The sequence below is a fragment of the Shinella sp. SUS2 genome (genome assembly GCF_001262505.1).
Lineage (GTDB): Bacteria > Pseudomonadota > Alphaproteobacteria > Rhizobiales > Rhizobiaceae > Shinella.
The window spans coordinates 1-57,058 of the sequence record NZ_KQ410741.1; the positions used below are offsets into that span (position 1 = coordinate 1).

Annotated in this window: 51 protein-coding genes and 1 tRNA gene (1 of these 52 cut by a window edge); 37 read left to right on the plus strand and 15 right to left on the minus strand. The window is 63.0% G+C overall.

What is annotated here, in order from left to right; genetic code table 11:
* The coding region (locus AKG11_RS25475) for an IS630 family transposase (RefSeq protein ID WP_050745962.1) at nucleotides 1-436 on the plus strand (436 nt) is incomplete at its 5' end.
* A 163-nt stretch (nucleotides 437-599) separates the two neighbouring features.
* Here AKG11_RS25475 and AKG11_RS25480 read toward each other — a convergent pair.
* The gene (locus AKG11_RS25480) at nucleotides 600-1,847 is read right to left on the minus strand and encodes an ABC transporter substrate-binding protein (protein ID WP_023517359.1); all 1,248 of its coding nucleotides are present in this window, start codon (nucleotides 1,845-1,847) and stop codon (nucleotides 600-602) included.
* A 328-nt stretch (nucleotides 1,848-2,175) separates the two neighbouring features.
* Here AKG11_RS25480 and AKG11_RS25485 point away from each other — a divergent pair, with 328 nt between their 5' ends.
* Complete coding sequence (locus AKG11_RS25485; protein WP_024269898.1) at nucleotides 2,176-3,210, plus strand: LacI family DNA-binding transcriptional regulator; 1,035 nt, start codon at nucleotides 2,176-2,178, stop codon at nucleotides 3,208-3,210.
* A 10-nt stretch (nucleotides 3,211-3,220) separates the two neighbouring features.
* On the opposite strand, the gene AKG11_RS25490 is transcribed toward AKG11_RS25485, so the two are convergent.
* Nucleotides 3,221-4,156 (minus strand): alpha/beta hydrolase, encoded by a 936-nt coding sequence (locus AKG11_RS25490; protein WP_023511987.1) that lies wholly within the window; start codon nucleotides 4,154-4,156, stop codon nucleotides 3,221-3,223.
* Nucleotides 4,153-5,301, minus strand: coding sequence for a Gfo/Idh/MocA family protein (locus tag AKG11_RS25495; protein WP_024269899.1), 1,149 nt, complete (start codon nucleotides 5,299-5,301; stop codon nucleotides 4,153-4,155). Before AKG11_RS25495 ends, AKG11_RS25490 begins: the two co-directional genes overlap by 4 nt.
* Nucleotides 5,302-5,562: 261 nt before the next feature.
* Here AKG11_RS25495 and AKG11_RS25500 point away from each other — a divergent pair, with 261 nt between their 5' ends.
* Complete coding sequence (locus AKG11_RS25500) at nucleotides 5,563-6,381, plus strand: sugar phosphate isomerase/epimerase family protein (RefSeq protein WP_023515645.1); 819 nt, start codon at nucleotides 5,563-5,565, stop codon at nucleotides 6,379-6,381.
* A gap of 59 nt (nucleotides 6,382-6,440) precedes the next feature.
* Here AKG11_RS25500 and AKG11_RS25505 read toward each other — a convergent pair whose 3' ends face one another.
* On the minus strand, nucleotides 6,441-7,202 hold the full coding sequence (locus tag AKG11_RS25505) for a DeoR/GlpR family DNA-binding transcription regulator (protein WP_024269900.1): 762 nt from the start codon (nucleotides 7,200-7,202) through the stop codon (nucleotides 6,441-6,443).
* Between the two features lie 203 nt (nucleotides 7,203-7,405).
* Here AKG11_RS25505 and AKG11_RS25510 point away from each other — a divergent pair, with 203 nt between their 5' ends.
* The 8 genes from AKG11_RS25510 (at nucleotide 7,406) to AKG11_RS25545 (ending at nucleotide 15,125) form a co-directional block, all read left to right on the plus strand.
* Nucleotides 7,406-8,206, plus strand: coding sequence for a beta/alpha barrel domain-containing protein (locus AKG11_RS25510; protein WP_023514338.1), 801 nt, complete (start codon nucleotides 7,406-7,408; stop codon nucleotides 8,204-8,206).
* A gap of 3 nt (nucleotides 8,207-8,209) precedes the next feature.
* The gene (locus AKG11_RS25515; protein ID WP_023514339.1) at nucleotides 8,210-9,139 is read left to right on the plus strand and encodes a PfkB family carbohydrate kinase; all 930 of its coding nucleotides are present in this window, start codon (nucleotides 8,210-8,212) and stop codon (nucleotides 9,137-9,139) included.
* A 326-nt stretch (nucleotides 9,140-9,465) separates the two neighbouring features.
* A complete protein-coding gene (locus AKG11_RS25520; protein WP_037404728.1) occupies nucleotides 9,466-10,611 on the plus strand; it encodes an ABC transporter ATP-binding protein in 1,146 nt (381 codons plus the stop codon).
* An 86-nt stretch (nucleotides 10,612-10,697) separates the two neighbouring features.
* The gene (locus AKG11_RS25525; RefSeq protein WP_023512740.1) at nucleotides 10,698-11,774 is read left to right on the plus strand and encodes a Gfo/Idh/MocA family protein; all 1,077 of its coding nucleotides are present in this window, start codon (nucleotides 10,698-10,700) and stop codon (nucleotides 11,772-11,774) included.
* A complete protein-coding gene (locus AKG11_RS25530; RefSeq protein ID WP_050745963.1) occupies nucleotides 11,774-12,607 on the plus strand; it encodes a sugar phosphate isomerase/epimerase family protein in 834 nt (277 codons plus the stop codon). Before AKG11_RS25525 ends, AKG11_RS25530 begins: the two co-directional genes overlap by 1 nt.
* On the plus strand, nucleotides 12,604-13,407 hold the full coding sequence (locus tag AKG11_RS25535; RefSeq protein WP_023512738.1) for an alpha/beta fold hydrolase: 804 nt from the start codon (nucleotides 12,604-12,606) through the stop codon (nucleotides 13,405-13,407). The genes AKG11_RS25530 and AKG11_RS25535 overlap by 4 nt, the downstream gene beginning before the upstream one ends.
* Nucleotides 13,408-13,410: 3 nt before the next feature.
* Nucleotides 13,411-14,112: a ribulose-phosphate 3-epimerase gene (locus AKG11_RS25540; protein WP_023512737.1), complete on the plus strand. Its 702-nt coding sequence runs from the start codon at nucleotides 13,411-13,413 to the stop codon at nucleotides 14,110-14,112.
* A 14-nt stretch (nucleotides 14,113-14,126) separates the two neighbouring features.
* Nucleotides 14,127-15,125, plus strand: a complete 999-nt coding sequence (locus tag AKG11_RS25545) for an ROK family protein (RefSeq protein ID WP_050746047.1) — start codon at nucleotides 14,127-14,129, stop codon at nucleotides 15,123-15,125.
* Here the strand turns inward: AKG11_RS25545 and AKG11_RS34700 are convergent.
* The 7 genes from AKG11_RS34700 to fdnG all read right to left on the minus strand — a co-directional run bounded on the left by AKG11_RS34700 (nucleotide 15,126) and on the right by fdnG (nucleotide 24,252).
* A tRNA-Sec gene (locus AKG11_RS34700) sits at nucleotides 15,126-15,221 on the minus strand. It lies immediately after the preceding gene.
* A 55-nt stretch (nucleotides 15,222-15,276) separates the two neighbouring features.
* Nucleotides 15,277-17,181, minus strand: a complete 1,905-nt coding sequence (gene selB, locus AKG11_RS25550; protein WP_023512735.1) for a selenocysteine-specific translation elongation factor — start codon at nucleotides 17,179-17,181, stop codon at nucleotides 15,277-15,279.
* Complete coding sequence (gene selA, locus AKG11_RS25555; protein WP_023512734.1) at nucleotides 17,178-18,554, minus strand: L-seryl-tRNA(Sec) selenium transferase; 1,377 nt, start codon at nucleotides 18,552-18,554, stop codon at nucleotides 17,178-17,180. Before selA ends, selB begins: the two co-directional genes overlap by 4 nt.
* Nucleotides 18,554-19,465, minus strand: a complete 912-nt coding sequence (gene fdhE / locus AKG11_RS25560) for a formate dehydrogenase accessory protein FdhE (RefSeq protein ID WP_023512733.1) — start codon at nucleotides 19,463-19,465, stop codon at nucleotides 18,554-18,556. Before fdhE ends, selA begins: the two co-directional genes overlap by 1 nt.
* 31 nt (nucleotides 19,466-19,496) lie before the next feature.
* Nucleotides 19,497-20,186, minus strand: coding sequence for a formate dehydrogenase subunit gamma (locus AKG11_RS25565; protein ID WP_023512732.1), 690 nt, complete (start codon nucleotides 20,184-20,186; stop codon nucleotides 19,497-19,499).
* The gene (gene fdxH / locus AKG11_RS25570; RefSeq protein WP_050745964.1) at nucleotides 20,186-21,172 is read right to left on the minus strand and encodes a formate dehydrogenase subunit beta; all 987 of its coding nucleotides are present in this window, start codon (nucleotides 21,170-21,172) and stop codon (nucleotides 20,186-20,188) included. The genes AKG11_RS25565 and fdxH overlap by 1 nt, the downstream gene beginning before the upstream one ends.
* Nucleotides 21,169-24,252, minus strand: coding sequence for a formate dehydrogenase-N subunit alpha (gene fdnG, locus AKG11_RS25575; RefSeq protein WP_082342651.1), 3,084 nt, complete (start codon nucleotides 24,250-24,252; stop codon nucleotides 21,169-21,171). Before fdnG ends, fdxH begins: the two co-directional genes overlap by 4 nt.
* 171 nt (nucleotides 24,253-24,423) lie before the next feature.
* On the opposite strand from fdnG, the gene selD reads away from it, so the two are divergent.
* Nucleotides 24,424-25,479, plus strand: coding sequence for a selenide, water dikinase SelD (gene selD / locus AKG11_RS25585; protein ID WP_050746048.1), 1,056 nt, complete (start codon nucleotides 24,424-24,426; stop codon nucleotides 25,477-25,479).
* A 152-nt stretch (nucleotides 25,480-25,631) separates the two neighbouring features.
* Here the strand turns inward: selD and AKG11_RS25590 are convergent, their stop codons facing one another.
* On the minus strand, nucleotides 25,632-27,920 hold the full coding sequence (locus AKG11_RS25590) for a putative bifunctional diguanylate cyclase/phosphodiesterase (RefSeq protein WP_082342653.1): 2,289 nt from the start codon (nucleotides 27,918-27,920) through the stop codon (nucleotides 25,632-25,634).
* Between the two features lie 143 nt (nucleotides 27,921-28,063).
* Here AKG11_RS25590 and AKG11_RS25595 point away from each other — a divergent pair, with 143 nt between their 5' ends.
* Entirely contained in the window at nucleotides 28,064-28,744 is a 681-nt protein-coding gene (locus AKG11_RS25595; protein ID WP_024269905.1) for a Crp/Fnr family transcriptional regulator, read from the plus strand.
* 53 nt (nucleotides 28,745-28,797) lie between these two features.
* Here the strand turns inward: AKG11_RS25595 and AKG11_RS25600 are convergent, their stop codons facing one another.
* Nucleotides 28,798-30,294, minus strand: a complete 1,497-nt coding sequence (locus AKG11_RS25600) for a methyl-accepting chemotaxis protein (RefSeq protein ID WP_023514104.1) — start codon at nucleotides 30,292-30,294, stop codon at nucleotides 28,798-28,800.
* A 417-nt stretch (nucleotides 30,295-30,711) separates the two neighbouring features.
* Here AKG11_RS25600 and AKG11_RS25605 point away from each other — a divergent pair, with 417 nt between their 5' ends.
* From AKG11_RS25605 to AKG11_RS25635, 7 genes are read left to right on the plus strand one after another with little or no spacing between them, the layout of a single operon-like run.
* Nucleotides 30,712-31,890 carry a carbohydrate kinase family protein gene (locus tag AKG11_RS25605; RefSeq protein ID WP_050745967.1) on the plus strand — a complete coding sequence of 393 codons (1,179 nt, stop codon included), beginning with the start codon at nucleotides 30,712-30,714 and terminating at the stop codon, nucleotides 31,888-31,890.
* Nucleotides 31,891-31,930: 40 nt separating this feature from the next.
* Nucleotides 31,931-32,704, plus strand: a complete 774-nt coding sequence (locus AKG11_RS25610) for a glutamine amidotransferase (protein ID WP_023514399.1) — start codon at nucleotides 31,931-31,933, stop codon at nucleotides 32,702-32,704.
* Between the two features lie 21 nt (nucleotides 32,705-32,725).
* The gene (locus AKG11_RS25615) at nucleotides 32,726-33,499 is read left to right on the plus strand and encodes an ATP-binding cassette domain-containing protein (protein ID WP_023514398.1); all 774 of its coding nucleotides are present in this window, start codon (nucleotides 32,726-32,728) and stop codon (nucleotides 33,497-33,499) included.
* A 31-nt stretch (nucleotides 33,500-33,530) separates the two neighbouring features.
* Nucleotides 33,531-34,517 carry an autoinducer 2 ABC transporter substrate-binding protein gene (locus AKG11_RS25620; protein WP_023514397.1) on the plus strand — a complete coding sequence of 329 codons (987 nt, stop codon included), beginning with the start codon at nucleotides 33,531-33,533 and terminating at the stop codon, nucleotides 34,515-34,517.
* 18 nt (nucleotides 34,518-34,535) lie between these two features.
* A complete protein-coding gene (locus tag AKG11_RS25625; protein WP_050745968.1) occupies nucleotides 34,536-35,513 on the plus strand; it encodes an ABC transporter permease in 978 nt (325 codons plus the stop codon).
* Nucleotides 35,510-36,466, plus strand: coding sequence for an ABC transporter permease (locus AKG11_RS25630; protein WP_050746049.1), 957 nt, complete (start codon nucleotides 35,510-35,512; stop codon nucleotides 36,464-36,466). Before AKG11_RS25625 ends, AKG11_RS25630 begins: the two co-directional genes overlap by 4 nt.
* 2 nt (nucleotides 36,467-36,468) lie before the next feature.
* The gene (locus AKG11_RS25635) at nucleotides 36,469-37,785 is read left to right on the plus strand and encodes a M20 family metallopeptidase (protein WP_050745969.1); all 1,317 of its coding nucleotides are present in this window, start codon (nucleotides 36,469-36,471) and stop codon (nucleotides 37,783-37,785) included.
* 183 nt (nucleotides 37,786-37,968) lie between these two features.
* Here the strand turns inward: AKG11_RS25635 and lhgO are convergent, their stop codons facing one another.
* Nucleotides 37,969-39,153, minus strand: a complete 1,185-nt coding sequence (gene lhgO, locus AKG11_RS25640; RefSeq protein WP_197284021.1) for an L-2-hydroxyglutarate oxidase — start codon at nucleotides 39,151-39,153, stop codon at nucleotides 37,969-37,971.
* 87 nt (nucleotides 39,154-39,240) lie between these two features.
* Nucleotides 39,241-39,969 carry an ABC transporter ATP-binding protein gene (locus AKG11_RS25645; protein ID WP_050745971.1) on the minus strand — a complete coding sequence of 243 codons (729 nt, stop codon included), beginning with the start codon at nucleotides 39,967-39,969 and terminating at the stop codon, nucleotides 39,241-39,243.
* A gap of 163 nt (nucleotides 39,970-40,132) precedes the next feature.
* Between AKG11_RS25645 and AKG11_RS25650 the strand changes: the two genes are divergently transcribed.
* From AKG11_RS25650 to AKG11_RS25730, 17 genes are all read left to right on the plus strand, one after another.
* The gene (locus AKG11_RS25650; RefSeq protein WP_050745972.1) at nucleotides 40,133-41,329 is read left to right on the plus strand and encodes an ABC transporter substrate-binding protein; all 1,197 of its coding nucleotides are present in this window, start codon (nucleotides 40,133-40,135) and stop codon (nucleotides 41,327-41,329) included.
* Nucleotides 41,330-41,425: 96 nt separating this feature from the next.
* Complete coding sequence (locus tag AKG11_RS25655) at nucleotides 41,426-42,181, plus strand: ABC transporter ATP-binding protein (protein ID WP_050745973.1); 756 nt, start codon at nucleotides 41,426-41,428, stop codon at nucleotides 42,179-42,181.
* A gap of 12 nt (nucleotides 42,182-42,193) precedes the next feature.
* Nucleotides 42,194-43,108 carry a branched-chain amino acid ABC transporter permease gene (locus tag AKG11_RS25660; protein WP_023514949.1) on the plus strand — a complete coding sequence of 305 codons (915 nt, stop codon included), beginning with the start codon at nucleotides 42,194-42,196 and terminating at the stop codon, nucleotides 43,106-43,108.
* A complete protein-coding gene (locus AKG11_RS25665; RefSeq protein ID WP_245290214.1) occupies nucleotides 43,108-44,166 on the plus strand; it encodes a branched-chain amino acid ABC transporter permease in 1,059 nt (352 codons plus the stop codon). The genes AKG11_RS25660 and AKG11_RS25665 overlap by 1 nt, the downstream gene beginning before the upstream one ends.
* Nucleotides 44,159-44,863 carry a GntR family transcriptional regulator gene (locus tag AKG11_RS25670; protein ID WP_050745974.1) on the plus strand — a complete coding sequence of 235 codons (705 nt, stop codon included), beginning with the start codon at nucleotides 44,159-44,161 and terminating at the stop codon, nucleotides 44,861-44,863. Before AKG11_RS25665 ends, AKG11_RS25670 begins: the two co-directional genes overlap by 8 nt.
* A 25-nt stretch (nucleotides 44,864-44,888) precedes the next feature.
* The gene (locus tag AKG11_RS25675; RefSeq protein WP_050745975.1) at nucleotides 44,889-46,919 is read left to right on the plus strand and encodes a hydantoinase/oxoprolinase family protein; all 2,031 of its coding nucleotides are present in this window, start codon (nucleotides 44,889-44,891) and stop codon (nucleotides 46,917-46,919) included.
* Nucleotides 46,920-46,930: 11 nt separating this feature from the next.
* Entirely contained in the window at nucleotides 46,931-48,628 is a 1,698-nt protein-coding gene (locus AKG11_RS25680) for a hydantoinase B/oxoprolinase family protein (RefSeq protein ID WP_050745976.1), read from the plus strand.
* Between the two features lie 4 nt (nucleotides 48,629-48,632).
* The gene (locus tag AKG11_RS25685) at nucleotides 48,633-48,824 is read left to right on the plus strand and encodes a hypothetical protein (protein ID WP_023513745.1); all 192 of its coding nucleotides are present in this window, start codon (nucleotides 48,633-48,635) and stop codon (nucleotides 48,822-48,824) included.
* A gap of 96 nt (nucleotides 48,825-48,920) precedes the next feature.
* Entirely contained in the window at nucleotides 48,921-50,225 is a 1,305-nt protein-coding gene (gene gabT / locus AKG11_RS25690; protein WP_050745977.1) for a 4-aminobutyrate--2-oxoglutarate transaminase, read from the plus strand.
* Nucleotides 50,222-51,676, plus strand: coding sequence for an NAD-dependent succinate-semialdehyde dehydrogenase (locus tag AKG11_RS25695; protein ID WP_050745978.1), 1,455 nt, complete (start codon nucleotides 50,222-50,224; stop codon nucleotides 51,674-51,676). The genes gabT and AKG11_RS25695 overlap by 4 nt, the downstream gene beginning before the upstream one ends.
* A gap of 4 nt (nucleotides 51,677-51,680) precedes the next feature.
* On the plus strand, nucleotides 51,681-52,379 hold the full coding sequence (locus AKG11_RS25700) for an SDR family NAD(P)-dependent oxidoreductase (protein ID WP_050745979.1): 699 nt from the start codon (nucleotides 51,681-51,683) through the stop codon (nucleotides 52,377-52,379).
* A gap of 487 nt (nucleotides 52,380-52,866) precedes the next feature.
* Nucleotides 52,867-53,769, plus strand: a complete 903-nt coding sequence (locus tag AKG11_RS25705) for a DnaJ C-terminal domain-containing protein (protein WP_050745980.1) — start codon at nucleotides 52,867-52,869, stop codon at nucleotides 53,767-53,769.
* Between the two features lie 2 nt (nucleotides 53,770-53,771).
* Nucleotides 53,772-54,053, plus strand: coding sequence for a chaperone modulator CbpM (locus AKG11_RS25710; RefSeq protein WP_023516772.1), 282 nt, complete (start codon nucleotides 53,772-53,774; stop codon nucleotides 54,051-54,053).
* Between the two features lie 368 nt (nucleotides 54,054-54,421).
* Nucleotides 54,422-54,676, plus strand: coding sequence for a DUF2171 domain-containing protein (locus tag AKG11_RS25715; RefSeq protein ID WP_024269910.1), 255 nt, complete (start codon nucleotides 54,422-54,424; stop codon nucleotides 54,674-54,676).
* A gap of 65 nt (nucleotides 54,677-54,741) precedes the next feature.
* Nucleotides 54,742-55,794, plus strand: coding sequence for a Dyp-type peroxidase (locus AKG11_RS25720; RefSeq protein WP_050745981.1), 1,053 nt, complete (start codon nucleotides 54,742-54,744; stop codon nucleotides 55,792-55,794).
* Complete coding sequence (locus tag AKG11_RS25725) at nucleotides 55,787-56,587, plus strand: family 1 encapsulin nanocompartment shell protein (protein ID WP_050745982.1); 801 nt, start codon at nucleotides 55,787-55,789, stop codon at nucleotides 56,585-56,587. The genes AKG11_RS25720 and AKG11_RS25725 overlap by 8 nt, the downstream gene beginning before the upstream one ends.
* A gap of 59 nt (nucleotides 56,588-56,646) precedes the next feature.
* Nucleotides 56,647-57,058: the 5' portion of a Maf family protein gene (locus AKG11_RS25730; RefSeq protein ID WP_050745983.1), read on the plus strand. 188 nt of this gene lie beyond the right edge of the window; the window shows 412 of its 600 coding nt (coding positions 1-412); the start codon lies at nucleotides 56,647-56,649; its stop codon lies beyond the right edge, outside the window.

The following is a 57,058-nucleotide window of genomic DNA, read 5'->3' on the forward strand; positions in this document are numbered from 1 at the left end:
GCCTTCAGCACCGCACGATCAGCGCACAAGGTCGGCCTACATCTTCGGCGCAATCTGCCCGAAGCTCGGCAAGGCGGCGGCGCTGGTCATGCCATGGGGCGACACCTCCGCCATGACCCAGCATCTGGCCGAAATCGCCCGACACGTCGATGCCGACGCGCACGCTATCCTCATCATGGATCAGGCAGGCTGGCACATGTCCAACAATCTCGTCGTGCCCGAAAACATCACCATTCTGCCACTCCCGCCGAAATCGCCGGAGCTGAACCCGGTCGAAAACCTCTGGCATTTCATGCGCGACAACTGGTTATCAAACCGCGTGTTCAAATCATACGACGACATCGTCGATCATTGCTGCGATGCCTGGCGGCGGCTCGAAAGCCAGCCATGGCGCGTCATGTCGATCGGACGCAGAGAATGGGCCAATGGGTTTTGATCAGTGAGGGACCGTATAAGCTTGCCCTTCTTGTGTGCCTTCGGCGGTGCTGCGGCCTGGGCCGTCATGGAGTGGTTCATCGCGGGACTGTCCGATTTGCCGGGATTGACGACGACACCGGCAGGCCATGATCGACGCTGCCGGTGCTGTTGAGTGTGCCGGCTTAGAACTTGGCGAGCCAGGCCTTCTGTGTGTTTGCAGCGGCATCCTTGGCACTTTGGCCGCCATCGAACATCTTCTGCACCTCGACGTTCATGTTGCGCATCAGTTCCTCGGCGACCGGCAGGCCAACGAATTCGTTGGCCGGGTAGCCACTCTGGTAGATCTTGAAGGCTTCCGCGAAGATCGGATCGGAGGTCACGAAATCGGGCTTGGCATGAACGTTGCCCGGGAAGGCGTTGGCGATGGAGACAAGCCGCCCGTTGATCTCAGGGCTCATCAGGAATTCCACGAGCTTCCAGGCTTCTTCCTTGTGGGCGCTGCCTTCGCTGATGCCGATGCCCCAGGATGCATAGGGCATGCCGCGCTTGCCGGTATAGCCGTCGGCGGCGGGCAGGGCGGATATGCCGAAGTTCAGCTTCGGATTGCGCTCGCGGATCAGGTTCACATGGGCGAGCGTATCGACCATCATGCCGACGCGGCCGTTGACGAACTCCTCGACTTTGTCCTGTTCCTTCTTGGCAAAGATGCCGGGCGAAATCACACCGTCCTTGTTCAGCTGCTCGATGTATTCCAGCGTGCCGACGACAGCCTCGTTTTCGAGGTCCGGCTTGCCGTCCTTCATCATCGAGGCGCCGGACGACCAGACCCAGGACATGACGTCGTTCTGAATGCCGCTCGGCGACTGCAGCGAAAGCGGCAGAACCCAGCCGTACTGGTTCTTCGCGGCGTCCGTCATCTTCTTGGCGGCTTCGGCGAATTCGCTACGGGTCGAGGGCATCGTTTCGACGCCCGATGCCTTGGCGATATCCAGATTGACGAAGACGGGATAGACAAAGGACGCCAGCGGGAACATGACGCTCTTGCCATCGACCTTGACGATGTCGGCGATCTGGCTCTTGTCGTAGTTGGCCTTCTCCATCAGTTCGTCCATCGATGCGATGGCGCCCTGCTTCGAGAGGCCGTTGACCCATGCCCCGTCAAGGCCGACAACATCGCTGAGCGTGCCGGAGGCCGCGCCGACGACGATCTGGTCACGGGTCGTGGCATAGGGGCCGCTGACGAGCGTCACCTTGATGCCGGGATTCTTGGCCTCGAAATCATCCATGATGCCGCGCAGCGCGCCGGCGGGCATTTCCGGTTCCCACCACTGGATGAACTCGATGGTGGTGTCGGCAAAGGCCGACGTGGCGCAGAGGGCCCAGACCGCTGCGGCGGTCTTCAGAGTGTGGCTGAGTTTTTTGAAATCCATATCTGCCTCCCATTGGACTTTCAGGTGAGCGATCCTCTCCCAAGATCGTGACATGAGTAGCTGCCGGAACGATCCGACTGTCAACTGGGACGATTGCAAGTTGAATGATTTTATTGTCGAATGTCACATCAAGTATTTGATTTAAAGTAATAACAAAAAATTTGCGCGCGTGAATTTTTTGGTGAGGTTTCTGTTGCTTGTGATGTGTTTTTTCTTTACTTTCGTAAACAAACGAAAGTTCGTCGCTGCATCCCCATTCCCAGTGCTGGCAGCCCTTTCAGCCTGCGATGTGAGATTGTAGAGTGTCGCCCCCGCGATGAGGATTGGAATGGCTAAAAAGACTTACAGATCCATGGACGACTTTGCCGCCGCCTGCGGCGTGTCGCGGCCGACATTGTCGAAATATTTTGACGATCCGACACAGGTCAAGGAGGTGACGCGCAAGCGTATCGAGGCGGCGCTGAAGAAATCGAACTTCGAGCCGAACCTCTTCGCCAGGCATCTGAACCGCAAGCGGACGAAGAACATCGGCATCCTCGTTCCGAGCATGTCCGACCCGTTCTACGTGCAGGTGGTTTCGCTGATCGAGCTGGAGCTGCGCGCCAAGGGGTTCTGGCCCGTGCAGCTTTCTTCGCATACCCGGCCCGAACTCGAGGAGGAAGCGGTCCGCACGCTCCTTTCGCTCAAGGTTGCGGGGGCGATCGTGGCCCCGCTGGGCACGGGCTCCCGGCGTTCGGCACTTGGGCGCCTCACCGATGCGATTCCGGTCGTCTGTTTCGACAGCCCCTCGGCCTTCGATCTTCCCTTTGTGGGTAACGACAACACTCAGAGCATTGCGGCGATCGTGCAGTATCTGTGTCGCTCCGGCGAACCGCCGATTTTCCTCGACGTGCCGCATATGATGGCCAATACCAACGAGCGGACGGACAGCTACCGCGTCACGATGCAGCGCGAAGGCCACGAACCGCTCGTGATCGCGTGCGAATCGCTCCCCTCGTGGGAGTTCGAGCGACTTGGCTACGAGCAGGTGGAGCGAATGCTGGCAAGAGGCGGCCTGCCGGGAAAGACGCTGTTGTGCGCCAACGATCGCTTCGCCTTTGGCGCCATGGCGGCCGCCTTCGCCTCGGGGCTGAAGATCGGGCGGGCGGATGGGTGCGATATCCGCATTGCCGGCCACGACGACCATCCGCTCAGTCGGTACACATGCCCTTCGCTGACGACGATGGCTCAGAACGCATCCGAAATCGCGGCCAGGGCCGTCGAGCTTCTGCTGAAAAGCATCGAGGACGAGGAGGCCGACCGCAAGGTGGCACCGTCCCGCGTGATCCTCGAGGCGACCCTCGTCATGCGCGAGTCCGCCTGAGGCTCCCGCTCTACGTCCTGACGCGAGGGTCCAGGCTGCGCCAAGCCGCGAGGATCGTGTCGAGCGCTTCACGGGCCTCGGGAATGGCACGGCCCATCGAGAGAAAGCCGTGGATCTGTCCCGGCCAGGTGTGGCACCGGACGTCTGCTTCCGCTTCCAGGCGTTCCGCATAGGCGCGCCCTTCATCAAAGAGAACGTCGTGGCCGGCAAGGATGACGACGGCCGCTGCGGTGCCCTTCAGCGAGGATGCATGGAGCGGTGAGGCGCGCCAGTCCAGGCGGCTGGTTTCGTCCGGCAGATAGTGATCGCGAAACCAGTGCATGGCCTGCGTGGTGAGGCCGAAATCGGTTGCATAGCGGCGATAACTGCCGGAGGTTTGCTGCTGATCCGTTACGGGATAGATCAGCACCTGGCCGAGGATGGCTGGAGCTTGGCCGTCCCTGGCAAGGAGGGCGATGACCGCGGCGAGGTTGCCGCCGGCACTGTCGCCTGCGACGAGGATGCGGTTCGCATTGATGCCAAGAGCGGTAGCCTGCTCCTCCATCCAGGCGAGGGTGGCGGCGCAATCCTCGATGGCTGCCGGGAAGGGATGCTCCGGTGCGAGCCGGTAGTCTGGAGCGACAACAACGGCGCCGGCGTCGTTGGCGAGAGTGCGGCAGATATCCTCATGGGTTTCCGGCGCGCCGATCACCCAGCCGCCGCCATGCAGATAGAGCAGGGCGGGGGCATCGCAAGGCGCTGCGCCAAGGCCACGCCAGACCTTGATACGGATGCCCTGAATGTCGAGCTCTTCCACGCTTTCGACTGGCTCCAGCGGCCATTGTTTGCTGGCAAAACCGTCGAGATACTGTCTGCGGGCCTCTGCTGGTGTGCATTCTTCGACGGGCTTTTCCGGTTCGCCCGGCCAGGCGAGGGCCCGTTCGGCGGATGGGTCGAGCTTGGTCATGCGAGCAGGCTCCGCGCTTCGTCCTCGTGTAGCGCTTTCGGCTGCTCCGTCTTGTCGGCCACAATCTGTGCTGCGCCGATTTCGCCGGCCCGCAGGATCGCCTCCATGATTTCGAGGACGTGCAGCGCCAGGCTCCCGGAGGCGCGAGGCTTGCGCCCCTCAGTTATCGAACGGGCAAGATCCGCAAGGCCCAGCATGCGGTAATTGGCGCGGTCCGGCGCGGTGATCGGCCAGTTGACGGCCCCGAACAGGGCGTTGGCCGTATCCGTTTCCTCCCAGGGTGCGCCCTGTCGTGACACGGCGATCACCCCACCGAAATTGTCCGGATCGGGCAGGCGCAGCGAGCCCTGGGTGCCGTGCAGCTCGATCGGATGGTTGGAGTGGCGGAAAACATCCCAGGAGGTGCCGAAGGTGATGGTCGCACCGCAGGCAAATTCCAGCAGTGAGAGCACGCTGGTCGGTGTGCCGACCTTGAAAGTCGTGCCCTTCTTGGGGCCGTCGGCTGTGATGAGGCGCTCTTCCTGCCCGCTGGTTGCGATTGCCTGGACGCGGCGCACCGGCCCCAGTAGGTTGACCATCATGGTGAGGTAGTACGGGCCCATGTCCATGAGCGGGCCTGCGCCAGGCTGGTAGTAGAAGCTCGGATCCGGATGCCAATGCTCCATGCCGCGCCCCATCATGAAGGCGGTGCCGGTGACGGGCTTGCCGATGATGCCTGCTTCCATCAGGCGGCGTGCATGCCGCCCGGCAGCTCCAAGGAAGGTGTCCGGTGCTGAACCGATGACAAGCCCCTGGGTATCTGCGGTATCGACCAGTCGGCGACCTTCATCGGCCGTCACGCCCAGCGGCTTTTCGGTAAAGACATGCTTGCCCGCGGAGAGTGCGCGCATTGAAATGTCGAAATGCGCTGCGGGGATGGTCAGGTTGAGGATCAGGTCGATGTCGCTGGCTTCAAGAAGCGTGTCGACGTCGGTGACGCGCAGCCCGAATTCCTCGGCACGGTGTTGGGCGGCCTGGCTGTTGAGGTCTGCGCATGCGACGATCTCGACATCGCGAAAAAGCGGGGCGTTGCGCATGTAGGTGAGCGAGATGTTGCCGCAGCCGACAACACCGATCCTGAGTTTCTTGTCGCTCTTCTGTGTCATCTTGTAAGCCTTATCTATCTGTCATCGTTGATAAAATCTTCGTCTTTCCGTGCCACATTAAGCACTTAAAGAACAAATTAAGTTGACGCACGGTAACATTTTATCTTACGTAATGACAAGATGCCTGGGAGGCGTCACCAGTCGCCTTCATCGGGGATTTTCACGGTCGCTTCTGCATGCGGATTCGTGGTTGTCCGCCTGGAGCTGAGATTGCCTCCGTGTGTCGATGTGACGATCAACCGACAGCTCGGGACTTAGCCTATGAAGACTGCAGAACTGCAAATCGGCTGCCAGACATTTACCTGGGAGATGCTGGGGAAAGCCTGGGCCGGCGGCCCTGACGATCTGGTTCGGGCCATTGCGGCCGGCGGCTATTCGGGGATCGAGATCACCGACACCATGATCGGCGGCTATGCCGGCAAGCCTGATGCCTTCGCCCGCACACTCGCGGATGCCGGGCTGCGCCTCGTTTCTTTTGCCTTCGGTTCGTCCAGCGGCTTTACGCTGCCGGATGGGATCGCGTCCGACCTCGAAGCGGCGCGGCGCTGGGTGGATTTTGCAGCGCATTTCCCTGGTGCTCTCGTTTCCATGGGCTCGGCAACGGTGGTGTCCGAGGGTGCACGCGCGGATAAATTCTCGGTTGCAGCCGAGTGCTACAACCGCGCAAGCGAGATCGGCAGATCCGCAGGGGTGGCCGTCGCGGTTCATCCGTCCTCGCATCACAACACGCTGCTGTTTACCCGGGAGGACTATGATGCGCTCTTCGCGCTTCTCGATCCGCAGGTGGGTTGGGTGCCGGATACGGGCCATATCCTGCGTGGCGGACAGGTCATGGGTGACACGCTTGCGGCGTTCCACCCGCGCATCCGCTATGTGCACCTTAAGGACGTTGATGCCGAGGGCGACTGGGCCATGCTGGGGGCGGGCGTGTGCGATGTGCCGGCGGTGATCGAAGCCGTTCGTGCCGCGCCCCTCTTCAATGGCTGGATCGTCGTCGAGGAAGAGTCCACCGTGGCGGGCGAAGACCCTGCTTCCGCAGTCCGCATCAACCGTCAGACGTTGCGCAAACTCGGATACTAGCCGCAGGCCCGCGCCGGGCGATGCCGCTTCGGCTGCAGGCACCCCGGCCGTGAACGCTTTCAGGCGTAGCGGACTTCGACGCCGAGCTTTTCCAGGCGGTGCCGGATACCGTGCGGCATGTTGCTGTCGGTGATGATGAGATCGACGCGCGAGAGGGAGAATGCCTTCGAGGACGCACCGATGTCCCATTTGCTGGAATCGGCGACCAGAACGACGCGGCGCGCCATGCGCACAAGATTGCGTTTGGTCCGGGCGATGTCCTCGGAGACATCGACCACGTCGAAGGACGAGTCGATCGCGTGCGCGCTGACGAAGGCCTGATGCGCGACGAGGCCGCCGAGAGCCTTGTCGGAATCGGAAACGATCGTGCTGACCGTGCTCGGAAACACGCGGCCGCCGATCATGTGAACATCAAGGCCTGGGCGATACATGAGGTGCTGGGCGATGTTCATGGCGGTGGTCGCCACAACGACATTCTTTACTGGCGGCATCTGCATGGCGAGTTGGAGCAGCGTAGAGCCGCTGTCGAAGACGATCGATTGATTGTCGATGATCTGGCGCGCGGCCATCTGGGCGATGCGTCTCTTGGCGTCGAAGTTGCGCTGCATGCGCTCCTCGAAGGCAGCTGCCGGTGAATCCGCGGGCAGGGCTATGGCGCCGCCGTGGGTTTTGATGAGCAGCTTCTTCCCGTCCATAATGTCGAGGTCGGAGCGGATCGTCACTTCTGAAACATCGAACAGGTCCGCGAGCTGGCGCGTGCGAGCCTGACCAATCCGCTGAAGTTCGATCAGGATCTGCTGGCGTCTTTGTTCTGCAAGCATAGGGCTTCGCTGCCTACTCACCGGGTTTCGAATTTCGAAAGGAATTTCTCATCCTTCGCTGTAAAGCGTCGCGCACCTCGTGCCCCATTGAGGATAGCACGGGAAGAAATCGTATGAGAAGCGTTAAATGAAAGGAATCGAAAGATTGAATGTTCTTTTTCTTTCGAGTTAGGGTCAGGCCAGAAAACACGGAGGAGTTTTTCATGGGTCTCGGTACCAAAATTCGACTGTCACGCCTCTTCTCGAACGCTTCGGGCAATCTTTTTGGCGGCGCGGTTGACCACTTCGTTGGCTACGGCAATGTGCGTGAAGGTGGCCTAGCAGACCTGCCAGGCGCATTGAGCCGGGTCATGGCCGGCGGGCCTGACTATGTCAGCATCCAGCCTGGTGCCGCGCGGCATCTTTGGTCCGACTATGCGGGCAAGGCGGCTCTTGTCATCCAGGCCGGCTGCTTCACGGCCGACGACCGGATCCGCCAGCTCATCGCCACCCCGGAAGATGCTGTGCGTTACGGAGCGGATGCGCTGGCCGTTGCCATTCCCGTGCGCGGCAACACGGAAGGCGAATACATTCGCTGGTTGACCGATACGGTGAACGCTGCCGCGCGCTTTGAGATGCCGGTCATTGCCCATGTCTATCCACGCGATTTTTCCGATGGCGGCAAGATCGTTTTCACGCCGGATGAAATCGCCTACGCGGTCCGGATCGGCTACGAAACGGGCGTCGATGTGGTCAAGGTTGGCTACACCGGCGATTTCGATTCCTTCCGTGAGACCGTCGCCACCTGCCCGATCCCGATCGTTATTGCCGGCGGCCCGAAGACGGAAACGCTGCTCGGCGCGCTGCAGCAGACTTCGGATGCCCTGCGCGCTGGCGCGCGGGGTGCGGTCGTGGGGCGCAACCTCTGGGGACACGGCGATACGACAAAGGCCGCCCGTGCCTTCAAACTGGTCATTCACGATGGCTTGGCGCCGGAAGAGGCGCTCGCTGCGGCCGGCGCGTGAACCATGGCCCGCGCCTTTGACGTCATCGGCTTTGGCGCCCTGGCGGTCGACGACATCGTTTATGTCGACCGTCCCCTTTCTGCCGGCAAGGGAAAGGTGACGAAACGTGTCCGCGACCATGGCGGCAATGTCGCCACTGCGCTCGTCGCCGTCGCCCGCCTCGGGGGGCGGGCTGCTTTCGTCGGATGGCTGGGCGAACCCGCGCAGGATATTGGCGGGCGCGAACTGGAGCGCGAGGGCGTCGACACCGCTTGCGCGCCTCGCCATGCCGATGCGGCTCCCATCCGGTCCATCATCACCGTCGGGCCGGATGGTGATCGCTTCATCGCCTATGATGACGATGTGTTGCACGGCACGGCACCAGATTTGCCGGACGTCGTGTTCAGCAAGGCACCGGTTCTCCTCATCGATGGCTACGCCATCCATTCGGAGGCCGCTGTCGTGCGGGCGCACGCGCTTGGCCTTTCCATCGTCGCCGATATCGAGTGGACCGCCGGCTCTGCAAGCGACCGAATCCTGTCGCTTGCCGATCATCTCGTGCTGCCGATCGCCTTTGCCAGGTCCCATCTGGAACAGGATGATCCGCGGGCACTCCTGGAGGCGCTTTGGTCGCCGGATCGAGCGGCGGTGGTTCTCACCGATGGCGACCGTGGCAGCTATGTCCGGCAGCGGGGCGATCCGGTCTCTTGGCACCTCCCGGCCTATATGGTCCGGGCCGTGGATACGACCGGCGCAGGAGATTGTTTCCATGGCGCCTACGCGCTGGCGCTGGCCGAGGGCGGCCGCCCACTTGATTGCGCGGCTTTTGCGGCCGCCGCAGCGGCCATATCGGTGACGGCGCATGGCGGTCGCCTGGGGCTGCCGGATAGGGCCGCATGTCTATCCTGGATGGCCGGGGCACACGCGCCCGTCCCTGTTCCCCTACGCAGTTAGACCCCTCCCGTCCTCAACGTGATATCCCAGCCGCCGGTGCGCTGAAGCGCGCCGGCATATGCATGATGCTGCGCGCTCGGCATCAAGTGCATGCCTTAGATAAAAAATTACGCGCGTTAAAAAATAAAATATCACGCATATCATTTTTTGAATTAAAAAACATGTTTGTTATCAATGTGATGAGCTTGTTTCTTATTCTTGTCGTGGCTTTCAGGTGTATTTTTTCACCTTGACTTTGTTGGTCACTCCTGAGCCTTCTGTCGAAAATCGATAGCAGCGGTGGAGGCTGCCGGTCGGTGTTCGGGACAGTGCAGGGAGGATGCGACGTGGCTGAGGTTGTGCTGGACAGGATCTGCAAGACCTATGGAAACAACTATCATGCGATCAAGGATTTGAGCCTGACGATCCACGATGGTGAGTTTCTGATCCTCGTGGGGCCATCGGGTTGCGGAAAATCGACGGCCCTGCGGATGATCGCCGGCCTTGAGGAAATCACGAGCGGCACGCTGAGCATCGGTGACCAGGACGTGGCAGACCTGCCGCCGAAAGACCGCGACATTGCCATGGTGTTCCAGAGCTACGCTCTCTATCCGCACATGACCGTTTTCGACAACATCGCCTTTTCGATGAAGCTGGCGGGGAAGAGCAAGGCGGAGCGCGCCAAACGGGTAAACGAGATCGCCAAAATCCTGCAGCTCGAAACGCTGCTGCAGAACAAGCCGGCGCAGCTCTCCGGCGGTCAACGCCAGCGCGTGGCGATGGGTCGGGCGATGGTGCGCGAACCTGCGGCCTTCCTGATGGATGAGCCCCTGTCCAATCTCGATGCAAAGCTGCGTGTCCAGATGCGCGCCGAGATCGCCAGCCTGCAGCGCCAGCTGGGCGTGACGACCATCTATGTCACCCACGACCAGACGGAGGCGATGACCATGGGCGACCGCGTCGCGGTGTTGAAGAGTGGCGTGTTGCAGCAGGTGGATACGCCAAGGGCACTCTATCACAAGCCGGTCAACGCGTTCGTTGCGGGGTTCATCGGCTCGCCTTCAATGAACCTGTTCGAGGGGCGCCTGGAAGGTGGATCGATCCGGCTCCCGGGCTTTTCGATCCCGTTGCCGGCAAGTGTCCGCGAGCGTGTTCCCGGTCTTGCGGCTTTCGACGGCAAGCCTGTCGTTTTTGGAATCCGTCCTGAAGATCTCCATGACAGCCGCCTGCCGTCGGGCGCGGCCTATCCGACCATCCCGGCATTGGTCAGAACGACCGAGGAGCTTGGTTCCGAGCTGATCGTGCACCTGAAAGTCGAGGCGGCCCGTGTCGATTCCGGTGATCCGGATGCCGTCGAGGATCTGAGCGGCGCGGCCAACACGGTGGCACGGTTTGCGGCCACCAGCATGGTCAAGGCCGGAGAGCAGATCGATCTCGCTATCGACCCGGCAAAGCTGCACTTCTTCGATGTGCAGACCCATGCGGCTCTCTAGGTGCCAGATCCGGGCTTGGCTGCCGTGATCTCCGGGACACCAGGCTCGACGTCCGCGGCGAACGATGAAACTTGAAGGGGGCAGCAATGCCAGCAAAACAGGAACGGCGCCTTCGCGTGGGCGTACTCGGCGCGGGGCAGATCGCCCAGGCCGCCCACTTCGAAAGCTGCACCAAGGCGGCCAACGCCGATCTCTATGCGATCTGCGATGTCGCCGATGATCTTCGCGAGCGCATGGCGATCACCCACGGCGCTGAGAAGACCTACAACGACTATGATGCGATGCTTGCGGATCCGGATCTCGATGCCGTGATCATCGCGACCGCCGATGCATTCCACGTTCCGGCGTCGCTGCGTGCGCTCGAAGCCGGCAAGCATGTGCTCTGCGAGAAGCCGGTCGGTGTGACGGTCGAGGAATGCCTCACGCTCAAGGCGGCCGTCGAAAAATACGGCAGGGTGTTTCAGGTCGGGCACATGAAGCGTTTCGATGCCGGCCTGCAGGCGGCAAAGTCCTTCATTGCCGATGAGATGGGCGAGATGGTTGCGCTCAAGGCCTGGTACTGCGACAGCACCCACCGCTATCCGATGACCGATGCCGTGCAGCCGCTGATCGTCACCAGCGCCAATGCGAAGAGGCCTTCGGCCAACCCGAAGGCCGACTTGCGCCGCTACTACATGCTGGCACACGGCTGCCATCTGATCGACACAGCGCGCTATTTCGCCGGCGACATCGTTTCGGTCCAGGCGCGGCTTTCCGAGCGGGCAGGCATCTGGTGCTGGTTCGTGGATGTGGAATTCGCTTCCGGCACGCTTGGCCACCTTGATCTGACGGTCCAGGTCCGCATGGACTGGCATGAGGGCTTCCAGATCTATGGCAGGAACGGGAGCGTCCTCGGCAAAACCTATAACCCCTGGTACTACAAGACGAGCGAGGTCGACATCTTCCGCGAGGCTGACGGCGCAACCCATCGCGTCCTTGGTGCGGATGGCCATTTCTATCGTCGTCAGGTCGAAGGTTTTGCCCGCACCATCCTCGATGGCTCTCCGATGGAAGGTGCCGATATCGATGACGGTCTTGCCTCCGTCCGCGCCATGGTCGCCATCGCCCGCTCAGTCGAAAGCGGCAGGGCGGTCAGGCTCTCCGATGTGACGGGTGGTGTCTGATGAAACTTGGGATCTTTGCCAAGACGTTTGAAGGCGCGCAGCCCAGGGCGGTGCTCGATGCGGCAGCTGCGGCCGGCTTTGCCTCGGCGCAATACAACATGGCCTGCTCGGGTCTCGCCTCCATGCCGGATTCGATCGATGAGGGAGAGGCGGGTGCGGTCGCCGCTGCGGCGAAAGACGCCGGCATCGAAATCGCCGCCGTCTCCGGCACCTACAACATGATCCATCCAGACCGGGTCGTACGTGAGGCGGGCCACCGCCGGCTTGCCGTGCTGGCGGCGTGCAGCCGTGCGATGTCCACGCGCCTGATCACGCTCTGCACCGGCACGCGCGATCCGCTCGACCAATGGAAGGCACACCCGGACAACGACACACCGGAAGCCTGGCGGAACCTGGTGGAGGCCATGGAAACGGCAATCGATATCGCCGACCGCCATGACATCGATCTCGGCATCGAGCCGGAACTGGCCAATGTGATCAATTCGGCGGAAAAGGCCCGCCGGCTGATCGACGAGATGCAGAGCCCGCGCCTCAAGATCGTGCTCGATCCCGCCAATCTCTTCGAACGAGCAGCGCTCGATGCGCAGCGCGCGACCATCTCAGCCGCCATCGATCTTCTCGCCGACCGCATCGTCATGGCCCATGCCAAGGACAGGAACGCGGACGGCAGCTTTGCGACGGCCGGCAAGGGTGTGCTCGACTATACGCACTATCTCGATGGACTGAAGGCGATTGGTTTTGCCGGCGGCCTGATCACCCACGGGCTAACCGCGGCCGAAGCCGAGGGTGTTGCCCGTTTCCTGTCGGAAAAGCTCTCCGGGGCGCGGCGATGAGTGCTGCATTCGAGGCAAGCGATGGCACGCGGCTGAATGTCGATACGGCAGGAGAGGGCATACCGGTCGTCTTCCTGCACGGTCTCTGCGGCGATTCGGGCCAGACCGCGGAGGTGTTTCCGACTGATACCGGATTTCGCCGCATCACCATCGAGGCCCGCGGCCATGGCCGCTCGCAAGCCGGAGCCTTCGGCAAGCTTTCGATCTCGACCTTCGCAGATGATGTCGCCGACTATATCGAGTCCGCCCTGGAGGCGCCGGTTGTCGTCAGCGGCATCTCTATGGGAGCTGCGATTTCTCTTCGCCTTGCGGTGCGACGGCCGGAACTCGTCCGTGCGCTTGTCCTTGCCCGACCTGCCTGGCGAACGGCCGCGGCGCCGGAGAACATGGCGCCGAATGCCGAAGTTGGCCATCTGCTCGCGCATTTACCGTCCCCGGCCGCAAAAGCTGCTTTCTTGGCAGGATCGACCGGCCGGCGTCTTGCCGCTGAAGCGCCGGACAACCTGGCCTCCCTCACCGGTTTCTTCTCGCGCGAACCTGTGGAGGTCACCGGCGCGCTTCTGACCGCCATTGCGAAGGACGGCCCAGGCGTGACGGAGGCAGATCTTGGCGGCATTGCCGCGCCGACCCTCGTCATCGGTCATGAACGGGATCTCATTCATCCCATTGCCTATGCGCGTGCGCTGGCGGAACAAATCCGCACGGCACGCTTCATTCAAATCACGCCAAAGGCGGAGGACAAGGTGCAGTACGTCGCCGATTTCCGCCGTGCCATGGCTGTCTTCCTGAAGGATCTCTGACGTATGAACATCACCGCCAGAAACTGGATCGCCGACCTTCCCAAGGATCGTCTGATTGCCGAATTCTCCGTCTGGTCAGCCGATCTTATGCGGCTGGCCGATGATCTCGCCCGCGTCGAGCCCCATGTCGATATCCTGCACATCGACGTCGCCGACGGCCATTTTGCGCCGGCGATGCTGTTCTTTCCCGATCTGGTGGCGGGTGTTCGCAAGGTTTCCGGGCGGCCGATCCACGTTCATCTCATGGTCTCCGACGACATCCTCCTCTCGCAGATCGAGCAATTCGCCGATGCAGGCAGTGATCTCATCAGCCTTCACGTCGAAAACGAACGTGTCGCAGACGCAGCCCTCGACCTGCTTGAACGCCGCGGCATCGCTGCCGGTATGGTGCTGCGGGTGGAAACTCCCGTCGAGCGCATCCGCCGCTACGCTGCTCGGCTGCAGTTCATCACACTGCTTGGAACTGCAATCGGTGTGAAAGGGCAGGGCCTTGATGAGCGTGCGGGCGCACGCCTGCAGGAGGCAAAAGGCATCATCGCCGCGTGCGGGGCGGAGCATCGCATCGTGCTTGCGGCCGATGGCGGTATCCGAGAGCACACCGTGCCGATTTTGCGTGGGGCAGGTGCGCAGACGGTCGTACTCGGTTCGCTTGCCTTTAATGCGCCTTCGCTCGAGGAGCGCATGGCGTGGCTTCATTCCCTCTGAAGGTGCATCCGACCATGCATGAGATCGCCATCGGCATCGATCTTGGAGGCACGCAGGTTCGCGCCGCGCTCGTCGGCGCGCGGGGAGAGGTCATCGCGCGCGCCGAGGAGCGGACGGATGCAATGGCCGGGCCGGATCGTGTACTTGACCAGATCGGAGCGCTTGCCGATGGTCTGACCGCTGATGTGGGGACCGCCAGGGTGGTTGGCATCGGTATCTCGACGCCGGGGCCGATCGACACGATCTCGGGCATAGCGCGGGATATCCCGACGCTTGCCGGATTTGCCGATTTTCCTCTGAAGGCTGAGTTGCAGAAGCGGTTCGGCGTTCGCGTCAGCCTCGAAAACGACGGCATTGCCGCCGCCATTGGTGAATGGCAGTTCGGCGCAGGCAGGGGGCTGGAAAACCTTGTCTATGTTACGGTCAGCACGGGCCTTGGCGGCGGCGTGATTGCTGATGGGCGCGTGCTGCGCGGCCGCAAGGGGATGGCAGGGCATATCGGTCACATGTCCGTCATGCCGGATGGCGCGCTCTGCCTTTGCGGCAACCGGGGATGCTTCGAGGCCTACGGATCCGGTACGGCCTTCACGCGGCGCGCGCGGGACCGGGCTTTTGCGTGCACGGAAACCCGTTTGGGGGCTGAGGGCGCCGCCATCGACAGTCGCGCCGTGTTCGCCGCCGCCAGATCCGGGGACGCCCTGGCAAATACATTGATCGACGAGGAGGCGGAAATCCTCGGCCGGGGTTTCACGAGCCTCCTGCACATCTTCAGCCCTGATGTCATCATCATGGGCGGCGGTCTCTCGCACGAATTCGAGCGTTTGCATCCCGGCATCCAGCGCTACATCGCCGAATGGGCTATGCCCGCCTTCAAGGATGTGCGCGTGGTGTGCGCTGCCCTCGGCCAGAATTCCGGGCTTATCGGCGCGGCCGCCCTGGCATTCCTTGCGGCAGACATGCAAAACGACAGGCAACTCTCTTCTTCACAAGCGGCCAAGTCCTTCCCCATGTGATGGCGGAGGGGAGTGGGGGTCGAACCCACCCGGGACAGGCTCGCTGCCCCAACCGGATTTGAAGTCCGGCCGTCCCACCGGAGACGATTCCCTTCCTGAAGCCGTGCCTGCAAGGGCAAAGCGGCTTTGCCGGACCGACGGATTGCAGAACCTAGAGATCGAACAGGTCGCTGCGATGAGGATTTATGCGGCGCAAGTCGCCTTTGCGCAAGGTCAGGCCGAGACGGTCGAAGAAGTCGAGGATCTCGATGGCGACCTTGCGGCCGTTATGAACCCTGTCGCGAAAGGCGGGCGCGGTGAACCAGCCGTCCTCAGCCTGTGCGGCGACACCATGCACGATCGCTGCCATCTCCTTTACAACCTCACGGGCGAAGAAATGGTCATGGGCAATCTGGTCTGTCCGTCCAAGCTTCTGCGTGAGTTTCAACATGCGCCGCACCGCACGCTCGTCCATGCCGAAGCTTTCTGCGAAATCGCGTACACGCGGCGGCCGGAAGCGGCCTTCACCCAACAGATGCGGTTTGACACGGTCCCAGAGACCTTCATCTGCGGCTGAGAGCCGCGCCGCGTGCCCGGGCAGGCGCAGGAACGCGCCATCGAGAACCACGCAACCCGCCGCTGCCTCCGTTTTCAGAAAGGTGAGGAACGTGTCCTTGGGCAGGCGGAGAGGAAGGGCGAGGCGCAATCTCTCGCGGCCGATCCCGGCGAGGTCGGGATTGTCCGCATGGAACGCCGCCAGATGTTCGACAAGATCGGCCTGCAGGCGGCCGAGGGCTTTCGAGGAAAGGGCAAAGGCTCCGACCGTTTCGGCGTTCGCGGCGTCGAGGATGCCGGGCTGGGCGCTTTCCGCAAGGCCGCGGTCGCGGAGAAAGACGGCAAGATCGACCGGAGCTATGGCGGCGAGCCCGGAAAGAGCCACGGCAGGTTCGGTGCTGCGGGCGGCGGAGAGGCAAGCCAATCGCTCCGGCGTGCCGCGCTTGCGGGCCGGTGGGCGGAGGTCGAGGAATCGGCCGCCGCCGATCGTGCGGCTGGCGGAGGTGTCGCGCAGGATGAATCGGTCGCCGATGGCTGCCGCGACTGGGCGATCGAGAACCAGTTGCACAAAGCCCTCGCCGCCGGGCGAAACCGGGCCGTCGAGCGGCACGACCCGCGCGCCGACCTCCGCTGCGTGGCTGTGCAGCCGGGCTGGAAACCATGTTCCGATGGCCTTGGTCTCCGATGCCAGCACGCAAAGCACTGCATCGATCCGGTCCGAGGGTGCATGAAGAGGCGGGGAAAGCACGATGTCACCACGTCGGAGAGCATCCTTTGTCACCCGATCACCGGCAAGGTTCAGTGCGCAGCGCTGGCCGGCAAGCCCTTCGGTAGCCTTGCGGTTCTGCGCGTGGATGCCGCGCACGCGGGCCGTCAGGCCGGAGGGGCTGACGGTAACGACGTCGTCCAGTCTCACCTGCCCGGACAGCATCATCCCCGTGACCACTGTTCCTGCGCCTGGCAGTGTGAAACTTCGATCGACGGAAAAACGCAGAAGGCCGGCGTGGTCGCGTGCCGTGCTTTCCGATTCGGCTTCGGCGAGCGCGCTGCGCAGGGCTGGGATGCCTTCGCCGCTCTGCGCGGAAACCGGGATGATCGGGGCTGTGCCAAGTCCGGTGCCCGCAAGGGTCGTGCGGATCCTCGCCGTCACCTCGGTTCGGCGCTGCGGGTCAACAAGGTCGATCTTGGTGAGGGCAACGACACCCCTGGTTATCCCGAGCAGGTCGAGGACCGCGAGATGCTCGCACGTCTGTGGCATGATGCCGTCGTTTGCGGCGACGACCAACAGTGCGAAGTCGATACCACCGGCGCCGGCAAGCATGGTGTGGAGCAAGCGTTCATGGCCGGGAACGTCAACGAAGCCGGTAATCGTGCCGCCGCCGAGATCGGCATACGCAAAGCCGAGGTCGATGGTGATGCCACGGGCTTTCTCCTCGGCAAGGCGATCGGGGTCCGTGCCGGTCAGCGCCTTGATGAGCGCGGTCTTGCCATGGTCGATATGCCCTGCCGTCCCGACAATCATAGGGCTGCAAGCGCCTCCAGCAGATCGTCGTCGCGCTCAAGGCAGCGCAGATCGAGGATCAGCGCACCGTCGCGGATATGGCCGATGATAGGGGTAGGGAGGACGCGCAACCGGGCGGAAAGACGGTCGGGCGCATCGCCACCGGCACCCGTCAGCCGGAGACCGGCGCTTGCGATCGTGTCGACCGGCAGGGCACCGGACCCGACCTGGCTTCTGCAGGAACAGTGGGTCGCGGAAAAACCGTACGGGGCAAGCAGCGTAGCGACCGCAGGCGCGAGGCGGTTGGCCTGCGCTGCAATCTCAGCCTCCGGGCGGGCGAGGAAGCGAAGGGTCGGCAGGCGCTCGCCGAGGCGGTCGGGGTCGCGGTAGAGTTTCAGCGTTGCCTCAAGTGCGGCGATACGGATTTTGTCCAGCCGTACGGCGCGCTTCAACGGGTTGCGGTTGATCGCGGCGACGAGATCGCGCCTGCCGACAATGAAGCCGGCCTGCGGCCCCCCGAGCAGCTTGTCGCCGGAGAAGGTGACGAGGTCTGCACCCTCGGCGACTGCTTCTGCGACCGTCGGCTCGCGCCGCAGACCGAACGCAGAGAGGTCGACGAGCGAGCCCGAGCCAAGGTCGTTCAGCAGCGGCACGCCAGCCTTTCCGGCAATGCCCGCCAGTTTCGGTGCGGGCACTTCGGCCGTGAAGCCCTCAATACGGTAGTTTGAGGTGTGGACCTTCAGGATGATGCCGGTTTCAGGGCGGATCGCCTCTTCGTAGTCGCGCGGGTGGGTGCGGTTGGTGGTGCCGATCTCGACCAGTCGGGCTCCGGCGCGGGCCATAATGTCGGGCATGCGGAAGGCGCCGCCGATCTCGATCAGCTCGCCGCGTGAAACGATGGCCTCGCGCCCGGCTGCGAAGGTGTTGAGCGTGATCAGCACCGCGGCGGCATTGTTGTTGACGATAGTGGCGTCTTCCGCGCCGGAAAGCTCCCTGAGAAGTCCGCGCAGATGATCATCACGCTGTCCGCGCCCACCGCCGGTAAGGTCGAACTCCAGCGCCAGCGGGTGGGCCATGGCAGTCGTCGCAGCCCGGATCGCGTCATCGGCGAGGATTGCGCGGCCGAGATTGGTGTGCAGCACCGTGCCCGTGAGGTTCAGCACCGGGCGCAGGGTGGAGCGCGCTGCAGCCACGAGATCCCCGGCGACCCGACCCGGCAGATCGGCAGCAAGGGTCGCGCCATCCGCGCCGCCGCGGATCTTCTCCCTGGCGATTTCAAGCCGCGCGCGGATCGCGGTGACAACGGCAAGCCGACCGTACGCTTCGGCCAGTGCCAGTCCCTCTGTCGACGTGAGTATCTGGTCTACGGAGGGAAGCGCGCGAAATCCCTGCATCAATAGCCTGCCAGATAGGGGTTGAAGCCGCCGCGGCGGAAATCGGTCTCCTTCATCAGGATATCGAGGCCCAGACTGCCGACATCATCGGCAACGGGATCGAGGCTGGGGTTCTTCGTCGTATAGAAGATCTTGATCCAGGAATGGCATTCCTTGCAGGTCTCGGCCTTCACCGTGGCCTCCGTGGTCTCGACCGAACGATAGCTGATCCCCTTTGTCGAACCGCAGCAAAGGCATTTCACCCTGACTTCATTCCAGCAGGTGGCGCAGCAGGCGCAGGCGGCGTAGCGCACATTCTCGATGCCCTGTGTACCCATGACCGATGTGGTGGCGGGGCGTCCGCCGCAGGCGGGACAGAGACCGGTTCCGACAGGGACCAGTGCGCCGGCATCAAGCGTAGCGGCGAGCCTTGCCAGGTGAACCTGCACCGCAGCGGCGGCGAAGAGATGCGGAGCGGCGCTGTCGTCAGGAATCCGGTCCGACAGGATGTTTGACAGGAGCCAGATGCGGTCCGCCGGCTCGGCTGCGCGCACGGCATCAAGCGCCAGGCGGGCGGGGTCGGGCATGGAGAGCCCGGCGGCCCCTTCGACAAAGGCGTCCAGCGTGACCCCGAGGGCGGGATCGGCGGAGATCCTCAGCCGGTCGATGGGTGGCATGGCGCTGCGGGAGGCCTCGGTGATGCGCATCGGCGCGATGGCGGTCACCGGCGGCAGTGTTGCGGCAAGCCGGGCCTGCAGACGCGAGAGTTCGGCGAGGAACGCAAGGTAAGGCGCCAAAGGATTGCTTTCAGCGAGGAAGGCGAAGCGGCGAGCGCGTGTCTGGAAGAGCTTCACCGGCTCGGGCAGGAAGGCGAGCGGAGGTTTGGGCACGCCGCCGATGAGCGTGGGATCGGGCTCTAGGTTCTGCGCCATGAAGCCTCCGGCGATGCTTTGTCTTGGCAGGCTATTTTGACGGGTCGGTGTGCTGGCGTCCAGCCAGTTCGCGCAGCCATTTGCGATGGTGGCGGAAGGCCCAGCCGCCGGTGACGGTACCGCGCGTCATCGCGCGGATCGTGCCGCGCGTCCAGATCGCCGCATAGACATGAACGATGAAGATAAGGATCGCTCCGACCGCGGCCAGCGCATGCACGGCGACGGCGACGCGGCGCACAGGGATGGAAACGAGGTGCGGGAAATACTGCTCCCAGATCATGATGCCCGTCGTGACGAGCACGATGATCAGCGCGGACATGCCCCAAAATACCAGCTTCTGTCCCGCATTGTACTTGCCGAGCTCGGGCAACTTGTCTTCGTCGCCCTTGAGCATGTCGCCGATCTTCAGGCTCCATTCCACGTCCTCGCGTCGCGGCAGGTTGAGCTTCCACATCTGCACGAAGAGCAGGAGGAAACTTGCCACCAGCACCAGGCCGACGATGGGATGCAGCCAGCGCGTTGTCTGCCCGCCGCCAAAGAGGCCGGTCAGCCAGAACAGGGATGGGTGGAAGAAGGAGAAGCCGGAAAGGAGGAGCAGGATCATGCAGAGCGCGGTGACCCAGTGATTGAGCCGCGTAATGCCGCGATAGCGGCTCACCAGGACCGGGTGCTTCGTTTCGATCTTGTCGCCGGGGGCCGAATAGATCCGTTTCTCGGTCATCAAACCTCCCTGCCGCCAGGCATCTGGCCGGCATCGTCGACGAGGTCCTCTGCCTCCTCCTCCTCGTGCTCCGTCACCTCGTTCGCCCGGGCGAAAAGGCCGTGCAGCAGCGCGCCGGCTGCGGCAATGCCCGCCACGGCAAGGCCAACCGTCTTGGCCGGCCCCTTCCAGCCGCGCACCACGGGTGATATCTGCGGATCGTCGGGCAGACCAGCATAGAGCGAGGGCTGGTCGGCGTGGTGCAGCACATACATGACATGGGTGCCGCCGACGCCTTGCGGATCGTAGAGGCCGGCATTGTCGTAACCGCGCGATTTCAGATCCTCGACGCGCTCCTCGGCAAGCTCGATCATGCTCTCCTTGGTGCCGAAGGTGATCGCCTTTGTGGGGCACGCCTTGGCACAGGCCGGGCCCTGACCGACGGCGACGCGATCCGAACAGAGTGTGCATTTCTTCGAGACGTGTGCCGTCTTGGAGATGCGCGGGATGTTGAAGGGACAGCCCGCCACGCAATATCCGCAGCCGATGCAGTTGTCGGAGATGAAATCGACGATGCCGTTGGAGTACTGCACGATCGCGCCAGGGGCAGGGCACGCCTTGAGGCAACCCGGATCGGCGCAATGCATGCAGCCATCCTTGCGGATCAGCCATTCCAGCTCGTTGGTCTTCGGGTTCTCGTATTCCGTAAACCGCATGAGGGTGAACATGTCGGGCGTCAGATCATGCGGGTTCTCGTAAACCCCGACATTCTCCTCCACGTCCGGATGAGTGTCGTTCCACTCGATGCAGGCCGACTGGCAGGCCTTGCAGCCGATGCACTTCGACACGTCGATCAGCTTGGCGACTTGGGTGAGCTGTCGTTCGGGCGCAGGCAGGTCGCTCGTCGCCGAAGCTTTGATGACGTCTCCAGGCAGGAGGTTCGACGGCAAGGGCTGGAGTGGCGGGTTGGCCGCTGCCGTCAGAGGTTCCGGTGCGCGTTCGCTCATGACGAGGCCTCCTCCGCCGCCGGCTCGATATTGACAAGGAAGGCCTTGAACTCCGGCGTGTCTATGTTGGCATCGCCGACGAAGGGGGTGAGGCTGTTCGGCCCGAACCCCTTGCGCGCTGCGCCCATGAAACCCCAATGCAAGGGAATGCCGACCACATGCACCGTCTTGCCGCCGCACATCAGTGGGCGGATGCGCTTCGTGACCACGGCTTTCGCCCAGACCTCGCCGCGCTTGCTCCAGACCCGTACGCGCCCGCCCTTGGCGATGCCGCGCTCGGCCGCCAGCTCCTCGCTGATCTCCACGAAGAATTCCGGCTGCAGCACGGCGTTCACGCGGTTGTGCTTCGTCCAGTAATGGAAGTGCTCGGTCAGGCGGTAGGAGGTAGCGACGAAGGGATAGTCGGCACTGGTGCCGAGCTGCTCCACGTCGTTCGGGAAGATGCGGGCGACCGGGTTGCCACGCAGCTTCGCGTTGAACGGGTTCTCGACCGGGCTTTCGAAGGGCTCCATGTGGATGGGGAAGGGGCCGTCGCGCATCAGCTTGCGCGCAAACAGCCGGGCGGTGCCTTCCGGCGTCATGATGAACGGCATCACCGTTTCGGGTTTGGCCGTCACCGCGATATCCGGCACGTCGAAGCCGGCCCATTTCTCACCGGTCCATTCAATCAGCTTGCGGCTCTCGTCCCACGGCTTGCCTGCAAGATCGCAGGAGGCGCGGTTGTAGAGGATGCGGCGGTTTGCCGGCCAGGCGAAGGTCCAGTTGAGAAAAGTACCAATATCGCCCGGATCGCTGTTGTCGCGCCGCGCCATCATGTTACCCTCCTCCGTCCAGGAGCCGGCATAGATCCAGCAACCGGACATGGTGGAGCCGTCGTCGCGCATCACGGCAAAATTCGGCAGGAGCTTGCCAGCCTGGACCAGCACTTTTTCCGGATCGGCGGGATCAGTGAGGGTCTGGAGCGCCCGCCCGTTCATCTCCTGCGCCAGCTCCGCGGGCTCAGGGTCGTAGGGATCCTTGTAGTCCCAGGAAAGGTTCAGGATCGGTTCGGGACAGACCCCGCCCTCTCTGCGGTAGAGTTCACGCACCCTGAGGAAGATGTTCGCCAGAATCCAGGTGTCGTGCTTGGCCTCGCCCGGAGGCGTCGCGCCCGGCCAGTGCCATTGCAGCCAGCGGCCCGAATTGACCGTCGCCCCCTCGTCCTCGGCAAAGCAGGTGGCGGGTAGCTGCAACACCTCGGTCATGATCTTTGAGGAGTCCACGTCGTTGTAGATGCCGTGGTTTTCCCAGAAATGCGCTGTCTCGGTCTCCAGCGGGTCGATGGTGACGAGCAGCTTCAGCTTCGACAGGCCCTCCGTCAGCTTCGCCCGATTGGGGAAGGAGAGCAGCGGGTTGAAGCCCTGGCAAAAGTAGAGGTTCACCTCGCCGCGGCTCATCATGTCGAACATGCGCAGGATGTCGTAGTAGGGTACGTCGAGCTTCGGCAGCCAGTCGAAGCCCCAGTCGTTCTCCTTCGTCGCGGCCTCGCCCCACATGGCCTTCAGGAAGCTGACCATGAATTTCGGCGTGTTTTGCCAATAGCTCGTCTGGCCGGGAACGAGCGGCTTGTTGCCGCGCGTCGACATGTAGGTTGCGTAGTCCGGCTCCTTCTCCGTTGCCAGGTTCATGTAACCCGGCAGGGTGTTGGAGAGCAGGCCGATATCGGTGAGGCCCTGGATGTTGGAGTGGCCGCGCAGTGCGTTCACCCCGCCGCCCGGCAGGCCGACATTGCCGAGGATCAGTTGCAGCATAGCCATGCCGCGGATGTTCTGCGCCCCTTTGGAATGCTGGGTCCAGCCGAGCGCGTAGAGCGAGGTCATCACCTTGTCGCGCGCCGCGGTCGCGCCGATCATCTCGCAGATCTTCAGATAGCGATCCTTCGGCGTGCCGCAGATGTTCTCCACAAATTCAGGCGTATAGACGGCGACATGCTGCTTCAACAGGTTCCAGACGCAGCGTGGGTCGGAGAGCGTCGGGTCGGCCTTCACCGTCCCGTCCGCGTTCATCTGATATTCCCAGGCGGTGCGATCGTAGTCGCGTTTTTCCGCATCATAGCCGGTGAAGAGGCCGTCAGCCCAGGCGAAATCCTCGCGCACCAGGTAGGTGGCGTTGGTATAGGCCTTCACATAGTCCCACTGCACCTTGTCCTTCTCGATACAGTAGCGGATGGCGCCCATCAGGAATGCGATGTCGGAACCGGGACGGATCGGCGCATAGACGTCAGCGACCGAGGCCGTGCGGTTAAAGCGCGGATCGACGACGATCAGTCGGGCGCCGCGATGGTGTTTTGCCTCCGTCACCCATTTGAAGCCGCAAGGATGCGCTTCCGCCGCATTGCCACCCATGACGATGACAAGGTCAGTGTTCTTGATGTCGGTCCAGGCGTTCGTCATTGCGCCGCGGCCAAAAGTTGGAGCCAAACTGGCTACCGTGGGGCCGTGTCAGACGCGTGCCTGGTTATCGAAGCCGACGACACCCATGGACCGGACGGTCTTGTAGGTCAGCCATCCGGTCTCGTTGGTGCCGCCCGAGGCGGCGAGGAAGCCCATGGTCGTCCAGCGGTTGACTGTGACGCCGGCCGCGTTCTTCTCGATGAAGTTCGCGTCGCGGTCGTCCTTGATCGCCCGGGCGATCTTGTCGAAGGCCTCCTCCCAGGAGATGTCCTCCCAGCGGTCAGCGCCGGGTGCCCGGCGGCGCGGCTTCGTGGCGCGGGTCTCGGACTTCACGAAGTCCTTGAGCGCCGCGCCCTTCGGACAGAGCGTTCCGCGGTTGGTAGGATGGTCGGCGTCACCCTCGATGTGGATCAGCTCGGCCGTCTCTCCGGCACTGAGGTCGCCCTTGGAGTACATCAGAATCCCGCAGGCGACCGAACAGTAGGTGCACACATTGCGGGTTTCAGTGGTCGTCGCCAGTTTGAACGCGCGGACATGAGCGGCTGTCGCGGCCTCCGCGGCCCCGAAGCCCATGGCTCCGAGCGAGGTTGCCGCCGCTCCCGCGCCGGCGAGCTTCAGGAAGCTGCGGCGGGAAAGATCGATGTTCATTCGCTGTCCTCGTACCTGCCTTGCGGATCGGTCGAAGCTTGATCGTCTGCCTTGCTGCCGGACCTGTCAAGGTAGGACTTCGGATGAAAGCCATGGTCTTGGGAGCAACGATGGGCCATGATCGCGGTGACGACGCCTGCTGCTGCCTGCGCGGAGAAGGAGTTCCTGCCGATGTCCGACACGGTCGTTCCTGACGAGCCCCGCCTCACGTCGCTTGCCCATGGCGGGGGGTGCGGCTGCAAGATTGCGCCTGGCGTGCTCTCGGAGATTCTGCGCGGCCGGGCGGCTCTGCCAGTACCGCCGGATCTGCTGGTGGGGATAGAAACGTCTGACGATGCGGCCGTCTACCGCCTTAACGACAGCCAGGCTATCGTCGCGACGACCGATTTTTTCATGCCGATCGTCGATGATCCGCATGATTTCGGCCGGATCGCTGCGACCAATGCAATCAGCGATGTCTATGCCATGGGCGCCAGGCCGCTCTTCGCGCTGGCGCTGGTCGGTATGCCGGTCAACACGTTGTCCACTGCAACGATCGGTGCCATCCTCGACGGGGGTGCCGTCGCCTGCCGGGCGGCGGGTATTCCCATTGCGGGGGGGCATACGATCGATTCCGTCGAGCCGATCTACGGTCTTGTCGCGCTTGGCCTTGTTGACCCGGCCCGGATGAAAGGCAATGCCGGTGCGCGGCCGGGTGATGTGCTGATCCTTGGTAAACCGCTCGGTGTCGGCATTTTCTCGGCGGCATTGAAGAAGGGCGCGCTCGACGCGGCCGGTTATGCACGCATGATGGAGACGACGACGCGTCTCAACACGCCGGGGCCGGACCTTGCGTTGCTCGACGGCGTGCACGCGATGACGGATGTGACCGGGTTCGGTCTTGCCGGCCATGCTCTCGAAATGGCGCGCGGGGCGGGTTGCCAGTTGCGGATAGAATGGTCCAGCGTGCCACTTCTTGAAGGCGCTCGTGAACTTGCCGGCAAGGGGTTTGTCACCGGCGCGTCCGGGCGCAACTGGGCAAGCTACGCCGCGGATGTGGCCTTCGTTCGTGACATGACCACCATTGATCAGGCTCTTCTCTGCGACCCCCAGACGAGCGGCGGCCTGCTCGTTGCCTGTGACGCGGCTGGGACCGCGGCGGTTCTCGATATCTTTGCCCGGCACGGCTTTAGCGCGGTGGCCATCGGCGAAGCCGTGCAGGGAAAGGCCGGGCTCTCGATCGTCTGAAGCCTCACCCAATCAGCAGCCTACGCCGTGATGGCAGCAGTACCAGATCGTTGGGACGGCGGCGGCGATGCTTGCCTCGTGCCGATGAACAAGTTTTGAAGTGCCACCGCTTCCGGCGGCCAGTACGGTTAGCCAAAGGAGCCTGTGGCGGTCTATCGGGGCGGTTGGTCAGGTTCGCAAAGGCCGCGCGCCAGTTTGAAATCCAGCCCGTCGCCGAGGCGGGCCATCAGCTGCTCTGGCGCAAGAGGCGGAGAAAACAGGTAGCCCTGGCCAAAATCGCAGCCATAGGCCAGCAACTGTTCCAGCTGCGCCTGCGTTTCGATACCTTCTGCGACCACCGTCATGCCAAGCGCGTGGGCAAGACCGATGATTGCGCGAACGATCGTACAGGTGTCCTGCGCGCTGCTCATGCGGGACACAAAGCCGCGGTCGATCTTGATGCGGTCGATGGGAAAGCGGCCGAGGTGGGAGAGCGAGGCATAGCCGGTTCCAAAGTCGTCAAGGGCAATGGAGAAACCGGCGGTGCGCAGGGTCTTCAGCCTCCGGGCGATCTCATCACCGGCTTCATCGAGCAGGATGTTCTCGGTCAATTCGATTTCGACGTCGCCCGGCGTCAGGCCATGGCGATGAACGGCGGCCTGCAGCATAGGCACAAAGCCGACCTGCCGTATTTGTGCGGAGGCGATGTTGATGGCGACCGGGCCTGTCTCCATGCCGTTTTGCCGTAGGCTGCCGATCGCCTCCAGGGCCTTGTTCAGGACCAGATTGCCGAGATCGCCGATCAGACCGCTTTCTTCGGCGATGGCGATGAAGTCGGAAGGGCTGACCGCGCGCCCTTCGTTCGTCCAGCGCGCCAACGCCTCGAAGCCGGTGAGCCTGTGATCGGAGAGCGTAAATTGCGGCTGCAGCGCGACGTCAATCGCGCCGCGCGCCACCGCGCTGGTCAGCGCTGCGGTAAGGCGGCGGCGCTGCTCGACATGGGCGCGCATGGCACGGGTGAAGATGCGATAGGTCCCGCGACCCTCAGCCTTGGCACGATAGAGGGCCATGTCGGCCTTGCGCAGCAAAACCTCCAGCGCGTGGCCGTCTTGGGGGAACCGTGCGATGCCGAGACTGAGCCGCGGGGCAAGGCTACGGCGCTGGACCATTGCCGGGCGCTGGACCGCGGCCAGCAGCCGCTGCGCGAGGGCGTCGATACTGTCACGCCTGCCGAGCTGCGGCACGACGACGGCGAACTCGTCACCACCGAGCCGCACGACCGTGTCCGAGCGGCGGAAGGCTTCCGTCAACCGCTGTGCAATGGTCTTGAGCAACGCGTCGCCGGCTGCGTGCCCCATGGAGTCGTTGATCTGCTTGAAACCGTCGAGGTCCATGACCACGAGCAGGCCGCTGGTTTGATTGCGCCGACAGGCCGTGACCGCCTCTTCGAGCCTCTGGGAGAGTACCGATCTGTTCAGGAGCCCGGTAAGCGGATCGTGTTCGGCCAGGAACTTGATGGCCGATTCCGACCGCTTCAATTCGGTAATGTCGGTACGTGTTCCGACGATGTGGCCTGAGGTGGAGCGGCGCTCACGGATCTGTATCCACCGGCCGTCGGCAAGCTCCTGTACCGTGCTTCGGCCGGGATTGCGATGCGCGCGCAGCCGCGCGCGAAGCCAGGCCTGATGGGACTCGCCCGTATTGCGCGGCAGAACGTACTGCCCCTTCGCCAGGCCGTGCTGCAGGATCGATTCAAAGCTCGCGCCGATCCGGATCGCTTCTGCAGGATGCATGTGAAGGTTTGCATAGGAGCGATTGAAGAGCACGAGGCGGTCGTTCGCATCAAAGGCGGCAATCCCGTCTGGCACCGTTTCCATGACATCGACAAGCAACGCCTCGGTACCGCGTCGCCGTTCGACCTCCTCGTGCAAGGCCTGTTCGGCGGCTTTGCGCTTGGTGATATCGTAGCGGATCGAGATATAGGCCTCTACCCGTCCATCGGAACCGACCAGTGGCACGATGGTTGTATCCACCCAATAAAGATTGCCATCCTTGGCACGGTTGCAGATCTCTCCGTGCCAGACCTGACCATAGGCGATCGTTCTCCACATGCCCTCGAAAAACGCCTTCGGGTGGTGCCCGGAATTGACGAGACGGTGCGGTTGCCCGATAAGCTCGTCTTCCCGGTAGCCGCTTACTGCGCAGAATTGCCTGTTGGCGGAGAGGATCCTGCTGCGCCGGTCCGTGACGGCGACGATGGCGTGCCGATCAAGCGCCGCCTGATAGGCACCCAGCAGCTTTGTCAGGCCGCTTCCCTTGTCATCTGTGCGGGCGCTGGCGTTTTGCTGTAGCATGCCGATGATTCCGCTCCCCTTCAAAATCTCGTCGCGCTCGGATTGGTGCTCGAATGTGTCGGATGGCTGCATGTATTCTGACAATTCATGCAATGGCAGATCTTCCATTGACGGCTCCAGCAGGGAACAGGCCGCACATCATGCCGGTGCGGGCACCATGTTATATTAGGGATTGATTTAGGTTATTGGGTTATTAAGGAATTTTGACAGGTAAATTCGGGGCTGACCCATTGAAAGAAAAAGACAATTCTATGGGCCCACTGCGTAACAGGATCCTCGACTCCATCCGGCCGCAGGCGCAGGAATTCTTTCGAACGCATGCAGACATCAAGCCGATGAACACCGGCGACGTCATTTTCGAAGATGGCGCGCCTGTCACGCATGTCGTCTTCCCCCATGAAGGCGTCGTGTCGATCATCGCAGAGATGAGCAACGGCAGAAGCGTCGAGAAATCCTCGATCGGCCCTGAGGGATTCCTTGGCTTCAGCCTGATCATGGGCGGCGGCAGCTCGCTCGGCCGCTCGGTCGTGCAGGTGCCCGGCCAGGCCTCCTGGGTGACGATTGCCGATCTCGACGTTGCGCTCGAAGAATTCCAGTGCGTCCGCGAAATCATGCTGCGATACGCCAAGTCGCACACGGTGCAACTGATGGAGTCCGTTGCCTGCAACAGCCTGCACACCGCCGAACAGCGCGTTGCCCGCTGGTTGCTGCATGCGCATGACAGGGTCGAGGGCGATACCTACAGCGTGACCCAGGAGGCGATCGCCATGTTGCTTGCGCTGCGTCGGGCGACGGTCAATGCCATCTGTACCGACCTCATGAATGCCGGCGCGATCTCCTACCATCGCGGATCGCTGCGGGTGACCAACCGGGCAGTCCTGCACGAGCGAGCCTGCGAGTGCTACGAGCGCATCCGTCTTGCATCGCTGTAAGGCTGTGTGGAAAGCGCCTTTTCGGCGCGTGGGGGTGACGGTCGCGCGGATTGTCATGCCGTCATCGCCAGCGGCGGAATGATGGCCTCGCGAGAGGTGCGGAACCGGTCGACAACGCTTGCGAGCCCTTCTGCCTCGCGCGCGAGGGCGCGACTGGCAGAACTGTTTTCCTCGATCATCGCCGCATTTTGCTGTGTTGCCTCGTCGATCTGTGCGATCGCCGTGGAAATCTCGCGGATTCCGTTGGCCTGTGTCTGCGTTGAGGTGGCGATGCCGCCAACGAGTTCGTCCATCTTCTGGACGGCGTTGGTGATGCCGGTCAGCCATTCCCGTGTTTCGCCGACAAGTTTCACGCCCTCGGCGACCTGATCGGAGCTCGATTTGATCAGCGCGGCTATTTCCCTGGCGGCATCCGCCGACCGCTGGGCAAGGGCGCGTACCTCCTGCGCGACGACGGCAAAGCCCTTTCCGGCTTCACCGGCACGCGCCGCTTCAACGCCGGCATTGAGTGCAAGAAGATTGGTCTGGAACGCGATTTCGTCGATGACCTTGACGATCTGGGACACCTTGCGCGACGACGCGTCGATCTCCCCGATGGCTGCGACGGTCTTGCCGGCCAACACGGTGCTGGCTTCCGATTGGCCGCGAATTTCGGCGACGGCGCGCGAGGCTCCTGCGGCGCTGTCCGTCGTCATCTGGCTGCCGGTGGCCAGTTCGGCAATTGCCGTCGCAATCTGCTCCAGCGCGGCTGCCTGCCGCTCGCACTGACGGCTTGCCGTTTCCGAGGCGCTGGCGATCTCGGTTGTGCCGTTTCTGATGTTTCCGGAGGCGTCCCGCACCGAAAGGATGATCGCGCGAAGATCGTCCACCATGTCGTTGAAGTTTTCGACCAGATGCCCTGACCGCGCCGAAGCGGCGACATCGATGGAAACGCCCAGATCTCCTTGGGCGAGCTGCTGCAAGGCAGCGGCAACCCGGCCCAGCGTTTCCTCTTCCTGCTGCTCGGCCGCCTGCCGGCGCTCCTCCAGCTTGTCGAGATACACAGAGATGGCCAGTTCCATGTCGAGGAGGGCCGCCTTCACCACGACGGCGACTTCTTCGCCAAGGCCGGTCGTCACAGCGCCCGGCCGACGCGAGAAGAGCTTGCGCTTGCTGGGAAGGGCCGTCGGGGCGAGAAGCGCCTTGACGAGATGGTCGAGAACCAGTGCGTAGCCGCCTATATACCATTGGGGCGCAAGGCCGATACGAGCGTGGACCGAGCCGATCGCCCGGACGGCATCGAGATATTCGGGCGTGTAACCGCCGCTCAGGATAAGGGCCCAGTGGCCTTCCTGGCGCTTACCCGCCTCTGCCATCTTCTCGTTGCCGGCGAAAAACCGAAGTGTCTGCGGCGTCGCGCGAACCTTGTCGTAGAAGATATCCAGTGCTGGCCGTGTTTCCTTCATGACGCGGTCGGCAACCGCTTTGAGCAACTGCCGCTCACGCGGTCCAAGCCCGATGAAATCAAGCCTTTCCTGCAATTCCCCACCCGCTGCATCGTCTTTGGCCATTGTCCTCCCCTCAGGTTCAATGAACGATTCCGTACGTACGATACCGTACATTTCTGAGGGTTAACGTTACGTTACCTATTTTGGGTTGTGGCAGGTGGTATCTGCCTTGGTCCGGCCGAGTATTGGTCTTCTCCAGTGGAACATGCGGGTACCCGAAGCCGCTGGCGCGCCACTCAGGACCAGTTCAACGGGATGCGTGGTCTGCTGGACCTGTGTGCCTGCTGGGAGCATCATACGTCGGCAACGAAAAGTGGATTGAAATAAATTCAATCCGTGCGGTTCTGGGTATGAAATACTGGGAAACATAAAGTTTCCTACGCGATGGTGAGTTTATGCACCAAAACTTGGAATGAAATTGCTTTGACGCTTGCTTGAACCGCTCATACGCTTTGAAGCGTTTCAATTGGCGGGGAAGTGATGAAAAAAGGGCGTCCCACCATTACGGATGTTGCTCGTGCTGCCGGGGTTTCTGTCGGCACGGTGTCCAATTTTCTGAATGGAACGGTTCCCGTCAAAGCGGAGACCGCCGAAAAGATCCAGGAGGCGGTTCAGAAGCTTGCCTACCGTCCGAGTGTGTTTGCCCGCTCGTTGCCGATGATGTCCGCGCGGGCCGTGCAGAAGGCCGAGGGGCATCCGCGCCTCCTGGTCGTCGGTCATATCTGCGTCGATTATCTCTGCCGGGTGCCGGTATTGCCGCACCGCGATGACCGGGTCGCGGCAAGCCATATCGACAAGGCGCTCGGCGGCCCGGCCGCAAACCTCGCCGTCGCCGCTGCTGCCGTCGGTGATCCCTATGGATTGCAGATCGATCTCGCCACCGCTGTTGGCGACGACGCCGACAGCGAGTGGGCGATGGCTGAGCTTCTGGTGCGAGGCGTGAACGTGTTGCCGATCCGTCGGCCGGCCAGTGGGCGCTTGCCACGCGCTATGGTGATCATCGAAGCCAATGGCGGCCGGACGATCATTCACGAGACCTTCGAGCTCAGCGAGGTCGACCTCACCGCCAATCTCGACATCACGCCCGGTGCGGTGCGTTCCTGCCTGCATATCGAAGGGTTTCATTACGAGCGGATGATGCCGTCGATCAGCCGGTTTCACGATGCGGGCTGGAATGTCAGCCTGCATACGGCGGGCCTGCCGGAGGGATCGCGCAATCCGGACGCTTTTGCCCGCATGATCAGCCAGGTGGACCTGACCTTCATCAACGACGATACGCTGCGCGAGGTTTTCGCCATCCGCACGCCGCTCGCCTCGATGATCGAGGAAGCCGGACGCACGATCGCACGGGTAAAGCCGCGCGGCGACGTCGTGCTGACGCTTGGTGAATTCGGCGCCGTCGTCTTCCGCAAAAGCGGTGATCCGCCGATCGAAGTTCCTGCCCTGCCGGTCAGCCGGGTCGATGCGACGGGCGCAGGCGACGCTTTTGCTGGAATATTCCTGAGCCTTTGGCTGCATGGCCGCCCTCTGGTGGACGCAGCGCGCCACGCCGCTGTCGGTGCCAGCCTGACGACGACGGCGGAAGGGGCGCAGGGACACCCGGCGAGCGCAGGCGAACTTGAGGCGTTGCTTTCCGCCGTGGAGGCGAAGGCTGTTTGATTTTCAAGACAATACGGAACGCAAAGATAAGGAGAGCGACATGGTGACGAAGGTTTTGCTGGTGGGAGAGAGCTGGGTCAGCTCGGCGACCCATTACAAGGGGTTCGACCAGTTCGGCAGCGTGACCTTCCATCTGGGTGCCGAGCCGCTGGTCGCCGCGCTTCAAGGTGAGGAATTCGACGTCACCTATATGACGGCGCATGACTGCGTCGAAAAGTTCCCCTTCACGCTGGAAGGGCTTTCCGCCTATCAGGTCATCCTGCTGTCCGATATCGGCGCCAATTCGCTGCTCCTGCCCCCGTCCGTCTGGCTGCACGGCAAGGCGGTTCCCAATCGGCTGAAGATCATTCGCGAGTGGACTGCGGCCGGCGGTGGCCTGGTGATGGCGGGTGGCTACTTCTCGTTCCAGGGCATCGACGGCAAGGCCCGCTGGCGCCGCACGCCGGTAGAGGAGGCACTGCCTGTCACCTGCCTTCCCTATGACGACCGGTTGGAAATCCCGGACGGGTTCAAGGCTGTCGTCACAGGCCCGAAGAACCATCCGATCCTCGACGGTATCGAAGGTGAATGGCCGCTGCTCCTCGGTGCGAACGAGGTGGCCGCCAAGGACGACGACGGCGTCGAAGTACTCGCCCGACTGCCTGAAGAGGAGGGCGGTCACCCGCTTCTCGTGACCGGCAACTATGGCAGGGGCCGCACCGTCGCCTGGACTTCGGACATCGGACCGCACTGGGTGCCGAACGAGTTTGTCGCCTGGCCCGGGTACGCGGCGATCTGGAAGAACATTCTTCGCTGGGCCAGTGGCGCCAAGTGATCCATCGCAGGGGATAGTTCGATGACCGTTCCATTTCTCCGCGCAACGGGAATTACCAAACGCTTCGGCGCGCTCACCGCGCTGAAGGATGTCGATCTCGACATCAACGGCGGCGAGGTCCTGGCGCTTCTCGGTGACAACGGCGCCGGCAAATCAACCTTCATCAAGATTCTCGCCGGCGCACATCCGCAAAGTGACGGGGATTTGCTGGTCGAAGGCCAGTCGGTCCAGTTCGCCTCGCCGAAAGACGCTGCGAACTCCGGTATTGCGACGATCTTTCAGGAGCTCGCCCTGTCAGAAAACCTGTCGATCTCCGAGAACGTCTTTCTCGGGCGAGAACTCAAACACTCGGTTCTCGGCATTCCGTTCCTGCGGCGCAAGGCAATGCGGGACCGGGTGGACGGCCTGCTCCACGAGCTCGACGCTCATATTTCCGACCCGGAGGCGCCTGTCGGCAGTCTCTCGGGCGGCCAGCGCCAGGCGGTTGCCATCTGCCGGGCGCTCAATCTCAATGCCAGGCTCGTCATCATGGACGAGCCGACCGCGGCGCTTGCCGTCGCCGAAACGCGCAAGGTGCTGCAGCTCACCCGCCGGCTCGCCGGTCGCGGCTGCGCCGTGGTCCTGATCAGCCACAACATAGCCGATGTCTTCGAGGTTGCCGACCGCATGGTCGTCTTCCGCCGGGGCCGAAAGGTCGCCGAGCGGAGGAAAGAGGAAACCACCCCCGAAGAGATCGTTTCCCTCATCACAGGCGCCCATCCCGACGTGCGGGCGCTTGAACAAAACAATCGATAAAGCGCGTCCAACCGTTCCAGAGAGGTTCCAGATGTTCCCGAAATTCAAGCAGGTTCTCGCCGCTTCCGCATTGACGCTTGCCATCGGCGCCACCGCTTTTGCGCAAGACAAGCCGAAGGTCGCCTTCGTGCCGCAGCTGATCGGCATTCCGTATTTCAATGCCATGGAGGCCGGCGGCAAGCGCGCGGCGGAAGAGCTGGGGGTCGAATTCATCTATTCGGGTCCCGTCGATACCAACCCGGTCGATCAGCTGCAGATCGTGCAGAATCTGATTGACCAGGGCGTCAATGCCGTTTCCGTCAGCGTGCTCGATGCCTCCGCCATCGCACCAGTGGTCGAGGCGGCGAATGCAAAGGGCGTCAAGCTCTTCACCAGCGACAGCGATGCGCCGGACAGCGGTCGCGCGGTCTATGTCGCACAGGCCACAGACGAGGGGCTGGGTGCCACGATCATCGACGAACTGGTCAAGCGCGTGGGAGACGATGCCAAGATCGGCATCGTCTCGGGCGAGGCGACGGCCTCCAACCTCAATGCCTGGATCGGCTTCATGCAGAAACAGGCGAAGGAGAAATATCCGAAGTTGACGCTGCTAGAGCCGCAATATGCCGGCGGCACGGCCCAGCGTGCGGCACAGATCGCCGGTGATCTGATGACCGCCAATCCCGATCTGAAGGGCATCATCGCGGTTGCCTCCTCGACTTGCCCGGGCGTCGCCCAGGCGATCGAAACGGCCGGCAAGATCGGTGCTGTCGTGGGGACCGGCTACTGCAGCCCAAACACCGCGCGCGCCTACATCAAGAGCGGTTCCTTCGGCTTCTCTGTGCTTTGGGATCCCGCCCAGCTCGGTTACCTGACAGTCTGGGCCGGCAAGCAGCTGATCGACGGCAAGGCCTTTGAGGCTGAGAACACCGTGCCGGGTTTTGCCTCGCCGGTCACCTACAATGCCGACAGCGGTGTACTGCTGCTTGGCCCGCCGGCCGTCTTTACCGCTGACAACGTCGACAAGTTCGACTTCTAAGGCCGGGTCGTTTCTGCGATGCGACCGTCAAGTCTCCGTCTTTTCGCCATCGGCGGACGTGAATGGGCGCTGCTCGGTGCCGTCATTCTCGCCTCGATCGTCTTTTCTGTCGCCTCGCCCTACTTCGCGACGGCAGGCAATGCAGCGACCATCGTCCGCAACAGTACAGAGCTGATGCTGGCTGGTCTTGGCATGACCCTGCTGCTCGCGATGGGAAGTATCGACGTGTCGATCGGCATCCTCATGGGGCTTGCCGCCATCGCTGTCTCCCATGCCCTGCTGGCGTCGGTGGCGCCGGCGCTGGCCTTGCTGGTCGGCCCGGTGACAGGCGCAGGCCTCGGCATGGTGACGGCGCTCGTCGTCGTCCTCGGCCGTGTGCCGGCCATCGTCGGCACACTCGGCTTGCTCGGCGTTTACCGCATGGGGGTCTTCGTGCTTCTCGGTGGCCAGTGGTTGTCCGGCCTGCCTGCGGGCCTGACGGAGCTGCTGTCGAGGGCGTTGTTCGGCATCCCACTCTCTGTCTTCGTCATCGGGCTCGCCTATCTTGCGGTCTGGCTGGCACTGCGGCGCACCGCCTATGGGCCCCATCTGCTCTCGATCGGCAATGCCGAAGAGAAGGCGCGTCTGTCGGGCGTGCCGGTGAACAAGGTCAGGGTCGCCACCTTCGTGGTCAGTGGCGTGCTGACGGGCCTTGCCGCCAGTTTCTACGTGGCCAATTACCGGAACGTCGAAATGGCTATCGGCAGCACACTGGCGCTCGACGCCATCGCGGCCGTCGTACTCGGCGGTACGAGCATCCTGGGTGGGCGCTGCAGTCTTCTTGGCACGGCGCTCGGTGTCATCCTACTGCGTGTCCTGCAGAACGGCCTTCTGCTGGTCGGCGTGCCTTCGCTCTGGCAACCGGTTGTGACCGGCGCGCTGCTGATCGGTGTGCTTGCGCTTGAGGTGCCGGTGTCGCGCCTCGGCGAGATGAAGACGAAGTGGATGCCGCGATGAAGAGCCTTCTCAAACCGGCCGCCTCCAGCCGTATCATCCTTCTGCTCACCGTTCTTTGGGTCATCGTCATCGTGTTTTTTGCGGCCCTCAAGCCGACGATGTTCAGCGCGTCCACGGTAACGACGGTCCTGCAGTTCTCCACCATCCTGGCGCTCGTTTCGCTCGGCCAGTGCCTTGTCATCCTTGCTGGCGGTGCCGGTATCGACTTGTCGGTCGGCGGTATCGTCTCACTGTCGGTCGTGCTCGCCATGCTCGCGGTCAAGGCGGGGCTGCCACCGGTGTTTCTGCCGGTCGCCTGCGTCGTCACCGGCCTGCTGCTTGGCCTGGTGAACGGCTTTCTCGTCACCCGCCTGAGGATCCTGCCGCTGATTGCGACGCTCGGCACACTCTTTGTCTATTCCGGCCTCGCGCTTGCGCTGACCGGAGGGGCGGCGCAAGCCGGCGTACCTGCCTGGCTGCTTCCCTGGGGCCGCGGCATGGTGTTCACGCTGCCGATGCCCTTCGTCACGCTGGTCTTGCCCGTCTTCGCAATCGCCGCGGTGCTGCTGCTCTACAGCGCCTGGGGGCGGTGGCTGTTCGCCATGGGCTTCAACGAGCGATCGGCGCGCCTCGTCGGCATTCCCGTCGATCGCGCCCGTCTCCTCGTCTACGGCCTGAGCGGCTTCCTCGGGGGGGTGGCGGGGTTGGTTTCTCTCGCCTGGCTCGGAAGTGCGCGACCCAATATTGGGCAGAACCTGGAGCTTGAATCGCTGACGGCCGTCATGCTGGGCGGTGTCGCCATCACCGGTGGCGTGGGCGGGGTCGGCGGGGTTATCGCCGCGGTGATCCTGCTTGTCACGCTGAAGACCGGGCTTCTGCAACTCAACGTCAACACCGTCTGGCAGGTCGGCATCGTCGGGGCACTCCTGATCGCCGTGCTGCTGGTCGACCGCCTTTCAAAACGCTGGAGTTAAGCATGTCATCCATCGAACAGCAGATCGCCGATCGCGTCGAGGCCGCCGAAGAGCGCATCGTCAGGACACTGAGCGATCTCGTCTCCTTCGCGTCGATCGTGAAGTCGAACCCAAAGGAGGCGGGACCTGGTGAGCGCGACTGCCAGCTCTATCTGCAGAAGCGGCTGGAGGCACTCGGCTTTGCGACCGACCTCTGGGACCCGGACGGCCCGGCGCTCTATGCCAAGTACCAGGGGCGCCCCGGCGCCAACAAGGGCCGTACCTTCGAGGGGCGTCCGAATCTCGGCGGCGTTCTGAAGGGAACCGGTGGTGGTCGCTCGATCATGCTGACCGGGCATATCGACGTTGTGCCGCCGGGTGCGGCCGAGCATTGGACAACCGATCCGTTCACGCCCGTCTTGAAGGATGGCTTCCTGCACGGCCGCGGCACCGTCGACATGAAGGGCGGCGTCGCCTGCATGCTGATGGCGGTCGAAATTCTCAAGGAAATGGGACTTGAGCTGAAAGGCGATGTCGTCTTCACCACGGTGGTGGACGAGGAGATCGGCGGCATGGGCTCACTTGCGATGGTCGATCGTGGTTTCAAGGCTGATGCCGGCATCATGACCGAGCCGACGGCAAACCGCATCGCGCCGCTTTGCCATGGTATTCTCTGGGGCAGGATCATCATCGATGGGATCGGTGGCCATGCCGAGCTGACGCCGAATGCCTGGTATACGAGCGGACCGGTCGATGCCGTGCAACTCTGCCGCCAAATGCTCGACGGTATCGATATCCTGAACCGTCGTTGGATGTTCGACCCGAAGAAGAACCACCCGCTGATGGACCTGCCGAACCAGATCATCGTCACGCAGATGAGTGCTGGCGAACACCCGTCCTCGATGGCCGGCCGTGCCGAGATCATCATCGACGCGCAATACCTGCCGAGCGAGAAGGACGAATTCGGTCTCGGCGGTCACGTGAAGCGCGAGATCGAGGAGCACGTCCGCCATGTCTGCCAGGCCGACCCCTATCTGCGGGAGCATCCCGCCCGTGTCGAGTGGATCCTCGATGCCGATTGTGCGGAAATCCCGGCCGACAGCCCATTCGTCTCGATCTTCCAGGAGGCGGTCGCGACTGCCGATCTGTCACCGGTTCTGTCAGGTTTCGGCGCCCACAGCGACATCGGTCTTCCGACAGGGCTCGGCAACACGCCGACGGTAAATTTCGGTCCTGGCGACCCGGCGCAGGCGCACCAGCCGAATGAACGTGTCTCCGTGCGCGACCTTGTCGACTGCACCAAGGCGATCGCCCTTGCCGTTCAAAAATGGTGCAACTGACGGGCATTCCCCCGAAGTCCGCTTCCGGTCCGCAATTTGCGAGTGCTTCCCATGGCCGCCCGGAAAATGCGACATGTTCAATGTGCCCCCGTCCCGTTGTCGGAGCGAGGGCACTCCTTTGCTCGTTCCCGTTCGGCAGCCTGCCGTTCCGGCCTTTTCAAGGCCGCATCGACCAGGCCTTGCCTAGTTTCCAAGCCGGCCCACGATCATCTCCGCAATCGGGATGGCCGAGGTGGCTGCGGGTGAGGGAGCATTGCAGACGTGCAGCATGCGGTCCGTTTCCGCGAAGAGGAAGTCGTGAATGAGCGTGCCGTCCTTGCGCACGGCCTGGGCACGTATGCCGGCTTCGTAGGGCAGAAGGTCCGAAAGCGTCAGGCTCGGGCAGTATTTTCTGCACTCCGCCAGATAGCCCGGTTTCCAGAGCGAGTTGCGCAGTTCCGTCACGGCCGATTTCCGGTTGGCGAACACGGTTTTCCAGAAGCCGGGGAACAAGGCGTAGTCGGCCATGTCGGCAAGGTTGATGGAAAGGCGCGGGTAGCCCTCGCGCGCGAAACCGATGACGGCATTGGGCCCGACCGTCACGCTGCCGTCGATCATGCGTGTGAGATGCACGCCGAGGAAGGGCAAATCGGGATCCGGGACGGGGTAAATGAGGTGGCGGACGATGTCGTTCTTGTCGGCAGGCAGGCGAAAGTATTCCCCCCGAAACGGCACGATGCGGTGCTCGATCGGAAGGCCGGCAAGCACCGCAAGCCGATCTGATTGCAGGCCGGCGCAGGCGACCAGTTTCTTCGCCTGCCATGTCTGCCCGTCGGAGGTGATATCAACGACATCGATCGTTTCGCGGATGCCCGTGATGCGTGTCGAAAGGCGGATATTGCCGCCGAGTGCCTTGATGCGCCGTCCCATCGCCTGGCAGACCTCGGCATAGCTGACGATCCCGGTCGAAGGGACGAAGAGCGCCCCGCGACCGCGAATATGCGGTTCGCGCTCCCGCAATTCGCCTTCGCTGACGCGATGCACCTCGATCGTGTTCTGCTTTGATCGCTCATAAAGAGCGTCCATGCGCTGTATCTCAAGATCGGAGGTGGCGACGAGCAGCTTTCCGCAGACCTCAAACCGGATGCCGTTTTCGCTGCAGAAGGCCTTGGTGGCTTCAGCGCCCTTGCGGCAAAGTTCCGCCTTGAGACTGCCGGGCGGATAGTAGATGCCGGCGTGGATGACGCCGCTGTTGTGGCCGGTCTGATGCTTGCCGAGCGCGTCCTCCTTTTCGATGAGGATGAGGCTGCTGCCCGGCTTGTTTTCGAGAAGGCGCATTGCCGTTGCCAATCCAACGATGCCGCCGCCGACAATGCAGTAGTCGAAGATCATATGTCGTGTCCTTGAGGCAGTTTTTCGCGAAAGCGCGTCGCAATTTCCTGCCTGGAATTGGGTGTAAACGAAGCGTCCGCCTGCCTATCCGCGTGCTGCTTCGTGATTGCTGTAGCCGAAGTAAGCTTCTTCCAACGCGTGGCCGTCTGCAAGATCGCTTGCCGTCCCCTCCAGCGCCACATGCCCATTGCGCAGCACATAGATGCGCGAAGCAAGGTCGAGAATGCGGGCGGTGGATTGTTCGACGACGAGAAGCGTCAAGCCGTCGGCATTGAGCTGGCGCAGGCTGTCGTAGACCTGATCGATGACGAGGGGGGCGAGGCCAAGCGATGGCTCGTCGATCATCATCAGTGAGGGCCGTTGCAGAATGGCGCGTGCAATGGCGAGCTGCTGCTGTTCACCGCCAGACAGATGGCCGGCAATGCCGCGATAGCGGTTCCTCAGAATCGGGAAAATGGTGAGCACACGTTCCAGGTCGACCGCCGCTTCTGCCTTGTCCTTGCGGATCATACCACCGAGCAAGAGGTTCTCCTGCACCGTCAAAGTGCGGAAAATGCTCCGACCCTCTGGCACGAGTGCGAGCCCCTTGCGGCACAGTTTTTCCGGCGGCTGGCCGGATACGCTTTCGCCCCTGAAGGTAAGCGTGCCGCCGGTCGGCGCCATGAGTCCGGAAATCGTCTTCAGAAGCGTGGACTTGCCGGCCCCGTTGGGGCCGACGACGAAGACGATCTCGTCCTTTCGAACCTCAAGATCGACGGATTTCAAGGCAGCAAGCCGGCCGTAGCCGGCGGTGAGGCCGCGGATTTCAAGCATGTCGTTCCCCTTTGGCGCGGTTGTGATCTCGGATGGAAATCGCAGGACCACACCGTTTTTTGCCGTTGACAAAAAAAATCTAACCCGCATTCTGTCTTCTGTCCACAGAGGACTATGTGCAAAAAATCAGGCCGGGCAACGCCACGGCTGAAGGGGAACGACGATGAAATCTGTTGCTGTGGCCGCCTCGGCCGCAATCGCCCTCCTGTTGCCGGTGACCAGCGTTCAGGCCGAAGAGCCGATCAAGATCGGCTTTGCCATCGCGGAATCCGGCTGGCTTTCGAACTATGACAGCGCGCCTTTCAAGGCCGCCGTCATGAAGATCGAGGAAATTAACAAGGCCGGCGGCCTCCTGGGTCGCCAGATCGAATATTCCGTCATGGACACCAAGACGGAGCAGGCCCGCGCCGCAACCGTCGGCGCGCAACTCGTCGATGGCGGCATCGATATGCTGGTCGTCTCCTGCGACTACGATTTCGGCGCACCGGCGGCGCTTGCCGCCAAACAGGCGGGCAAGATCGCCTTTAGCCTGTGCGCGGCCGATCCGAAGATGGGCGTGCAGGGCGTTGGCCCGCTCGCCTTCACCGCCAACAGCGCGGCGCAATCGGAAGGCATCGCCATTGCCGAATACGGCCAGAAGAAGATGAACCTGAAGTCGGTCTACGTGCTGGAAGACCTGACGATCGAATACAACAAGTCGGCCTGTGCCGGTTTCCGCGCGGCCTGGGCGGCCGGCGGCGGCGAGGAAACGATCCTCGGCAACGACACGTTCAAGAACGACGACCCGTCGATCGCCTCGCAGATCACCCGTCTCAAGGGCCTGGCAACGCAGCCAGATGCGGTCTTCGTCTGCTCATTCACGCCGGGCGGGGCTTCGGCCGTGCGCCAGCTTCGCGCTGCCGGCATCGATCTGCCGATCCTTGCCAACACGGCGATGGTCGACAATTACTGGCTGAACGCCGTGCCAGGCCTCAAGGATTTCTACCTGCCCGCCTTCATGTCGCTCTACGGCGACGACCCGCGGCCGGAAATGAACACGTTCCTCGAAAGCCACAAGGCGCGTTACGGCGAGCCGCCGGTCTCCTCCTATTCGGTTCTGGGCTATAGCCTCATCGAACAGTGGGCCTATGCGGTCGAGCAGGCGAAGACGACCGAGTCCGAAGCCGTGGTCGGCGTCATGAACACCTTCAAGGACCAGCCGTTCACCGCCGGCCCGACATCCTTCACCGATCAGCTTCATATCCAGGTCGACCGTCCCTGGCTGATCATGAAGGTCGAGAACGACTCCTTCCGCGCCGTGGAAGTCTACCGGAATTCGTTCAAGCCGGACATGAAGCTCCTGTTCCGCGTCGGTCAGTAACCGGCAGCGATCCGTCGGCTGCATGGCGGTGCAGCCGACGGCACCAAAATCTCCAAGCAAATTCATAGCCGAGCTTACGAATAGGTCTCGCCCGATATGTCACGTCCATCGAAAGAACGGCTGGAAGCCCGCGGCGTTGCCGTCGCCTTTGGCGGCATCCGGGCCTTGAGCGGGGTCGACCTGGAGATCCGGCGCGGCGAAGTGCTCGGCCTGATCGGCCCGAACGGCGCCGGCAAGACGACCATGGTCAATGTCCTGAGCGGCTTCCAGCGCCCGACCAGCGGCAGCATCAGCCTCGACGGCATCGACGTTTCCAAGCTCACCGCCCGCAAGATCGCCCAGGCCGGTGTCGGCCGCAGTTTCCAGGCGGCGCGTCTCTTTCGGGCGATGACGGTGGAGCAGAACCTTTCGGTCGCCGCGATCGGCAGCGGGCTTTCACGCAAGGCGGCCCTAGAGCGGGCGCGCGAAATCCTCGACTGGATGGGCCTTGCGAAAAAGGCCGAGCACCGCTGCGACAGCCTTTCCTATGGCGATGAGCGCCGTGTCAGCATCGCCCGGGCGCTCGCCTTGCAGCCGTCCTTCGCGCTGCTCGACGAGCCGGCCTCCGGCATGAACGACGCGGAATGCGAGGCGCTGATGGAGGTGATTGCCGAGCTGCCGGCGCGCTTCGGCTGCGGCGTGCTGCTGATCGAACACAATATGAAGGTGATCATGGGCGTGTGCCAGCGCATCCATGTGCTCGACGGCGGCCAGAGCCTCGCCGAGGGCTCGCCCCAGGACATCCAGAAAAACCCCGCCGTCCGCCGCGCCTATCTGGGCGAGAAGGCGACAGACAGCACGCTTGCGATCTAGGAACAGGACGCCATGGCCAATATCGTTCAGGTTCTCGTCGATGCCATCGCGCTGGGCAGCCTCTATGCCCTCGTCGCCCTGGCGATCGGCCTCGTCTTCGGCGTCATGCGGCTCGTCAATTTCGCCCAGGCCGACTACATCACCATCGGCGCCTATGCGCTGGTCGTGCCGACGGCGAGCGTCACACCGCCGCTGCTGCTTGGTGCGCTGCCCGCAGCGCTGATGATCGGAGGTGTGCTGTTCGTGGTCGTCGTGCTGGCGCTCCTCACCGAGCGCGTCGCCTTCCGGCCGTTGCGCAATTCCAATCCGTCGACGCTGCTGATCTCCTCCTTCGCCGTCAGCTATTTCCTGCAGAACCTCGTCATGCTCATCCACACCGGCCGGCCGAAATCGGTCGGCATCGGGCAGGGCTTGGCCAATGCGGTGGAGATTGGCGGCGTGCGCGTTCCTGGCATCCAGCTCCTCACCATGGTCGTCACCGCCGGCCTGCTCGTCGCGCTCGTGCTCTTCCTCAAGAAGACGCCGCTCGGCATCCAGATGCGGGCGGCGGCGGAAAATTTCCAGATGGCCCGCCTGCTCGGCATGCCGGCAAACCGGGTGATCGCACTTGCCTTCGCCATTTCCGGCCTGCTCGGCGGCGCCGTCTCGCTGCTCCTGACGATCCAGACGGGCACGCTCGACTTGCGCATGGGCCTGATGCCCGTCGTCTACGCCTTCTTCGCCACCGTCATCGGCGGCATGGGCTCCTTGCCGGGCGCGGCACTCGGCGGGTTCCTTGTCGGCGTCGCCAGCGTGCTCCTGCAAACCTATCTCCCGGCCGATCTGCGCCCCTTCCGTGATGCAGGCGTGTTCATGATGGTCATCCTGATCCTCCTCGTGCGCCCGCAGGGCCTTATCGTCACCAGCGCCGCGAAGGAGCGCGTGTAATGAAGAGCGATACCATGTCCTTCGCAACGATCGGCCGCTTCTGGTTTCCGGTGCTTGCCCTCGTCTTACCGCTTGCGATCATCGTGGTGGTGACAGGCCAGTTCGGGGGCCTCTCCATCCAGCGCACCGTCATCGAAATGCTGATCAGCATTGTCATCGTCGTCGGGCTCTACGTCTTCGTCGGCAATTCCGGCATCATCTCCTTCGGCCACGCCACCTTCATGGCGATCGCCGCCTATGCCTCGGCGTGGCAGACGTGCTGCGAGATGCTGAAGCCCATCACCATGTCCGGTCTGCCGCCGTTCCTGCGCGACCAGAGCATTCCGCTCCTGCCGTCCGCCGTGGTCTCGGTGCTGCTTGCCGGCGGTGCCGCCTTCCTCACCGGCCTCGTCATCATGCGGCTCACCGGCCTCGCCGCCTCGATCTCCACGCTCGCCGTGCTGTTCATCCTGAACGTCGTCTATTCCAACTGGGACAGCGTCACGATGGGGTCTGCTTCGATCGTCGGCCTGCCGACCTATGTCACGGCCTGGCTGGCGCTCGGCTGCGCCGTCGTCGCCATCGTCATCGCCTACCTCTACCAGGTCTCCGCCTTTGGCCTCGCCATCCGGGCGACGCGCGAAGATGAGGTCGCGGCCGCCGCCGCCGGCATATCGCTCTACTGGTCGCGGCTGATCGCCTTCACGCTGTCCGGCTTCCTCGTCGGCCTCGGCGGGGTGTTGCAGGCCCACTATCTCGGAACTGTCTCGATCAACAGTTTCTTCCTGAGCTTCACCTTCCTGGCGCTCGCCATGCTCATCGTCGGCGGCATGGGTAGCCTGGCCGGCGCAGTGGTCGGCGTCGTCGTCATCACGGCGATGGTCGATATCTTTCGTCGGCTTGAAGGCGGGATTTCGATCGGCGGCGAGCAGTGGTCGCTGCCGGCGGGCACGCAGGAGCTTATCATCGCGGCCTTTATGCTGTTGATACTGGTCTTCCGCAAAGACGGAATCATGGCAGGGCGAGAAATGACCCTGCCGGGGCAGGAAAAACGCGAGAAAGGGCTCATCAATGGCTAACAACCTCCTCTTCAATACGGACGAACCGGTCGGCATCATCGACAACCGCATGCTCTCCGACCAGGTTTCGACCTTTCTCGTGCGCGAACTGATCTTCGGTCGTCTTCAGCCCGGCCAACGCATCAACGAGGCGGAGCTGGCCCGCCAGCTCGGTATCAGCCGCAATCCCATCCGCGAGGCGATCCGCCGGCTGGAAGAGCGCGGCCTGCTCGTCGCGGTCCCCCGCAAGGGTACCTTCGTGCGCACCTTCCTGCGCAACGATATCGACGAGATCTTTTCCTTCCGCGTCGTGGTCGAGCGTTTTGCCGTGGAGCAGGCGCTGCCGCAGATGACGGATGCCGACATCAACCGCATCGCCGGCTTCGTCGACGCCATGATTGCGGCGGCCAACACGAATGACGAAATCGCCCTCGTCGAAAACGACCTCGCCTTCCATCTCGAGATCTGCAAGCTCTCGAAGAACCGCCAGACGCTGCACGCCTTCACCAACATCCAGGCCGAAGTGCAGATGCTGATCACCATCGCCGAGCGCCAGTTCGAGAGCCAGATGGCGGCGGCGGTCGATCACTGGCCGGTCGTCGAGGCGCTGCGCAGCCGCAATCCCGAAAAGGCGATGGACGCCATCCGCGATCACATCCGCGATTCCTGGCGCCATCTGCTTGAAGCTTACGAGCGGGAAAAACCCCGCTCGTCCTGATCCATCCATGAGAAAAGAGGGAACAATGCCTGACAACAAAATCATCGGCATCGACATCGGGGGGACGTTCACCGACTTCGTCTCCTACGATGCGGCAACGGGCACAATCGAAAACTGGAAGAACCTGACGACGCCCTCCGAACCGATCGAAGGCGTGCTCCAAGGCCTCGGGCAGGTGGAAGACGTCGCCAGTGTCGACAAGATCCGCCTCGGCACGACGATCGCCACCAACGCACTCCTGACGCGCTGCGGCGCCAAGGTCGCCTATGTCACCACGACAGGCTTTCGCGATGTTCCCTTCATCCAGCGCGGCGACCGCCGCAGCCACTACGACATCACCTGGATCAAGACCAAGCCGCTGATGAAGCGCGCCGACACCTACGAGATCGGCGGCCGTTTCAGCGCCAAGGGCGAGCAGGTCACGCCGCTTGACGAAGCCGCTGTCCGCGAACTCGCCGCGACGATCAAGGCGGACGGCACGATCGAAGCCATCGCCATTTGCACCCTGTTCTCCTATATCGACCCGAGCCACGAGCAGCGCATCCGCGATATCCTTGCGGAAGAACTGCCCGGCATGCCGATCTCGATTTCCTACGAGGTGCTGCCGAAGTGGAAGGAATACGACCGCGCTTCGACCACCATCGCCGACGCCTACCTGAAGCCCATCGTCTCCGACAATTTCCACCGCATGCAGAAGCGCCTCGACGCCATCGGCATCGGCGACAGGATCGGCGTGATTAAGTCGAACGGCGGTGAATCCACCCTGAAGGGGGCTGCCGAAGCGCCGGTGCAGATGACGCTCTCCGGCCCGACCGGCGCCGTCGTCGCCACCCGCGTTCTCTCCGAACTGACAGGCATCAAGAACCTCGTCACCTTCGACATGGGCGGCACCTCGACGGATTGCTCGACCGTCGTCGACGGCATGGAGCATGTAACGACCAATTTCGAGATCGAATGGGGCCTGCCGATCCAAATCCCGATGATCGACATCCACACGATCGGCGCCGGCGGCGGCTCGATTGCCTGGATCGACAAGGGCGGCATGCTGCGCATGGGCCCGCAATCGGCCGGCGCCGCACCGGGACCCGCCTGCTACGGCCGCGGCGGCGAGAATGCCACCGTGACCGATGCGAACGTCGTGCTCGGCCGCATCAACCCGGACTACTTCCTCGGCGGCAAGATGAAGCTCGATGCCGAGGCGGCACATCGCGCGGTCAAGAAGATCGCCGACCAGCTCGGCCTTGAGGTCGATGCGGCGGCCTTCGCCATGGTGCAGATCGCCAACAACAACATGCTGGGCGCGCTGCGTGCCGTCCTTTTGCAGCGCGGTCTCGATCCGCGCGATTTCTCGCTCGTCGCTTCGGGCGGCGCGGGTCCGGTGCATATCTGTGACCTGATGGATATTTCCGGCATTCCGCAGGGCATCGTGCCGAACTATCCCGGCCAGTTCTCGGCCTTCGGCTTCATCATGACGGACGCCCGCGTCGACCGGCATCGCACGGTGCAGCAGATCTCGAAATATTTCGACGGTGCCCGCGCCACGGCGGCGATGACGGAACTGGTGGATGGCGCGATCGCCGAGCTGGTTTCCCAGGGCTACCAGCAGAAGGTGGAGATCTACCGTTCCATCGAAGCACGCTATTTCGGCCAGAACCACGAGCTGGAACTGAGTTTTCCTGCCAACCAATTCACCGAGGAAACCATCGCAAGCCTTTGGGAACGCTTCCACGAGGAGCACCAGAACCGCTTCGGCTTCTCCATCCCGGGTGAAACCATCGAGACGGTCAATCTCAAGGTCGTGGCCGTTGCCGTTTCCGAAAAGCCGCAGATGCGGGAGCTCGAAAAGGGCGAGGGCACGCCTGCCTCTTCCGGCAGCCGCAAGGTGCGCTTCGAGGACGGCTGGCACGAGGTGAAGACCTACGACCGCGGCACCTTCAAGCAGGGCCAGACTGTCACCGGTCCCGCCATTGTCGAGGAAAACGCGTCCGTCACCATCCTGCAGCCGAAACAGACGCTCCGCGTTGACCGGCTCGGCAATCTGATCATTTCGGCCTGAGGAGTACCGTCATGGACTTCGTTACGATGAACATCCTGGAATCCAGCATGGTCTCGCTCTGCAAGGAGATGGGGATCGTGCTGATGAAGACGTCCTATTCGACGATCTTCAACGAGGCGCTCGATTTCACCTGCGGCCTTGCAGACATGAACGGCGACATGATCGCCGTCGCCGACTATTGCCCGGCGCAGATCGGCGGCATGCCGCTGCTCGTCAAGTCGTGCCTCAAGGAAATCCCGATCGGCGAGATCGAGGAGGGCGACGTCATCCTTCACAACGACCCCTATCGCGGCGGCCTGCACACGCCGGAGCACACCTTCTTCAAGCCGATCTTCGTCGACGGTGAGATCATGGGCTTTGCGGTGGCGATCGGCCATATCGCCGAAGTCGGCGGCATGGCGCCGGGCGGCTTCTGCGGCGAGGCGACAGAAATTTTTCAGGAAGGCCTTCGCATTCCGCCGGTGAAGATCAAGAAGCGCGGCAAGGACAATATCGAGGTCTGGAAGCTGCTGCTCGCCAACGTGCGCACACCGCGCGTCAACTACGGGGATCTGCGCGCCCTCATCGCCGCCGTCGATCTCGGCGAAAAGCAGATGACGCAGATCTACAAGAAGTACGGCAAGGAGAAGATCAAGGAGACCGTCAACGATCTGCTGCTCTATTCGGAACGCCGCATGCGCGCCGAGTTGGAGGCGATCCCCGACGGCGTCTACGCCTTCTCGGATACGATCGAGAGCGACGGCATCGATGCCGACCGCACCTACACGGTCGCCGTGGAAGTACACAAGCGCGGCGGTGAGATCATCGTCGACTATCACGGCTCCTCGCCGCAGGCTTCGGGTCCGATCAACGCCACGCTCGGCGTCGCCACCTCGGCCGCCTACAACGCCGTGCTGCACATGACCGACCCGACCATCCCGCGCAACTCCGGCTGCTTCCGGCCGATCCGCGTGATGGCGCCGCCCGGCACCATCGTCAATGTCGACTTCCCGGCACCGGAAGTCGGCGGCAATACCGAGACACATCCGCGCATCGTCGGCACGATCCTCGGCGCCATGGCGCCGGCCGTGCCCAACCGGGTGATGGCGGCGGAAGGGGCGACGCACTGCAACTTCGTCTTCGGCGGCGTCGATGCGGATACGGGCGAGTATTTCGCCTGCTACGACCTCGAAGCGGTGGGCTGGGGAGGCCGCGCCTTTGCCGATGGCAATGACGGCGTCGATTCGATCAACGGCAATTGCCGCATCACGCCGGTCGAAGTCTACGAGACGCGCTTCCCCTGGCGCATCGAAAGCCTTGCCTTCAACGTCGATGCCGGCGGTGCCGGCGAGTTCCGCGGCGGCGTCGGCTATTCCAAGCAGATGCTGTGCCTCAACGACGAGATCGTCTGCTCGCAGATGACCGATCGCCACCTGCTCGCCCCCTGGGGCCTCAACGGCGGTACGGAAGGCGGCGTCGGCGCGACGCTGGTCATGAAGAACGGCCGCGAGGACTGGCAGACGATGCGCGAAGCCTACGGCAAGGCCTCGACCAGCCGCTACTCCAACGTCTCGATCCGCCGCGGCGACCGCGTGCGGCTCGTCACGCCCGGCGGCGGCGGCTACGGCGAACCGGCAAAGCGCGACCCGGCAGCGGTGGCAGAGGATGTCCGCGAGGGCTACGTCTCCAAGGCGGCCGCCCAGAAACACTACGGTTACCAGGAGGCCTGAGACCATGAAGTTTTCGCTGAACGGACTTTACATCGAAAGCTACACGAAATGCGCCAATTGCGGCGTGCTGATCTACGAGGCCTCGGCCGAGGATTCCGCCCGCAAGAAGGTGCATGACGGGAGCATTTATTGCTCCGAGGAATGCGTCGACTGGAAGCTTGCCCGGGACGCCCGCCGCGCCAAGGCGGCCGTCTAGGAATTGATGCGCCGGCCCCGTCCGAGAGAATGGGGCCGGCCAACTTGAAGCGCCGCGATAGCGCCGCGCCATAACAAACTGTCCAAGGAGACATCCATGTCCACGAACGCTGCCTTCACGGCGCGGCGCGCTGCCGCTATTCCGGCTGGCCTGTCGAAACATCTCGACGTCTATATCGAGAAGGCGGAGAACGCCGAACTGTGGGACGTCGAGGGCAAGCGCTACATAGACTTTGCCGCCGGCATCGCCGTCAACAACACCGGCCACCGCCATCCGAAGGTGGTCGAGCGTGTGCGCAACCAGCTCGACAAGGTCACGCACACCTCGTTCCAGACCACGCCCTATATCGATTATGTCGCGGTCTGCGAGAAGCTGAACGACCTGGTGCCGGGCGATTTCCCGAAGAAGACGTTTCTCGTCTCCACCGGCGCTGAAGCCATCGAGAACGCTGCCAAGATCGCCCGCGCCGCGACCGGCCGCTCGGCCTTCGTGGCCTTTTCCGGCGCCTTCCACGGCCGCACGCTGATGGCGATGACGCTGACCGGCAAGACCACGCCCTACAAGGCCGGCTTCGGTCCGCTGGTGCCTGACGTCTTCCACCTGCCGTTCCCGATTCCCTATCACGGCATTTCCGAGCAGGAATCGCTGACGGCCCTTGATCGCTTCTTCCGCTCCGAGGTCGATCCGACCCGCGTTGCCGGCATTTTCGTTGAGCCGGTGCAGGGCGAGGGCGGTTTCTATCCGGCGCCCGTCACCTTCCTGCGCACGCTGCGCGAAATCTGCGACAAACACGGCATCCTGCTGATCGCCGATGAAATCCAGACGGGTTTTGCCCGCACCGGCAAAATGTTCGCGATGGAACATGCCGGCGTTGCCGCCGATATCGTCACCATGGCGAAGGGGCTCGGCGGCGGGTTTCCGATCGCCGCCGTCACCGGCCGCGCCGACATCATGGACAAGATCCCGATGGGCGGTGTCGGCTCCACCTTCGCCGGCAATCCGCTCTCCTGCGCGGCCTCGCTCGCCGTGATGGAGATCATCGAGGAGGAGAAACTAATCGACCGCGCCAACGAGGTCGGCAGCCGGCTGAAGGCGGTCTTCGAAGACTGGCAGGAGGGCAACGAGTTTGCCTGCATCGGCGAGGTGCGCGCCCTTGGCGCCATGGTGGCGATCGAGTTCGTGCGCGATCGCGAGACGCGCCAGCCCTGGCCGGAGCTGGTGAAGGCCATCACGCATACCGCCGCCGAAAAGGGCCTGCTGCTGCTTTCCTGTGGGGTACACGGCAATGTCGTGCGCGTGCTGACACCGCTGACGATCCCCTTCGACCATCTCGACGAAGGCATCGCCATCCTGAAGGACAGCCTGCGGGCGGCGCTGGAAAAGGTGGAGGCCGGGCAATGACGCTCGCGCTGCTGCATGACCGCGCCTTCATCGATGGTGAGTGGGTGGGTGCGGATGGGGGCGCGACCTTCGAAGTGCGCAATCCGGCGACGGGGGAGGTTCTCGCCCGCGTCGCCGATCTCGCTGCTGCCGACGTCGAGCGCGCGATCCTTGCCGCCGAACGCGCGCAGGTGGACTGGCGTGAGCGCCCGGCCAAAGAACGGGCCAAGCTGCTGCGCGCCTGGTTCGACCTGATCACCGTCCATACGGAAGACCTTGCCCGGCTGATCACCGCCGAGCAGGGCAAGCCGCTCTATGAGGCGCGGGGCGAGGTGGCTTTCGGCGCCTCCTTCGTCGACTGGTTTTCCGAAGAGGCGAAACGCGTCTATGGCGACGTCATCCCGTCGGCCGGGCGCGACCGGCGTTTTGTCGTGCTGAAACAGCCGATCGGTGTCTGCGCCGCCATTACGCCCTGGAATTTTCCGCTGGCGATGATCACCCGCAAGGCGGCGGCAGCGCTTGCCGCCGGCTGCACCATGGTCGTCAAACCCTCCGAGGAAACGCCGCTGACAGCGCTCGCGATAGTCGAGCTTGCCCGGCAGGCCGGCATTCCCGCCGGCGTGCTCAACATCGTGCCGTCGAAGGACGCCGCCGGCATCGGCCGCCTGCTCTGCGAGCATCCGGTCATCCGAAAACTCTCCTTCACCGGTTCAACCGCCGTCGGCAAGTTGTTGATGCGGCAGTGCTCTGACACGCTGAAAAAGCTGTCGCTGGAGCTCGGCGGCAATGCGCCCTTCATCGTCTTCGACGACGCCGACCTTGACCTCGCCGTTGCCGGCGCCATCGCGTCAAAGTTCCGCAATTCCGGCCAGACTTGCGTCTGCACCAACCGCATCTATGTGCAGGACGGTATCCATGATGCCTTCGTGGCGAAGCTGACGGAAGAAGTCGCGAAGCTGAAGGTCGGAGACGGTGCTGCGCCGGAGGTGGTGCAGGGCCCGCTGATCAATACCAAGGCCGTCACGAAGGTGGCGGAACTGATCGGTGACGCCGTTGGCCATGGCGCCCATGTCGAAACCGGCGGCAAGCCGCATGCACTCGGCGGCACCTGGTTCGAGCCGACGGTGCTGAGCGGCATGCAGGCCTCGATGCGGCTCGCGCAGGAAGAAGCTTTCGGCCCGGTCGCCCCGGTCTTCCGCTTCAAGGACGAAGCCGAAGTCATCCGCCTCGCCAACGACACGCGCTACGGCCTGATGGCGTATTTCTACGCGCGCGACGTCAACCGCATCTGGCATGTGCTCGAAGAGCTGCAATTCGGCATGGTCGGCATCAACGAAGGCCTGATCTCCACCGAACTCGCTCCCTTCGGCGGTATCAAGGAAAGCGGTTTTGGTCGCGAAGGCTCCAAATATGGTATCGAGGAATATGTGGAGCTGAAATATGCCTGCTTTGGCGGGCTGAAGAGGGCATAGCCAGATGTCGGAAGTAGCGGATCGCAAGGTCGCATTGATCGTCGGAGCCTCGCGCGGCCTTGGGTTGGGCTTGGCGAAAGCCTTTCTTGCCAAGGGCTGGGACGTCGTTGCGACCGTGCGCGACGCTCGCGGTCGCTTGGCGCTCGATGCGTTGGCGGCCGGGGATCGGTTGTCGATCCTGATGCTCGATATCATGGTCGCCGACGATATCGCGCGGGTGCGACGCGAACTCGACGGGCGAGTGCTGGACGCGCTTTTTATGAATGCCGGTATTGCCCGGGATCCGGCTGCAGCCGTCGAGGATGCGCCCGTCGAGGACTTCGTCGACGTGATGCTCACCAATGCACTCGCGCCGCTGCGCGTCATCGCCGCACTGCACGATCAGGTGAAACCGGCAGGCGTGGTGGCCGCCATGTCGTCCAGCATGGGCAGCGTCAGCGGCAATGCCGGTGGCGCCTGGGAGATCTACCGCGCCAGCAAGGCGGCCCTCAATCAGTTGATGAAGAGCTTTGCCGCCCGCCACGCCGATGGCCGGACCTATCTTGCCGTTTCGCCCGGCTGGGTGCGCACCGATATGGGTGGCGACGCTGCGCCTTTGGACATCGAAACCAGTTCGGCTGGTATCGTCGAGACCCTGGTCGCTCGCGCAGGCACGGGCGGGGTACATTTTGTCGATTTCAACAACAAGATCGTGGCTTGGTAGCAAGTTCCGAGAGGCGGATCCTGCGCGTTTGCACGACCTGAGAGTTGGGTTCTTCGCTGGAGATCTTGCCAGGTGATTTGCCTTTGCCGTGGGTGGCGGGCGGGGTCGCCTACGGGATCCGCAACGGTTTGTAGCGGAAGCTCCTGGAAGAAAAGGCTGCAAGGAGCGGTGGGCCCACAGGCTTTTTCGGCTTGAACCCTACGCCAGCGAATATTGAAATCATGGATGCCCGAAGAACGGCTCAGCCGAGATCCCAATCGCCGTTCGAAGCACCACCGCGGACGACAATACACTGCAATTGCCAAGTGCGGCTGCCTCTGCGGCAACCAAGGGTGGCACGGTAGGCGCCGCGTTCGTAAAAATCCCGATGACGACGGCAAGCCAGAGCGCTCTAAGAAATCCGGCAGCATGGCTACGTTGCCGCGTTGCCGGAATCCAACACAGGCCTAATATAGGTAGTGTCGTTCAATAATGTCCGGAGCCAGTCGTGAAAAATCCGTATGAGGTTCTCGGCGTGTCGTCCACTGCGACGGCGGCCGAGATACAGAGTACCTACCGCAAGCTTGCCAAGAAGCTGCACCCGGACCTTAATCCGGGTGACAAGGCGGCGGAGGAAAAATTCAAGGAGGTCGCCGGCGCCTACGATCTCCTCGGCGACACCGACAAGCGCAAGCGCTTCGATGCCGGCGAGATCGATGCCTCCGGCGCCGAGCGACCTCCGCGCCAGAGCTACTACCGTGATTACGCCGGCGCCCAGGCTGAGCATCCCTACGCGGATGCTTCCGGCTATGCCGACTTTATGGACGGCGACGACATCTTTGCCGATCTTCTTCGCCGTGGGCAGAAGGCTCGGGCGAACCGCCCCGGCGAGGACAGGCACTACCATCTTGAGATTGGGTTCGCCGATTCCATCGCCGGCGCCACCCGGCGCATCACCCTGCCGGACGGCAGTACGCTTGACGTGAAGATCCCGCCAGGCCTCGTCAGCGGTCAGACGATCCGGCTCAAGGGCAAGGGTGCGCCGGGTTTCGGCACGGGCGGTCCGGGCGATGCCTTGATCGAGGTTGAGGTCCTGTCCGATCCCCGCTTTACCCGCGATGGCGACGATATCACGATCGAACTGCCCATCTCGCTGAGCGAAGCGGTGCTTGGTGGGCGCGTACGCGTTCCGACCGCCACCGGCGCCGTCGTCATGGCCGTGCCGAAAGGATCCAATACCGGCTCGCGGCTCCGGCTGAAGGGCAAGGGTGCACCGAAACGCGGCGGCGGCTTCGGCGACCAGTTCGTCAAGCTGAAGGTTGTCCTGCCGAACCCGCCTGATCCCGAGCTTGAAGCCTTCATTGCCGGCTGGGAAAAGGGCAAGTCGTTCAATCCGCGTGAGGAGGGCTGACCATGGTCATGACCAGAGAGGAATTCCTGAAAACCTCCGGCCTCCAGGTGACGGTGCTGGAACTTTGGATCGAACAGGAGTGGCTGGTGCCGGAGAAGACACCATCAGGCCCGTGCTTCCGGGAAATCGATGTCGCCCGCGCACGGCTGATCGGCGAACTACAGTCGGGCATCGGTGCGAATGATGCGGGCATCGACGTGATCCTGCATCTCATGGACCAGCTGCACGGCATGCGCCGGGCCCTCGATGAGCTGCGGCGCGAAATGGGCAAGCCGGACGTCTGACGGTGAAGCGCGCAGATCTGGCCATGTCGGCGCAGGCGGCAATCTTCATCGCCGGCAAGGATGGCGCAGACGCATTTTCGGCCGGAATGGTGTCGCCGATATCCAGTTTGCATGCCTTGCCTCGAAGTGCTGGAGGAGCGCGCGATCGGGCCTGGGCGCCAGCTGCGACGGGCTGGTGGAGAGGGATGGGATTCCGTCAGGGGTGCCCCTTTGAAACAGGCGGTCCAGCGCTATGTACCAGATCCACTGGCAGAATTGATGCTTCTCGATGGCACGCTCTACCCTGCGTATTTTTGCTATCGGGAGCGACCTTACCTTCAGGATGAGTTCGTCATGGTCTGATTGGCGTCAAAGCAAAGGAGAAGGACATGAGCGACAAGGTCAAGGAAGACATGGAAGTGATCGGCGCGGACGGCGTGCACGTCGGGACTGTCGACCGTGTGGAAGGCAACCGTATCAAGCTCAAGAAGAGCGATAGCTTCGGTCGCCACGAGGGCCACCACCACTTTATCGAGATGGGTTTCGTGGCGGGTGTCGAGGGCGACAAGGTGCGGCTGGCGGCCAATGCCGATATCGCGGTGACATTGGAAGAGGAGAAATCCGGCCGCCCAGTCGATCTCTGACCAGTTCAGGGGCGGCCTTTTTCTCCGGTCACGCCCGTCTTCAGCCCTTGCCGAATGGATTCCGTATGGATGCAGTCCTTTCCTCCGTCGTCCCGCAACCGGTCGCCACGCGCCTGACAAAGGCAGCAATCTTTCTTGTCGTGACCCTCGAACCGGGCCGTGAGGCCGAAAGCGCCGTGCGCAAGCTCTGCGCCGATCTCTCGGGCCTTCTGCGCGCCGTTGGCTTTCGTGACCTTGAAGGCGGGCTTTCCTGTGTGCTCGGCATCGGCTCGGATGCCTGGGACCGGCTGTTCGGTGCACCTCGTCCGAAAGATCTGCATCCCTTTCGTGAAATCCGTGGACGGCATCATGCCGTAGCCACGCCCGGCGACCTGCTCTTTCATATCCGCGCCACACGCATGGATCTCTGTTTTGAACTGGCAACTCAAGTGATGAACCGGCTGAAGGGCTTCGTCGCCCCGGAGGACGAGGTTCACGGCTTCAGCTATTTCGACGACCGCGACCTTATAGGTTTCGTCGACGGCACGGAAAATCCTGTTGACGCGGCTGCCGTCGTCGCCACCATCATTGGTGCGGAAGACCCGGATTTTGCCGGTGGAAGCTACGTGATCGTGCAGAAGTATCTGCATGATCTCGCCGCGTGGAACCGCGTGCCGGTGGCCGATCAGGAAAGGATCATCGGCCGCGAGAAGCTCTCCGATATCGAGCTCGATGATGACGCCAAGCCGAGCTATGCCCACAATGTTCTCACGTCGATCGAGGAGAACGGCGAGCCCTTGGAAATCCTGCGCGACAACATGCCCTTCGGTGATGTCGGCAAGGGCGAGTTCGGCACCTACTTCATCGGGTATGCGCGCTCGCCGCGGCGGGTCGAGATGATGCTGGAGAACATGTTCATCGGCCGTCCACCCGGCAACTACGACAGGCTGCTCGATTTCAGCCGTGCCGTCACGGGCACGCTGTTCTTCATTCCCTCCGCTTCGTTCCTCGATGCGGTGACACCAGATGCCGCACCCGTGCCTGCTGCTGAGGTACAGCTGGAAGCGGATCAACCACCGTCCCGCCGCGATGGATCGCTCGGCATCGGCTCTCTCAGGAAAGGGGCTTCCCATGAATAACCTGCACCGTGAACTTGCGCCGGTTTCCGAGGCCGCCTGGGCCGCAATCGAGGAAGAGGCGACACGCACGCTGAAGCGCCATCTCGCCGCCCGCCGGGTTGTCGACATGGTTGGTCCTTCCGGGCTTGGCCTCTCGGCGGTCGGCACGGGTCATGTCGAGCCGGTCACGCCACCGGCCGAAGGCGTGCAGTCGGTGAAGCGCGAGGTCAAGGCGCTGGTCGAGCTTCGTGTCCCCTTTCAGCTCTCGCGCAGCGCCATCGACGATGTGGAGCGCGGCGCGCTCGACAGCGACTGGTCGCCCGTCAAGGAAGCCATGCGCAAAATCGCCCATGCCGAGGACCGGGCCGTGTTCGACGGCTACGCTGCCGCCGATATCGAGGGGATTCGCGCCGCCGCAAGCAATCCCGCCGAGCCACTTCCCACGAACGTGAAGCGCTATTCCGATGCGGTGGCGCGGGCGGTCGGCCAGCTTCGCCTTGCCGGTGTGGAAGGCCCTTACGCGCTCGTTCTCGGTGGTGATGCCTATATGGCTGCAAGCGGTGGCAGCGACGACGGCTACCCGGTCTTCCACCATATCGAGCGGATCGCCGACGGAGGGATCATCTGGGCACCGGCCATCGAAGGTGGGCTTGTCCTGTCGCTGCGCGGCGGCGATTTCGAATTGACCGTCGGGCAGGACTTCTCGATCGGCTATCTCAACCACTCCGCCATCACCGTCGATCTCTACGTCCAGGAGAGCTTTACCTTCCGCACGCTGACAACAGAGGCCGCCGTGGTGCTCTCGCCGGAGTAACGCAACGATAAGCGTCCCGCTGGCGGGCAGGAATACGACAACAAACGGGAGACCTGGAAATGAACAAGCCCTTTTTCCTGGCATCGGAAAACACTTTCGCCAGACGGTTGCTCGGCAATGCGGGGATCACCGTTGATGTCATGGCAGCCGATGTCGATGATCGTGCACTGGAGGCGCCACTGGAAGAAACAGGCGCATCAGCCGAGGATGTCGCCCTCGTTCTGGCGGAGGCCAAGGCGACGGAGGCAAGCGGACGGCAACCAGGCCTCCTCTTCCTCGGTTGCGAACAAGTCTTCTCGCTGGATGACGAGATCTTGCATGTGCCTGCGAACATGGAGGAAGCACGACGCCGCCTTCTCCTGCTTTCCGGCAAGACGCACCAGATCCATGTGGCCGTCGTGTTGGCCCGGGATGGCCAGGTGCTGTGGCGCCATGCTGGTGTCGCGAGCATCACACTGTTGAAGCTCGATC

Coding starts and splice junctions, on each gene's coding strand:
- AKG11_RS25480 (WP_023517359.1), bottom strand. CDS start 1,847: ATGGATTTCAAAAAACTCAGCCACACTCTGAAGACCGCCGCAGCGGTC.
- AKG11_RS25485 (WP_024269898.1), top strand. CDS start 2,176: ATGGCTAAAAAGACTTACAGATCCATGGACGACTTTGCCGCCGCCTGC.
- AKG11_RS25490 (WP_023511987.1), bottom strand. CDS start 4,156: ATGACCAAGCTCGACCCATCCGCCGAACGGGCCCTCGCCTGGCCGGGC.
- AKG11_RS25495 (WP_024269899.1), bottom strand. CDS start 5,301: ATGACACAGAAGAGCGACAAGAAACTCAGGATCGGTGTTGTCGGCTGC.
- AKG11_RS25500 (WP_023515645.1), top strand. CDS start 5,563: ATGAAGACTGCAGAACTGCAAATCGGCTGCCAGACATTTACCTGGGAG.
- AKG11_RS25505 (WP_024269900.1), bottom strand. CDS start 7,202: ATGCTTGCAGAACAAAGACGCCAGCAGATCCTGATCGAACTTCAGCGG.
- AKG11_RS25510 (WP_023514338.1), top strand. CDS start 7,406: ATGGGTCTCGGTACCAAAATTCGACTGTCACGCCTCTTCTCGAACGCT.
- AKG11_RS25515 (WP_023514339.1), top strand. CDS start 8,210: ATGGCCCGCGCCTTTGACGTCATCGGCTTTGGCGCCCTGGCGGTCGAC.
- AKG11_RS25525 (WP_023512740.1), top strand. CDS start 10,698: ATGCCAGCAAAACAGGAACGGCGCCTTCGCGTGGGCGTACTCGGCGCG.
- AKG11_RS25530 (WP_050745963.1), top strand. CDS start 11,774: ATGAAACTTGGGATCTTTGCCAAGACGTTTGAAGGCGCGCAGCCCAGG.
- AKG11_RS25535 (WP_023512738.1), top strand. CDS start 12,604: ATGAGTGCTGCATTCGAGGCAAGCGATGGCACGCGGCTGAATGTCGAT.
- AKG11_RS25540 (WP_023512737.1), top strand. CDS start 13,411: ATGAACATCACCGCCAGAAACTGGATCGCCGACCTTCCCAAGGATCGT.
- AKG11_RS25545 (WP_050746047.1), top strand. CDS start 14,127: ATGCATGAGATCGCCATCGGCATCGATCTTGGAGGCACGCAGGTTCGC.
- selB (WP_023512735.1), bottom strand. CDS start 17,181: ATGATTGTCGGGACGGCAGGGCATATCGACCATGGCAAGACCGCGCTC.
- selA (WP_023512734.1), bottom strand. CDS start 18,554: ATGCAGGGATTTCGCGCGCTTCCCTCCGTAGACCAGATACTCACGTCG.
- fdhE (WP_023512733.1), bottom strand. CDS start 19,465: ATGGCGCAGAACCTAGAGCCCGATCCCACGCTCATCGGCGGCGTGCCC.
- AKG11_RS25565 (WP_023512732.1), bottom strand. CDS start 20,186: ATGACCGAGAAACGGATCTATTCGGCCCCCGGCGACAAGATCGAAACG.
- fdxH (WP_050745964.1), bottom strand. CDS start 21,172: ATGAGCGAACGCGCACCGGAACCTCTGACGGCAGCGGCCAACCCGCCA.
- selD (WP_050746048.1), top strand. CDS start 24,424: ATGTCCGACACGGTCGTTCCTGACGAGCCCCGCCTCACGTCGCTTGCC.
- AKG11_RS25590 (WP_082342653.1), bottom strand. CDS start 27,920: ATGGAAGATCTGCCATTGCATGAATTGTCAGAATACATGCAGCCATCC.
- AKG11_RS25595 (WP_024269905.1), top strand. CDS start 28,064: ATGGGCCCACTGCGTAACAGGATCCTCGACTCCATCCGGCCGCAGGCG.
- AKG11_RS25600 (WP_023514104.1), bottom strand. CDS start 30,294: ATGGCCAAAGACGATGCAGCGGGTGGGGAATTGCAGGAAAGGCTTGAT.
- AKG11_RS25605 (WP_050745967.1), top strand. CDS start 30,712: ATGAAAAAAGGGCGTCCCACCATTACGGATGTTGCTCGTGCTGCCGGG.
- AKG11_RS25610 (WP_023514399.1), top strand. CDS start 31,931: ATGGTGACGAAGGTTTTGCTGGTGGGAGAGAGCTGGGTCAGCTCGGCG.
- AKG11_RS25615 (WP_023514398.1), top strand. CDS start 32,726: ATGACCGTTCCATTTCTCCGCGCAACGGGAATTACCAAACGCTTCGGC.
- AKG11_RS25620 (WP_023514397.1), top strand. CDS start 33,531: ATGTTCCCGAAATTCAAGCAGGTTCTCGCCGCTTCCGCATTGACGCTT.
- AKG11_RS25625 (WP_050745968.1), top strand. CDS start 34,536: ATGCGACCGTCAAGTCTCCGTCTTTTCGCCATCGGCGGACGTGAATGG.
- AKG11_RS25630 (WP_050746049.1), top strand. CDS start 35,510: ATGAAGAGCCTTCTCAAACCGGCCGCCTCCAGCCGTATCATCCTTCTG.
- AKG11_RS25635 (WP_050745969.1), top strand. CDS start 36,469: ATGTCATCCATCGAACAGCAGATCGCCGATCGCGTCGAGGCCGCCGAA.
- AKG11_RS25645 (WP_050745971.1), bottom strand. CDS start 39,969: ATGCTTGAAATCCGCGGCCTCACCGCCGGCTACGGCCGGCTTGCTGCC.
- AKG11_RS25650 (WP_050745972.1), top strand. CDS start 40,133: ATGAAATCTGTTGCTGTGGCCGCCTCGGCCGCAATCGCCCTCCTGTTG.
- AKG11_RS25655 (WP_050745973.1), top strand. CDS start 41,426: ATGTCACGTCCATCGAAAGAACGGCTGGAAGCCCGCGGCGTTGCCGTC.
- AKG11_RS25660 (WP_023514949.1), top strand. CDS start 42,194: ATGGCCAATATCGTTCAGGTTCTCGTCGATGCCATCGCGCTGGGCAGC.
- AKG11_RS25665 (WP_245290214.1), top strand. CDS start 43,108: ATGAAGAGCGATACCATGTCCTTCGCAACGATCGGCCGCTTCTGGTTT.
- AKG11_RS25670 (WP_050745974.1), top strand. CDS start 44,159: ATGGCTAACAACCTCCTCTTCAATACGGACGAACCGGTCGGCATCATC.
- AKG11_RS25675 (WP_050745975.1), top strand. CDS start 44,889: ATGCCTGACAACAAAATCATCGGCATCGACATCGGGGGGACGTTCACC.
- AKG11_RS25680 (WP_050745976.1), top strand. CDS start 46,931: ATGGACTTCGTTACGATGAACATCCTGGAATCCAGCATGGTCTCGCTC.
- AKG11_RS25685 (WP_023513745.1), top strand. CDS start 48,633: ATGAAGTTTTCGCTGAACGGACTTTACATCGAAAGCTACACGAAATGC.
- gabT (WP_050745977.1), top strand. CDS start 48,921: ATGTCCACGAACGCTGCCTTCACGGCGCGGCGCGCTGCCGCTATTCCG.
- AKG11_RS25695 (WP_050745978.1), top strand. CDS start 50,222: ATGACGCTCGCGCTGCTGCATGACCGCGCCTTCATCGATGGTGAGTGG.
- AKG11_RS25700 (WP_050745979.1), top strand. CDS start 51,681: ATGTCGGAAGTAGCGGATCGCAAGGTCGCATTGATCGTCGGAGCCTCG.
- AKG11_RS25710 (WP_023516772.1), top strand. CDS start 53,772: ATGGTCATGACCAGAGAGGAATTCCTGAAAACCTCCGGCCTCCAGGTG.
- AKG11_RS25715 (WP_024269910.1), top strand. CDS start 54,422: ATGAGCGACAAGGTCAAGGAAGACATGGAAGTGATCGGCGCGGACGGC.
- AKG11_RS25720 (WP_050745981.1), top strand. CDS start 54,742: ATGGATGCAGTCCTTTCCTCCGTCGTCCCGCAACCGGTCGCCACGCGC.
- AKG11_RS25725 (WP_050745982.1), top strand. CDS start 55,787: ATGAATAACCTGCACCGTGAACTTGCGCCGGTTTCCGAGGCCGCCTGG.